Origin of the sequence: Streptomyces sp. NPDC001714 (genome assembly GCF_042892755.1) — a bacterium.
Classification (GTDB): domain Bacteria; phylum Actinomycetota; class Actinomycetes; order Streptomycetales; family Streptomycetaceae; genus Streptomyces.
Genome location: NZ_JBIAUL010000016.1, coordinates 227299 through 282809 on the forward strand (window position 1 = coordinate 227299; position 55511 = coordinate 282809).

50 protein-coding genes, 2 tRNA genes and 6 pseudogenes (2 of these 58 only partly in view) are annotated in these 55511 nt (G+C 70.5%); 26 read left to right on the forward strand and 32 right to left on the reverse strand.

The window, feature by feature from the left end:
- Positions 1-314, forward strand: the end of a protein-coding gene (locus ACFY0P_RS36015) for a DUF6227 family protein (protein WP_388922969.1). It extends 430 nt beyond the left edge of the window; only the last 314 of its 744 coding nucleotides appear in the window; its start codon lies beyond the left edge, outside the window; the stop codon is at positions 312-314.
- A gap of 23 nt (positions 315-337) precedes the next feature.
- Here the strand turns inward: ACFY0P_RS36015 and ACFY0P_RS36020 are convergent, their stop codons facing one another.
- From ACFY0P_RS36020 to ACFY0P_RS36040, 5 genes are all read right to left on the reverse strand, one after another.
- Positions 338-589 (reverse strand): hypothetical protein, encoded by a 252-nt coding sequence (locus ACFY0P_RS36020; protein WP_388922971.1) that lies wholly within the window; start codon positions 587-589, stop codon positions 338-340.
- A 116-nt stretch (positions 590-705) separates the two neighbouring features.
- Positions 706-2766, reverse strand: a complete 2061-nt coding sequence (locus ACFY0P_RS36025) for a fructose-specific PTS transporter subunit EIIC (protein ID WP_388922974.1) — start codon at positions 2764-2766, stop codon at positions 706-708.
- A gap of 247 nt (positions 2767-3013) precedes the next feature.
- On the reverse strand, positions 3014-3961 hold the full coding sequence (pfkB, locus tag ACFY0P_RS36030) for a 1-phosphofructokinase (RefSeq protein ID WP_388923214.1): 948 nt from the start codon (positions 3959-3961) through the stop codon (positions 3014-3016).
- Between the two features lie 29 nt (positions 3962-3990).
- Positions 3991-4752 (reverse strand): DeoR/GlpR family DNA-binding transcription regulator, encoded by a 762-nt coding sequence (locus ACFY0P_RS36035; RefSeq protein ID WP_361287296.1) that lies wholly within the window; start codon positions 4750-4752, stop codon positions 3991-3993.
- A gap of 268 nt (positions 4753-5020) precedes the next feature.
- Complete coding sequence (locus tag ACFY0P_RS36040; protein WP_388923217.1) at positions 5021-6457, reverse strand: MFS transporter; 1437 nt, start codon at positions 6455-6457, stop codon at positions 5021-5023.
- 248 nt (positions 6458-6705) lie between these two features.
- Between ACFY0P_RS36040 and ACFY0P_RS36045 the strand changes: the two genes are divergently transcribed.
- Complete coding sequence (locus ACFY0P_RS36045; RefSeq protein ID WP_388922977.1) at positions 6706-7680, forward strand: helix-turn-helix transcriptional regulator; 975 nt, start codon at positions 6706-6708, stop codon at positions 7678-7680.
- 190 nt (positions 7681-7870) lie between these two features.
- Here the strand turns inward: ACFY0P_RS36045 and ACFY0P_RS36050 are convergent, their stop codons facing one another.
- Positions 7871-8470 (reverse strand): TetR/AcrR family transcriptional regulator, encoded by a 600-nt coding sequence (locus ACFY0P_RS36050; protein ID WP_388923220.1) that lies wholly within the window; start codon positions 8468-8470, stop codon positions 7871-7873.
- 625 nt (positions 8471-9095) lie between these two features.
- The gene (locus ACFY0P_RS36055; protein WP_388922980.1) at positions 9096-10112 is read right to left on the reverse strand and encodes an RNA polymerase sigma factor RpoD/SigA; all 1017 of its coding nucleotides are present in this window, start codon (positions 10110-10112) and stop codon (positions 9096-9098) included.
- Positions 10113-10351: 239 nt separating this feature from the next.
- Between ACFY0P_RS36055 and ACFY0P_RS36060 the strand changes: the two genes are divergently transcribed.
- Positions 10352-10870, forward strand: coding sequence for a GNAT family N-acetyltransferase (locus ACFY0P_RS36060; RefSeq protein WP_388922983.1), 519 nt, complete (start codon positions 10352-10354; stop codon positions 10868-10870).
- 23 nt (positions 10871-10893) lie between these two features.
- On the opposite strand, the gene ACFY0P_RS36065 is transcribed toward ACFY0P_RS36060, so the two are convergent.
- Complete coding sequence (locus tag ACFY0P_RS36065) at positions 10894-11685, reverse strand: dioxygenase (RefSeq protein WP_388922986.1); 792 nt, start codon at positions 11683-11685, stop codon at positions 10894-10896.
- A gap of 149 nt (positions 11686-11834) precedes the next feature.
- Here ACFY0P_RS36065 and ACFY0P_RS36070 point away from each other — a divergent pair, with 149 nt between their 5' ends.
- The gene (locus ACFY0P_RS36070; RefSeq protein WP_388922989.1) at positions 11835-12347 is read left to right on the forward strand and encodes a MarR family winged helix-turn-helix transcriptional regulator; all 513 of its coding nucleotides are present in this window, start codon (positions 11835-11837) and stop codon (positions 12345-12347) included.
- Positions 12348-12418: 71 nt separating this feature from the next.
- On the opposite strand, the gene ACFY0P_RS36075 is transcribed toward ACFY0P_RS36070, so the two are convergent.
- Together ACFY0P_RS36075 and ACFY0P_RS36080 are read right to left on the reverse strand one after the other, a co-directional pair.
- Positions 12419-13957 (reverse strand): MFS transporter, encoded by a 1539-nt coding sequence (locus ACFY0P_RS36075; RefSeq protein WP_388922992.1) that lies wholly within the window; start codon positions 13955-13957, stop codon positions 12419-12421.
- 222 nt (positions 13958-14179) lie between these two features.
- A complete protein-coding gene (locus tag ACFY0P_RS36080; protein WP_388922995.1) occupies positions 14180-14830 on the reverse strand; it encodes a TetR/AcrR family transcriptional regulator in 651 nt (216 codons plus the stop codon).
- Positions 14831-15327: 497 nt separating this feature from the next.
- On the opposite strand from ACFY0P_RS36080, the gene ACFY0P_RS36085 reads away from it, so the two are divergent.
- The 5 genes from ACFY0P_RS36085 (at position 15328) to ACFY0P_RS36105 (ending at position 20469) form a co-directional block, all read left to right on the forward strand.
- Positions 15328-16605 carry a M6 family metalloprotease domain-containing protein gene (locus ACFY0P_RS36085; RefSeq protein WP_388923223.1) on the forward strand — a complete coding sequence of 426 codons (1278 nt, stop codon included), beginning with the start codon at positions 15328-15330 and terminating at the stop codon, positions 16603-16605.
- A gap of 230 nt (positions 16606-16835) precedes the next feature.
- Positions 16836-18419 carry an IclR family transcriptional regulator C-terminal domain-containing protein gene (locus ACFY0P_RS36090; protein ID WP_388922998.1) on the forward strand — a complete coding sequence of 528 codons (1584 nt, stop codon included), beginning with the start codon at positions 16836-16838 and terminating at the stop codon, positions 18417-18419.
- 58 nt (positions 18420-18477) lie between these two features.
- Positions 18478-19122 carry an RNA polymerase sigma factor gene (locus ACFY0P_RS36095; protein WP_388923226.1) on the forward strand — a complete coding sequence of 215 codons (645 nt, stop codon included), beginning with the start codon at positions 18478-18480 and terminating at the stop codon, positions 19120-19122.
- Positions 19119-20210 carry a CU044_5270 family protein gene (locus ACFY0P_RS36100; protein ID WP_388923001.1) on the forward strand — a complete coding sequence of 364 codons (1092 nt, stop codon included), beginning with the start codon at positions 19119-19121 and terminating at the stop codon, positions 20208-20210. The genes ACFY0P_RS36095 and ACFY0P_RS36100 overlap by 4 nt, the downstream gene beginning before the upstream one ends.
- 186 nt (positions 20211-20396) lie before the next feature.
- Positions 20397-20469, forward strand: a tRNA-Arg gene (locus ACFY0P_RS36105).
- A 93-nt stretch (positions 20470-20562) separates the two neighbouring features.
- Here the strand turns inward: ACFY0P_RS36105 and ACFY0P_RS36110 are convergent.
- A complete protein-coding gene (locus ACFY0P_RS36110; protein WP_388923229.1) occupies positions 20563-20916 on the reverse strand; it encodes a tyrosine-type recombinase/integrase in 354 nt (117 codons plus the stop codon).
- Between ACFY0P_RS36110 and ACFY0P_RS36115 the strand changes: the two are divergent.
- Positions 20800-21358: pseudogene (locus ACFY0P_RS36115) on the forward strand (GntR family transcriptional regulator); the annotation flags it as partial. The gene ACFY0P_RS36110 and the pseudogene ACFY0P_RS36115 overlap by 117 nt on opposite strands.
- On the opposite strand, the gene ACFY0P_RS36120 reads toward ACFY0P_RS36115, so the two are convergent.
- Complete coding sequence (locus ACFY0P_RS36120) at positions 21359-21535, reverse strand: hypothetical protein (RefSeq protein ID WP_388923004.1); 177 nt, start codon at positions 21533-21535, stop codon at positions 21359-21361. It lies immediately after the preceding pseudogene.
- A gap of 551 nt (positions 21536-22086) precedes the next feature.
- Between ACFY0P_RS36120 and ACFY0P_RS36125 the strand changes: the two genes are divergently transcribed.
- A complete protein-coding gene (locus ACFY0P_RS36125; RefSeq protein WP_388923007.1) occupies positions 22087-22332 on the forward strand; it encodes a hypothetical protein in 246 nt (81 codons plus the stop codon).
- A gap of 186 nt (positions 22333-22518) precedes the next feature.
- Complete coding sequence (locus ACFY0P_RS36130; RefSeq protein WP_388923010.1) at positions 22519-22968, forward strand: hypothetical protein; 450 nt, start codon at positions 22519-22521, stop codon at positions 22966-22968.
- Positions 22969-24150: 1182 nt separating this feature from the next.
- Here the strand turns inward: ACFY0P_RS36130 and ACFY0P_RS36135 are convergent.
- Complete coding sequence (locus ACFY0P_RS36135) at positions 24151-25455, reverse strand: UDP-glucose dehydrogenase family protein (protein ID WP_388923013.1); 1305 nt, start codon at positions 25453-25455, stop codon at positions 24151-24153.
- Between the two features lie 402 nt (positions 25456-25857).
- Between ACFY0P_RS36135 and ACFY0P_RS36140 the strand changes: the two genes are divergently transcribed.
- Together ACFY0P_RS36140 and ACFY0P_RS36145 are read left to right on the forward strand one after the other, a co-directional pair.
- Positions 25858-27177, forward strand: coding sequence for a glycosyltransferase family 2 protein (locus ACFY0P_RS36140; protein WP_388923016.1), 1320 nt, complete (start codon positions 25858-25860; stop codon positions 27175-27177).
- A complete protein-coding gene (locus ACFY0P_RS36145; protein WP_388923019.1) occupies positions 27170-28363 on the forward strand; it encodes a glycoside hydrolase family 26 protein in 1194 nt (397 codons plus the stop codon). The genes ACFY0P_RS36140 and ACFY0P_RS36145 overlap by 8 nt, the downstream gene beginning before the upstream one ends.
- Here the strand turns inward: ACFY0P_RS36145 and ACFY0P_RS36150 are convergent.
- A complete protein-coding gene (locus ACFY0P_RS36150; RefSeq protein WP_388923022.1) occupies positions 28350-28667 on the reverse strand; it encodes a hypothetical protein in 318 nt (105 codons plus the stop codon). The two genes, ACFY0P_RS36145 and ACFY0P_RS36150, sit on opposite strands and share 14 nt — an antisense overlap.
- A 117-nt stretch (positions 28668-28784) precedes the next feature.
- Between ACFY0P_RS36150 and ACFY0P_RS36155 the strand changes: the two are divergent.
- Positions 28785-29114, forward strand: a pseudogene (locus ACFY0P_RS36155) (serine/threonine protein kinase); the annotation flags it as partial.
- Positions 29109-29490 (forward strand): annotated as a pseudogene (locus tag ACFY0P_RS36160) (protein kinase); the annotation flags it as partial. The pseudogenes ACFY0P_RS36155 and ACFY0P_RS36160, both read left to right, overlap by 6 nt.
- On the opposite strand, the gene ACFY0P_RS36165 reads toward ACFY0P_RS36160, so the two are convergent.
- Entirely contained in the window at positions 29450-30460 is a 1011-nt protein-coding gene (locus ACFY0P_RS36165; RefSeq protein ID WP_388923232.1) for a DNRLRE domain-containing protein, read from the reverse strand. The pseudogene ACFY0P_RS36160 and the gene ACFY0P_RS36165 overlap by 41 nt on opposite strands.
- 589 nt (positions 30461-31049) lie before the next feature.
- Positions 31050-31223 (reverse strand): annotated as a pseudogene (locus ACFY0P_RS36170) (site-specific integrase); the annotation flags it as partial.
- 146 nt (positions 31224-31369) lie between these two features.
- Between ACFY0P_RS36170 and lepB the strand changes: the two are divergent.
- Positions 31370-32077, forward strand: a pseudogene (gene lepB, locus ACFY0P_RS36175) (signal peptidase I); the annotation flags it as partial.
- 209 nt (positions 32078-32286) lie between these two features.
- Here the strand turns inward: lepB and ACFY0P_RS36180 are convergent.
- From ACFY0P_RS36180 to ACFY0P_RS36195, 4 genes and pseudogenes are all read right to left on the reverse strand, one after another.
- Positions 32287-32661, reverse strand: a complete 375-nt coding sequence (locus ACFY0P_RS36180) for a winged helix-turn-helix domain-containing protein (RefSeq protein WP_388923025.1) — start codon at positions 32659-32661, stop codon at positions 32287-32289.
- Positions 32658-33209, reverse strand: a complete 552-nt coding sequence (locus tag ACFY0P_RS36185) for a hypothetical protein (RefSeq protein WP_388923028.1) — start codon at positions 33207-33209, stop codon at positions 32658-32660. The genes ACFY0P_RS36180 and ACFY0P_RS36185 overlap by 4 nt, the downstream gene beginning before the upstream one ends.
- 638 nt (positions 33210-33847) lie before the next feature.
- Positions 33848-34033, reverse strand: a pseudogene (locus ACFY0P_RS36190) (site-specific integrase); the annotation flags it as partial.
- A 30-nt stretch (positions 34034-34063) separates the two neighbouring features.
- Positions 34064-35539: a helix-turn-helix domain-containing protein gene (locus ACFY0P_RS36195; RefSeq protein ID WP_388923031.1), complete on the reverse strand. Its 1476-nt coding sequence runs from the start codon at positions 35537-35539 to the stop codon at positions 34064-34066.
- A 596-nt stretch (positions 35540-36135) separates the two neighbouring features.
- Here ACFY0P_RS36195 and ACFY0P_RS36200 point away from each other — a divergent pair.
- The 3 genes from ACFY0P_RS36200 to ACFY0P_RS36210 all read left to right on the forward strand — a co-directional run bounded on the left by ACFY0P_RS36200 (position 36136) and on the right by ACFY0P_RS36210 (position 37405).
- Positions 36136-36285, forward strand: coding sequence for a hypothetical protein (locus tag ACFY0P_RS36200; protein WP_388923033.1), 150 nt, complete (start codon positions 36136-36138; stop codon positions 36283-36285).
- Between the two features lie 305 nt (positions 36286-36590).
- Entirely contained in the window at positions 36591-37115 is a 525-nt protein-coding gene (locus tag ACFY0P_RS36205) for a hypothetical protein (RefSeq protein WP_388923036.1), read from the forward strand.
- 205 nt (positions 37116-37320) lie between these two features.
- Positions 37321-37405: transfer RNA gene (locus tag ACFY0P_RS36210), tRNA-OTHER, on the forward strand.
- Positions 37406-37595: 190 nt separating this feature from the next.
- Here ACFY0P_RS36210 and ACFY0P_RS36215 read toward each other — a convergent pair.
- Positions 37596-38501 (reverse strand): helix-turn-helix domain-containing protein, encoded by a 906-nt coding sequence (locus ACFY0P_RS36215; protein ID WP_388923039.1) that lies wholly within the window; start codon positions 38499-38501, stop codon positions 37596-37598.
- Between the two features lie 158 nt (positions 38502-38659).
- Between ACFY0P_RS36215 and ACFY0P_RS36220 the strand changes: the two genes are divergently transcribed.
- From ACFY0P_RS36220 to ACFY0P_RS36235, 4 genes are read left to right on the forward strand one after another with little or no spacing between them, the layout of a single operon-like run.
- A complete protein-coding gene (locus ACFY0P_RS36220) occupies positions 38660-39442 on the forward strand; it encodes an SDR family oxidoreductase (RefSeq protein WP_388923042.1) in 783 nt (260 codons plus the stop codon).
- Between the two features lie 14 nt (positions 39443-39456).
- Positions 39457-39753, forward strand: a complete 297-nt coding sequence (locus ACFY0P_RS36225; protein ID WP_388923045.1) for an SDR family NAD(P)-dependent oxidoreductase — start codon at positions 39457-39459, stop codon at positions 39751-39753.
- 58 nt (positions 39754-39811) lie between these two features.
- A complete protein-coding gene (locus ACFY0P_RS36230) occupies positions 39812-40186 on the forward strand; it encodes a hypothetical protein (protein ID WP_388923048.1) in 375 nt (124 codons plus the stop codon).
- Positions 40187-40215: 29 nt separating this feature from the next.
- Complete coding sequence (locus ACFY0P_RS36235) at positions 40216-40446, forward strand: tautomerase family protein (protein ID WP_388923051.1); 231 nt, start codon at positions 40216-40218, stop codon at positions 40444-40446.
- A gap of 458 nt (positions 40447-40904) precedes the next feature.
- On the opposite strand, the gene ACFY0P_RS36240 is transcribed toward ACFY0P_RS36235, so the two are convergent.
- On the reverse strand, positions 40905-41756 hold the full coding sequence (locus ACFY0P_RS36240; RefSeq protein ID WP_388923054.1) for a helix-turn-helix transcriptional regulator: 852 nt from the start codon (positions 41754-41756) through the stop codon (positions 40905-40907).
- A gap of 85 nt (positions 41757-41841) precedes the next feature.
- Between ACFY0P_RS36240 and ACFY0P_RS36245 the strand changes: the two genes are divergently transcribed.
- Positions 41842-42636, forward strand: coding sequence for an SDR family NAD(P)-dependent oxidoreductase (locus ACFY0P_RS36245; protein ID WP_388923057.1), 795 nt, complete (start codon positions 41842-41844; stop codon positions 42634-42636).
- Between the two features lie 725 nt (positions 42637-43361).
- Here ACFY0P_RS36245 and ACFY0P_RS36250 read toward each other — a convergent pair.
- From ACFY0P_RS36250 to ACFY0P_RS36280, 7 genes are all read right to left on the reverse strand, one after another.
- Positions 43362-43574 carry a hypothetical protein gene (locus tag ACFY0P_RS36250; protein WP_388923060.1) on the reverse strand — a complete coding sequence of 71 codons (213 nt, stop codon included), beginning with the start codon at positions 43572-43574 and terminating at the stop codon, positions 43362-43364.
- 586 nt (positions 43575-44160) lie between these two features.
- The gene (locus ACFY0P_RS36255) at positions 44161-45228 is read right to left on the reverse strand and encodes an AI-2E family transporter (RefSeq protein WP_388923062.1); all 1068 of its coding nucleotides are present in this window, start codon (positions 45226-45228) and stop codon (positions 44161-44163) included.
- Positions 45229-45645: 417 nt separating this feature from the next.
- Positions 45646-46725, reverse strand: coding sequence for a hypothetical protein (locus ACFY0P_RS36260; protein ID WP_388923065.1), 1080 nt, complete (start codon positions 46723-46725; stop codon positions 45646-45648).
- 32 nt (positions 46726-46757) lie between these two features.
- Complete coding sequence (locus ACFY0P_RS36265; protein ID WP_388923068.1) at positions 46758-48491, reverse strand: thiamine pyrophosphate-dependent enzyme; 1734 nt, start codon at positions 48489-48491, stop codon at positions 46758-46760.
- Between the two features lie 95 nt (positions 48492-48586).
- Entirely contained in the window at positions 48587-49432 is an 846-nt protein-coding gene (locus tag ACFY0P_RS36270; RefSeq protein ID WP_388923070.1) for an alpha/beta hydrolase, read from the reverse strand.
- Between the two features lie 265 nt (positions 49433-49697).
- Positions 49698-50891: a PucR family transcriptional regulator gene (locus ACFY0P_RS36275; protein WP_388923072.1), complete on the reverse strand. Its 1194-nt coding sequence runs from the start codon at positions 50889-50891 to the stop codon at positions 49698-49700.
- 272 nt (positions 50892-51163) lie between these two features.
- Positions 51164-51664: a hypothetical protein gene (locus ACFY0P_RS36280; RefSeq protein WP_388923075.1), complete on the reverse strand. Its 501-nt coding sequence runs from the start codon at positions 51662-51664 to the stop codon at positions 51164-51166.
- Positions 51665-51929: 265 nt separating this feature from the next.
- Between ACFY0P_RS36280 and ACFY0P_RS36285 the strand changes: the two genes are divergently transcribed.
- Positions 51930-52481, forward strand: coding sequence for an HdeD family acid-resistance protein (locus ACFY0P_RS36285; protein WP_383712549.1), 552 nt, complete (start codon positions 51930-51932; stop codon positions 52479-52481).
- 30 nt (positions 52482-52511) lie between these two features.
- Here the strand turns inward: ACFY0P_RS36285 and ACFY0P_RS36290 are convergent, their stop codons facing one another.
- From ACFY0P_RS36290 to ACFY0P_RS36300, 3 genes are all read right to left on the reverse strand, one after another.
- Positions 52512-53720 (reverse strand): PucR family transcriptional regulator, encoded by a 1209-nt coding sequence (locus ACFY0P_RS36290; RefSeq protein WP_388923078.1) that lies wholly within the window; start codon positions 53718-53720, stop codon positions 52512-52514.
- A 586-nt stretch (positions 53721-54306) separates the two neighbouring features.
- Positions 54307-54729: a hypothetical protein gene (locus ACFY0P_RS36295; protein WP_388923235.1), complete on the reverse strand. Its 423-nt coding sequence runs from the start codon at positions 54727-54729 to the stop codon at positions 54307-54309.
- A gap of 227 nt (positions 54730-54956) precedes the next feature.
- Positions 54957-55511: the final stretch of an NAD-dependent formate dehydrogenase gene (locus ACFY0P_RS36300; protein WP_388923081.1), read on the reverse strand. Its footprint extends 609 nt past the window's final position; only the last 555 of its 1164 coding nucleotides appear in the window; the start codon falls outside the window, past its right edge; its stop codon occupies positions 54957-54959.

Consider the following 55511-nt stretch of genomic DNA (forward strand, 5'->3'; position numbering starts at 1 on the left):
ACTCGGCGGACCACGCGCGCCGGCTGCTGCGCCGCGCCGAGAACCCCGACCGGCCGGGCACGGAGACGGCACGGGCGTTGGCGAAGGCGTTCGCGCACCAGATCACCCAGGCGTTCGGACGGCCGGGCCGGACGGGCAGGCCGGGGCTGACCTTCTCGCTCTACGAGCACGCGTTCCTGCTGGGGGACGGCCAGGAGCTGTCCCTGTGGGAGGTCGAGCACACGGCGACGCCGGACGGCCGGCACATGTGCGAGGTGTACCCGTCGGAGGACGCGGCCAGGGACGCGATGGAGCGGCGGGCGCGCCGGAGGTAGCCGGCCCTCCCGTGCCGGGAAGCTCAGCGGCCGCCGAGTCTGCGGGCCAGGACCGCGAAGGCGTCCTGCTCGGCGGGGGTCAGTTCGACGCTCTCCCGTGACGGGGCCGGTTCGAGCCGGTGCGGGAAGGCGGGAAGGGTGCGCGCGGCTTGCCAGGCGAGGGCATCGCGGCGGTTGCGGCGCAGCAGGCGCGTCACGACGACCGCCCAGCCGACGGTCGCCAGGGTCAGCGCGGCCATGCCGATCAGCTGGAGAGAGGAGACGTGCGCGGGCATACGCCCCAGTACACACCACGGTCCGGGACTTTGGCCCCGGACCGTGACGTATCTCGCAGGTGCCGTGAACAACTCACAGCGAATCAAAGGGACAAGACGACCGGGCGGTGCGGGGATCAGGCCGCGACCGGCTGCTTGGCCTCCTTCGCGGTGGCGGCCGTCCCGGCGGAGCCGCCCGCCGAGCCCTGCTGGGCCGGCTTGCGCAGGCCCTTGAGGAGGACGACCAGGGCCGTGGTGACACAGACACCGGCGGCGATGGCGATCAGGTAGAGGAACGGGTTTCCGATCAGCGGGACCACGAAGATTCCGCCGTGGGGGGCGCGCAGGGTGGCGCCGAAGGCCATCGACAGGGCGCCGGTGATGGCGCCGCCCACCATCGAGGACGGGATGACGCGCAGCGGGTCGGCCGCCGCGAACGGGATCGCGCCCTCGGAGATGAAGGAGGCGCCGAGCACCCAGGCGGCCTTGCCGTTCTCGCGCTCGGTCTCGGTGAAGAGCTTGCCGCGCACGGTGGTGGCCAGGGCCATCGCCAGCGGCGGGACCATGCCGGCCGCCATGACCGCCGCCATGATCTTCATCGCGGAGTCACTGGGGTTGGAGACCGCGATCCCGGCGGTGGCGAAGGTGTACGCGACCTTGTTGACGGGCCCGCCGAGGTCGAAGCACATCATCAGGCCGAGCAGGGCGCCGAGCAGGATGGCGTTGGAGCCGGAGAGGCCGTTCAGCCAGTCGGTCATGCCCTTCTGGGCGGAGGCGATGGGCTTGCCGACCACGACGAACATCAGGAACCCGACGATCGCCGTGGAGATCAGCGGGATCACCACCACCGGCATGATGCCGCGCAGCACCTTCGGGATGTCGATCTTCTGGATGGCCATCACCACGCCACCGGCCAGCAGACCGGCGACCAGGCCGCCGAGGAAGCCGGCGTTGATCGTGGAGGCGATCATGCCGCCCACGAAACCGGGGACCAGGCCGGGCCGGTCGGCCATGCCGTAGGCGATGTAGCCGGCCAGGACCGGCACCAGGAAGCCGAAGGCGACGGCGCCGACCTGGAACATCAGGGCGGCCCAGCTGTCGGTCTGCGTCCACACGAAGTGGTTGAGCACCGACGGCGCCGACTTGATCTCGTAGCCGCCGATCGCGAAGCCGAGGGCGATCAGCAGACCGCCGGCCGCGACGAACGGGACCATGTAGCTCACGCCGGACATCAGCCACTTGCGCAGCTTGGTGCCGTAGCCCTCGCCGGCCTCGCCCGCGCGCTCCACCGGGGTGGCGGGTGCGGAGCCGGAGGTCGCCTCGCCGCGGGCCGCCTTCGCGCGGACCTCGCCGATCAGGTCGGCGGGGCGGTTGATGCCCGCCTTCACGCCGACGTCGACGGTCGGCTTGCCGGCGAAGCGGTCCTTGTCGCGGACGGGCACGTCGTGCGCGAAGATCACGCCGTCGGCCGCCGCGATGACCTCGGGGTCGAGCCGGGTGAAGCCGGCCGAGCCCTGGGTCTCGACGACGAGCTCGACGCCGGCCTCGCGGCCCGCGTTCTCCAGCGACTCGGCCGCCATGTAGGTGTGGGCGATGCCGGTGGGGCAGGAGGTGACGGCGACGATACGGAACGGGCGCTCGCCGGCCTCCGCGCCGGCGTCCTTGGTGGCCGCCGCGGTGCCGGTGGAGGCCGCCACCGGCGCCGCAGCGGTGTTCTGGGAGGCGCTCGCCGCCGCGCCCGTCGCGGACGCGGGCGGCTCGTCGCCGCGGATCAGTGCGGCCGCCGTCGCCGCGTCGCCCGCCGACCGCAGCGCGTCCGTGAACTCGCTGTTCATCAGCTGGCGGGCCAGCGAGGAGAGGATCGTGAGGTGGGCGTCGTCGGCGCCGGCGGGGGCCGCGATCAGGAAGATCAGGTCGGCCGGGCCGTCGGGGGCGCCGAAGTCGATCCCGGCGGCGCTGCGCCCGAAGGCGAGGGTCGGCTCGGTGACGTGGGCGCTGCGGCAGTGCGGGATGCCGATGCCGCCGTCGAGGCCGGTCGGCATCTGGGCCTCGCGGGCGGCCACGTCGGCGAGGAAGCCCTCCAGGTCGGTTACCCGGCCCAGGGCCACCATGCGCTCGGCGAGGGTGCGCGCCGCCGCTTCTTTGGTATCGGCGGACAGGTCGAGATCGACCAGGTCCGCGGTGATCATGTCGCTCATCGCGGGCTCCTATGCACGCGTATCGCCCGGAGTGTGGGGTGGGCGGGGGTGGGGACGGGGGTGCCGTGGGGTGCGGGGTGGGAGGCGGGGCCGGGGAAGCCCCGCCTCCCGGGCACGGCGGGGCGGCTCAGGGTGCCCCGACGGCCCGTCGGCGCGGCGAGTAACGAGACTCCTCGCCGCTCCTGGGCCGGTTGTCGGCGGGCGGCGCCGGGGAGGAGCGCGGCCCGGTGAGTGGACGTAAGAGCGTTCATGACACCGGCTCCGTCAGTTCGCGGTCGACGGGGACGACGTCGGTGACGGTGACCGCCGCCGGGTCCAGGTCGGCCGGCGTGGGCATCACGCTGCCGGGCAGCTGGACGGCGGCGGCGCCGTGCGCGACGGCGCTGGCGAGGGCCGCGGGGCCGCTGCCGCCGGCGACGAGGAAACCGGCGAGGGAGGAGTCGCCGGCACCGACGTTGCTGCGGACGGTGCCCACGCGGGCGCTCGCGAACCAGGCGCCCTTGTCCGCCACGAGCAGCTGGCCGTCGGCGCCCAGGCTGGCGAGGACGGCGCGTGCGCCCATGCCGCGCAGTTCCTCGGCCGCCTTCAGCGCGTCGCCCACCGTGGCCAGGGGCCGCCCGACGGCCTCCGCGAGCTCCTCGGCGTTCGGCTTCACCACGTCGGGCTGCGCGCGCAGCGCTTCGAGCAGCGCGCGCCCCGAGGTGTCCAGCGCGATGCGCGCGCCCCCGGCGTGCGCCCGGGCGACGACATCGGCGTACCAGGAGGGCGCGAGCCCGCGCGGCAGGCTGCCGCAGCAGGCGATCCAGTCGGCGTCCCGGGACTGCTCGCGCACGGTCTCCAGGAGCAGTTCCTGCTCCTGGGCCGAGAGCTCCGGGCCCGGCGCGTTGATCTTGGTGAGCACCCCGTCGGACTCCGCGAGGGCGATGTTGGAGCGGGTGGCTCCGGCGACCGGGACCGGCGCGACCTCGATGCCCTGGGCGTCGAGCAGATCGGCGATGAGCGCGCCCGGAGCTCCGCCCAGGGGCAGGACGGCGACCGTGCGGCGGCCGGCGGCGGCGACCGCGCGGGAGACGTTGACGCCCTTGCCGCCCGGGTCCATGCGCTCGCCGGTGGCGCGGATGACCTCGCCGCGCTCCAGGGCGGGGACCTCGTAGGTCCGGTCGAGGGAGGGGTTGGGGGTGACGGTGAGGATCATGCCCGTACCGATCGTGACGCTCGTGGTGCTCATGCTCGTACTACTTCCGTGCCGCCGCGCTCGATGGCGGCGGCGTCCTCGGGGCTCAGCCCGCTGTCGGTGATCAGCAGGTCCACGTCGCCCATGTCGCCGAAGCGGGCGAAGTGCTCCTGGCCGTGCTTGGCGGAGTCGGCGAGCAGGACCACCCGGCGGGCCGCGGCGACGGCCGCCCGCTTGACCGCGGCCTCGGCGAGGTCGGGGGTGGTCAGGCCCTGGTCGGCGGAGAAGCCGTTGGCGGCGACGAAGAGGACGTCCGCCCGGATCTCGCTGTACGCGCGAAGCGCCCAGGCGTCCACCGCGGCGCGCGTACGGTGCCGTACGCGCCCCCCGACCAGGTGGAGCTGGATGCCCGGGTGGTCGGCGAGGCGGGCCGCGATCGGGAGGCTGTGGGTGACGACGGTGAGGGAGGCCTCCAGCGGGATGGCCGCGGCGAGGCGGGCGACCGTCGAACCGGCGTCGAGGATCAGTGTGCCCTCGGTCGGCAGCTCCGGGACGGCGGCCTTGGCGATGCGGTCCTTCTCGTCGGCCGAGGTGGACTCGCGTTCGGCGAGGTCCGGCTCGAAGTCGAGGCGTCCGGCCGGGATGGCACCGCCGTGCACCCGGCGGACGAGTCCTGCGCGGTCGAGGGCCTTCAGGTCGCGGCGGATCGTCTCCTGCGTGACCTGGAACTCCTCGGCGAGCGACACGACGTCCACCCGGCCGCCGTCACGGGCGAGCCGGAGGATCTCCTGCTGCCGCTCCGGTGCGTACATGCCCCTGCGCCTCCGCTCCAAGATATGTCCCGCCGACGTCCGGTCCGTGTCCGACTCGCGCCTGACTCATGTCCGACTGCGTCCGACTCATGCCCGAACTTGTGGTTTCGCGAGGAGGCTACGCCGGGATTTCCGGAAAGTAAACAGGTTCGGGCCACAAACGGACATGATCGGGCTTTCGGCCCGTTCAGGGCGGCTCAGAGGCGCCCGTACGTCCATGCGGAAGGGCCCGGCACCTTCCGGCGCCGGGCCCTGTGCCTGACGGTGCTCAGTGGACGAGCTCGCGCTCCGCCGCCGGGAGTGCCTCCTCCTCGCCGCCGGCCTCCAGGTGCTGCGCCGGGCGCTTCGGCAGGGCGGACATCAGGAGGAAGATCACGCCCATGACCGCGGCCACCCAGAGCAGGGCGTACCGGAAGGCGTCCGCGAAGGCCGGGCCGACCCGGGACGAGGTCAGGCGGTCGTCGATGACGCCGTAGAAGACCACCGAGACCAGGCCGAGGCCGAGCGCGTTGCCCATCTGCTGCACGGTGTTGATCAGGCCGGAGGCGGAACCGGCGTGCTCGCGCGGCACCTCCGACAGCACCGCGTCCGTCAGCGGGGCGACGATCAGGCCCATGCCCGCGCCCATCACGACCAGCGGCAGGGCCATCTGCCAGGAGGCGATGGCGAGGCCGTAGCGGTCCGACTCCCACACGTAGAGCAGGACACCGAGGCCCATCAGCAGGGCGCCTGCCTGCAGCACCTTGCGGCCGAAGCGGGGGACCAGTTTCTGGACGGACATGCCGGCCGCGACCGAGACGGAGATCGAGAACGGCACCCCGGTCACGCCGGCGTGCAGCGGGGTCCAGCCGAGGCCGACCTGCATGTACAGCGTCCAGACCAGGAAGAAGATGCCGAGTGCGACGCCGAAGACGGTCTGCACGGCGATACCGGCGGCGAAGCTCTTCACCGTGAAGAGGGAGGGTTCGATGAGGGGTGAGCCGTCGCGGGCCGCCTTGCGGCGTTCGTGTGCGACGAGTACGGCGAAGACGGCCAGCGCGCCGGCCATCGACCCGTATCCCCACAGCGGCCAGCCCAGCTCGCGGCCGCGGGTCAGCGGGTAGAGCAGCATCAGCAGGCCGAGGGTGACCAGGGCGACGCCGACGAGGTCCAGCCGCAGCGCGCGCGGGGCCTTGGATTCGCTGATGTAACGACGGCCGAGGAGGAGGGCGGCGATGCCGACCGGCAGGTTGATCAGGAAGATCGGGCGCCATTCGAGGCCGAACAGGTTCCACTCGGTGAGGAGTGCGCCGAGCAGCGGGCCGGAGACCGCGCCCAGGCCGACGATCGCGCCGAACAGGCCGAAGACCTTGCCGCGTTCGTGGGCCGGGAAGGTGGCGTGCACGATCGAGAGGACCTGCGGGACCATCATCGCGGCCATGCCGCCCTGCAGGATCCGGGAGGCGACCAGCATCTCCGGGTTCGCGGCGAAGCCGCAGAGGGCCGAGGCGAGGGTGAATCCCGCGACGCCGATCAGGAACAGCCGTTTGCGGCCGTGGATGTCGCCGAGACGGCCGCCGGTGATCAGGCCCGCGGCGAAGGCGAGCGCGTAGCCGGCGGTTATCCACTGGATCTGGCTGAAGGAGGCGCCGGCGTCCCGCTGGATGGAGGGGATGGCGATGTTGACGATCGTGACGTCGACGAGGTCCATGAAAGCGGCGGTCATGACGATGGCCAGGGCCAGCCAGCGGTGCGGTGCACCGGGGGAGGCCGACGTTTCGAGCGCCGTCGGGGTGGGCGTGGTGTTGTCCGTGCCGGTTCGTTGTGGCTGGTCGCGCCTCGCGGCGGAGCCGCTGATCGATGCAGCCCCGCGCACCTTCAGGGTGCCGTCGTCGACGTCGGTGGAAGTCATGACGTCAATCTAGAGAGGCATTAGGCCAGATCTTGTCCTAGTCGTGCGGCATCCTCGTCTGCATGACAACAGACACTCCGGCCCGGCTCCTCCAGTTGCTGTCTCTGCTCCAGACGCCCCGTGAGTGGCCCGGTGGTGAGCTCGCGGACCGGCTCGGGGTGTCCCGGCGTACCGTGCGGCGGGACATCGACCGGCTGCGGGAGCTGGGGTATCCCGTCGAGGCCAGCAAGGGGGCCGACGGGGGGTACCGGCTGGTCGCGGGGAAGGCGATGCCGCCGCTGCTGCTCGACGACGAGGAGACCGTCGCCATCGCGGTCGGGCTGCGGGCCGGGGCGGGGCATGCCGTGGCGGGGGTGGACGAGGCGTCGGTGCGGGCGCTGGCCAAGCTGGAGCAGGTGCTGCCGGCCAGGCTGCGGCACCGGGTGACCACGTTGCAGGCCGCGACCACGCCGCTGACCAGTGGGGACGGGGCGAGTATCGCGCCCGAGACGCTGACCGTGATGGCGTCGGCGGTCGCGGGGCGGGAGCGGTTGCGGTTCGCGTACCGGGCGGCGGACGGGAGTGAGACCCGGCGGCAGGCGGAGCCGTACCGGCTGGTGTCGACGGGACGGCGCTGGTACCTCGTGGCGTACGACCTCGATCGCGACGACTGGCGGACGTTCCGGGTCGACCGGGTGAGCGAGCCGTTCGCCACCGGCGCGCGGTTCGCTCCGCGGGAGATGCCGACGGGGAGCGCGGCGGAATACCTGCGGCGGTCCATCCAACGGCAGCAGGAGACGTACGGGTTCACTGTCGCGTTCGCCGGGTCGGTGGCGGAGGTGGGGGCTCGGCTGCCGGCGTGGCTGGGGACGCCGGTGGCAGAGGAAGGGGACGGCGGATCGTGTGTGGTGCGGGGGGACACCGGGGATCCGGTGGAGTGGCTGGCCGTGCGGCTGGTGATGGTGGGGTGTGAGTTCGTGGTGCGGGAGCCTGCGGAACTGGTGGCGTGCGTGCGGGAGTTGGGGGGCCGGTTGAGTCGGGCTGGGGGTGCGGGCTGAGGACGGCGGGGGACGCTTACCGGCGCTGGCCGGGTGCCCGCAGCTATGTGGCCGACGCGGCTGCAGCGCCCCTTACGGGGCGCTGGGGGTACCCCCAGCCGAAGGCTGGGGGTACCCCCAGCCGAAGGCTGGGGGAGGCACTGCGCGATCAGCCCCCACCGGCCCGCAGCCGACGACCGGCCCTCGTCGGCTAGCCGGGCGCGCCCAACCCCTCCCACGCGAACCCCCGCAGCGCCGCCAGGTTCTGGAGGGCCAGGGCTGCCGGGCCGTCCGGCCCCGTGGGGTCGGCGGTACCCGCTGCCCAGGATTCGACCGCCACTCTCACCGCCGCGCCGGCCACCGCCGCGGCGAAGCGCAGATGAGCGGGCGGGGCAACGTTATCGAGGGAGGTGGACGTGCGTTCCGCCAGGATCGACGTCAGGAGGCGGTCCGAGGACTGGCACACCTCCGCCCAGACCTTGCGCAGGGCCGGGTTCGTGTCGGCCAGGTGGATCAGGGTGCGGACCCATTCCCAGGAGCCCGCGGAGACCCCGACGCCGGGGGTCAGGGTGTGGCGGACGGCGTGTTCGAGGGCCTCGGGGACGGAGAGGGCCGCCGGGGCCGCCCGCACCGCCTCCGCCCAGCGGCGGGCGCCCGCCGCGTAGAGCGGGGCGACCGCCTCCTCCTTCGTGGCGAAGTAACGGTAGAACGTGCGGGGCGCGATGCCCGCGGCCTGCGCGATGTCCTCGGCACGCGTGGCCCGCAGGCCCCGCCGTACGAAGAGGCCCGCGGCCGCCCGGGCGATCTCCATGCGGGTCTCCGCCTTGCGCCGTTCCGTGAGGGAGAGGTGGGCGGGGTCCTGCGTGGGGGTGTCGCCGGTAGTACTGGGGGTGCTCACCTCGGCACACTATGCCCATGTGGCAGAATCTGCCATCCGGTGGTTCACCCCGTGGTTCAGGTACGGGGTGAACCACCGTTTCAGCATGCCCGCGGGCATCGGATCCGGGCAAACCCGGCCTGCTGCGGCGCGGAGGATCCCGCGGCGCAGGGCGAGTGTGGAGCCGGGCTCCGGCGCCCAGGGGGGATGGGCGCCGGAGCCCGGCTCTGGGAGAGTCCCGGCGCCGGGGGGATGGTGCGTCGGGACGTGGCTTGTGGACAAGGCCGGGGGGCGTCGGAGTTGTCGTGCGTGGTCGTGGCTCGTCGGCGGCTGCCGTTCCGTCAGGTGCCGTCGGCTCCCTGCGGGGTGGTCCGCCCCGGCCTCAACTCCCCGGCCCTGGATGGTTGTTCCCTACACGTGGAGCCCCGAAGCGGCGGTACCGCGCCATCTTTGCGCCGTCTTTCGCCACCCGGCGCACGCGCCCGGCGTGAGTGGAGTCTCGCGTGCACCAGTCACGCGAGCTCCACTTCTGCGAAACCCCGGCCCCCGCTCAACCCCCTTACGCCGCCGGCTCGAACCCGGTGGAGCGGGCCAGCTTCTTCAGCTCGAGCAGCGCGTGCTTCTCGATCTGGCGGATGCGCTCACGGGTCAGACCGTGCTCCTTGCCGACCTCGGTCAGCGTGCGCTCGCGGCCGTCCTCGATGCCGTACCGCATCTTGATGATGGAGGCCGTGCGCTGGTCCAGACGGCCGATCAGGTCGTCCAGTTCCTCGCTGCGCAGGAGGGTCAGGACGGACTGCTCCGGGCTGACCGCCGAGGTGTCCTCCAGGAGGTCGCCGAACTGGGTCTCGCCCTCGTCGTCCACCGACATGTTCAGCGAGACCGGGTCACGGGCCCAGTCGAGGACGTCGACGACACGCTCCGGGGTGGAGCCGAGCTCGGCGGCGATCTCGGCGGGCTCCGGGTCGCGGCCGTGCTCCCGGTTGAACTCGCGCTGGACGCGGCGGATCCGGCCGAGCTCCTCCACCAGGTGGACGGGGAGCCGGATGGTCCGGGACTGGTCGGCTATGGAGCGGGTGATCGCCTGGCGGATCCACCAGGTGGCGTACGTCGAGAACTTGAAGCCCTTGCGGTAGTCGAACTTCTCGACGGCGCGCACCAGGCCGGCGTTGCCCTCCTGGATCAGGTCGAGGAGGGGCAGACCGCTGCGCGGGTAGCGTCGGGCGACGGCCACGACCAGGCGGAGGTTGGAGCGGATGAAGACGTCCTTCGCCCGCTCACCGGCGGCGACGAGCGCCTCCAGTTCCTCGCGGGTGGCGTCGGACGCGGACTCCTCCTCGCCGTCGAGGACCTGTCGCGCGAACACACCCGCCTCAATGGTCTGGGACAGCTCGACTTCCTTGGCGGCGTCGAGGAGCGGTGTGCGCGCGATCTCGTCGAGGTACATGCCGACCAGATCGCGGTCGGCGATCTCGCCGCCATGGCCGCGAACGCCATGGGCGCGAACACTGCTTGCCGAGTCGGCCGTCTCGCCGGCGACGGCGGACTGACGACGGGCGACGGCACGGGTTGCCATGCGTGCTCCCTTGCGATGGTGGGCGGGCGGGGTGGTCCTGTCGGTTCTTCTCGGTCCTTCAGTGAATGCTCGGCGCTCGGACTCCAGCGCTCCGGAACTCCACTTCTGGAACTCCTCGGACTGTCGTCGAGTGCCCGGCATCTGATGGAAACAACGACTGGAATCCGGACAGAATTCCCACGCTGCCCCCCGATTTTTCTGATCATGCAGTACCCTGTCCGACCACGTGAGGAGGAGCGGTGCCGTCGGAACGTACAGAGGTGCAGGTCAGACCGGGAGCCGAGGGTGACCTCGTAGCCCTCACGGAGATCTACAATCACTACGTTCGTGAGACGTCCATCACATTCGACACGGTGGCCTTCACGCCGGAAGAGCGTCGTCCGTGGCTGCTCTCCCACCCGGAAGACGGCCCGTACCGCCTGATGGTTGCCACGTCAGCGGACTCACAGGAGATTCTCGGGTACGCCACATCCAGCCCCTACCGAGCGAAACCGGCCTACGCGACCTCCGTGGAGACCACGGTGTACGTCGCCCCGGAGGCCGGCCGGCGCGGGATCGGCACGCTCCTCTACAAGGCTCTCTTCGAGGCGCTCGCGGGCGAGGACCTGCATCGCGCCTACGCGGGCATCGCGCAGCCGAACGAGGCGTCCACCCGGCTGCACGAGCGCTTCGGCTTCCGGTACGTCGGCACGTACCGCGAGGTGGGCCGCAAGTTCGGCCGCTACTGGGACGTCGCCTGGTACGAGCGCCCGCTGTAGGCGCCCCCGCCGGCCCCGCCCCGTCACCCGAACTGCACGGACCGCTTCGCCATTCCCATCCAGAACCCGTCGATCACCGACTTCTGCGCGTCCAGCTCGCCGCCCGCCTCGGCCGCGCCCATGGTGACGAAGAGCGGGGCGAAGTGCTCGGTGCGCGGGTGGGCGTAGCGGCCGGCCGGGGCCTTGTCGAGGAAGTCGAGGAGGGCGTCCCAGTCGCGGTTCTCCAGGGCCCGGTGCCCCCAGTCGTCGAACTCGGAGGACCAGGTGGGCACCCCGCGGCCGGCGTACCGCAGCGCGGCCAGGTTGTGGGTGAAGAAGCCCGAGCCGACGATCAGCACGCCCTCGTCGCGCAGCGGGGCGAGCCGACGGCCGATCTCCATCAGGCGGACCGGGTCGAGGGTGGGCATGGAGATCTGCAGGACAGGGATGTCCGCGGCCGGGAACATCTCCACCAGGGGCACGTAGGCGCCGTGGTCGAGGCCGCGGTCCGGGATGTCCTGGACGGGGGTGCCGGGGGCGCGCAGCAGCTTGCGCACGGACTCGGCCAGCTCGGGCGCGCCGGGGGCCGCATACTGCACCTTGTAGTAGTGCTCCGGGAAGCCCCAGAAGTCGTAGACGAGGGGGACGGTCTGGACGGCACCGAGGGCGAGGGGGGCCTCCTCCCAGTGGGCGGAGACCATCAGGATCGCCTTGGGACGCGGGAGGCCGGCGCTCCAGTCGGCGAGCTCGCCGGGCCAGACCGGGTCGTCGGCGAGCGGCGGCGCACCGTGGCTCAGGTAGAGGGCGGGCATGCGCTCCGGTGCGGCGGCGGACATGGCGGCGGCTCCCTCCGGGTGCCGGGCTGCCTTCCCGGCCCCCACGTTTCGACTCTTCACACGACTGTTTTAAATCTCAAGCTTTCTGTCGCACCACCTTACGCCCCACTAGTTTAAGTTTCAAGGAGAGGCCTCGTACAGTGGGATACATGAATACGGCATCCGGATCCGCCACCACGCAGAGCCGCTGGCTCACCGACCACGAACAGCGCGTCTGGCGCTCGTACCTGCACGCCACGACCCTGCTGGAGGACCATCTGGACCGTCAGCTCCAGCGTGACGCGGGGATGCCGCACATCTACTACGGCCTGCTCGTCGGGCTCGCCGAGGCGCCCGGGCGGCGGCTGCGGATGACCGAGCTGGCGATGAATGCCAAGATCACCCGGTCCCGGCTCTCGCACGCCATCGCCCGCCTGGAGAGGAACGGCTGGGTACGGCGGGAGGACTGCCCCTCCGACAAGCGGGGCCAGTTCGCCGTCCTGACCGACGCGGGCACCGAGGTGCTGCGGCGCACCGCGCCGGGCCATGTGGCCGCCGTACGGCAGGCGCTGTTCGAGCGGCTGACGCCGGAACAGCAGCAGGCCCTCGGCGAGATCATGCAGATCGTCGCCGAGGGCCTGCAGCCCAACGAAGCGGGCGCGGACCTGCCCTGGCTCCGCTGAGGAGCTCAGGACAGGCCCGCGTGCGGGTACCCGGTCGGTCCGCCGTGGCGGTCCCGTGGTCGCTCAGAGGCTCAGTGGGCGATCACCGGGACCGCCACCTCGTCCTCCGCGCCGTCCCCGGTGGCCACCGGGGTGGCTTCCGGCTTGCCGGCGTTGACGAGGGCCAGCACGATCACCGCGGCCAGCACCAGCATGCCGACGGCGACCCAGATCGCGTTGGCGTAGCCGTGCACCGCGCCCTGCATCTGCACCAGCTGCTGCTGCGACTTGGAGGTCGCGGTCGCGATGTGGTCCTTGATGTACGACGTCGTCGCGGACGCGGCGATCGTGTTCAGCAGGGCCGTACCGATGGCGCCGCCGACCTGCTGCGAGGTGTTGACCATCGCGGAGGCGACACCGGCGTCCCGGGGCTCGACACCGAGCGTGGCCAGGGACATGGCCGGCATGAACGCCGTACCCATGCCGAGACCGAGCAGCACCATCGCGGGCAGGATCGTCGAGGCGTACGACGAGCCGATCTCGATCTGGGTCATGACCAGCATGCCGGCCGCGGCGACCAGGAAGCCGGGGCCCATCAGCGCCCGGGCCGGGACCCGGGTCATCAGGCGGGTGCCGATCTGGGTGGAGCCGACCATCATGCCCGCGATCATCGGCAGGAAGGCGAAGCCGGTCTTGATCGGCGAGAAGCCCTTGATGACCTGGAGGTAGTAGGTCAGGAAGAGGAAGGTGCCGAACATCGCGATGATCGCGACGCCGAGGGAGAGGTAGATACCGCCGCGGTTGCGGTCGAGGACGACGCGCAGCGGCAGGAGCGGGGCCTTGACCCGCATCTCGGTGACGACGAACGCGATCAGCAGCACCGCGGACGCGACGAACAGGCCGACGGTGGTGGCGTCGCCCCAGCCGTCGGACTCGGCGCGGGTGAAGCCGTACACCAGCGAGACCAGGCCCAGGGTGGACAGGAGCACGCCGGGGATGTCGAGCGGGTTGCGGTTGCGGCCGCCCTCCGGCTCACGGATGACGAAGTACGCGCCGAGCGCGGCGACCACCGCGAACGGGATGTTGACGAAGAACGTCCAGCGCCAGTCCAGGTACTCGGTGAGCACGCCGCCGAGGATGAAGCCGACGGCGCCGCCGCCACCGGCGATCGCGCCGTAGATGCCGAACGCCTTGGCACGCTCCTTGGCGTCCGTGAACATCACGGCGAGCAGGGAGAGCGCGGCCGGGGCGAGCATGGCGCCGAAGACACCCTGGAGGGCACGGGCGCCGAACATCATCGCGCCGCTGGTCGCGGCGCCGCCGAGCGCGGAGGCGGCGGCGAAGCCGGTCAGGCCTATGACGAAGGCCCGCTTGCGGCCCCACAGGTCGGCGATTCGGCCGCCGAAGAGGAGCAGACCGCCGAAGGCGAGGGCGTAGGCCGTGACGACCCACTGCCGGTTGCCGTCGGAGATGCCCAGGTCGGCCTGGGCGGAGGGCAGCGCGATGTTCACGATGGTCGCGTCGAGGACGACCATCAGCTGGGCGAGCGCGATGAAGACGAGCGCTTTCCAGCGGTTGGCATCACCGGACTGCGCCGGTGCGCCGGGAGCCTTTGCGGCTGTTTCAGACATGGGGGTACCCACTTCGTGACTTCGTGACGGAAAGTCGATGGTTCGTGACGGAAAAACGGATCGGTGAAGCGCAGGCGGTGTGGTCGGCGCGGGACTAGGACCGCGTGTCGGTGCGGAACTAGGACCGCGTATCGGTGCGGAACAAGGGCCGTCCGAGATGAGACCGGTGCTCGGTCGGGAACTGATCGGCCCTTACGGGACTGTGCTGTCGCTCTCGGTCGTTCAGGCCTGGCGCAGGTCCTCCATGGTCACGGCCGTGCCCGGCAGGGCGGAGCGGGCTGGGGCCCGCAGTCCGTCCAGGAACAGCTGCAGATGACGGTGGACGAAGCGGTCGCTGACCAGGCATTCGGTGCCGAAGGGGGGCCGGCTGAGCTGGGCCACGACGATCATCACATCGCCGACGTCCACGTCCGGACGGAGCTGTCCGGCTGCCTTGGCACGGTCCATCAGCTGCCCGATGAGCTCCTCGCACCGTTTGCGCGCCGCTTCCAGGTCGGGGTGGTTCTGATCGAAGGTGCTGGCGACCATCGGGCACAGCGCGCTGACCCGCTCGTCGGCGGACGTGTGCACGAAGCGCTCCAGCGCCTCGAAGGCGTCCCCGCTCTCCGCGAGCGCCAGCTCGGCCGCCTCGGACGTCCGGTCCATCACGGAGCAGACGACCTCACGGACGAGCGCGTCGCGGTCGGGGAAGTTGCGGTACACCGTGGCGTTGCCGACGCCGGCCCGGCGGGCGATGTCGTCGAGCGGCACGTCGGGGCCGTACTCGGTGAACATCTCGCGGGCGGCGGCGACGATCCGCTCCCGGTTGCGCAGGGCGTCGGCGCGGGGCCGGGGTGCCTTGCGCACGGCGGGAAGGGCGGTCGCGGTCTGCACGGCGTACTCCTGGTCTGTTGGTTTCCGCGATCCGGGGAAGTGCTCCCCGTTTCGCGCGGACACAGGTCTAAACGGGGAGACGGTCCCCGGTTATTTCCACAGCTTCTCCGAATTTCAAGTGACCTGAGTCACACTCTCTCGCTCCGGCGCATCCCACGATCGGCCTCTCCAGCGCGCGCCCGCCGCCCCGCCGACACAGGGTGATCCAAAGGGTGCAGCCGGAGACCGGCGGCTGCCGTGGCGCGAAAGGTCCGTGCATGCAGCCGCAGCCCCGCCGCCGTGTACCGGCCCGCCTTCGTATACCCGGCCGACTTCGTAAACCCGCCAGTCTTCGTAAACCCGCGAGCATCACGGACCTCAGAGACCTCAGAGACCTCAGAGACCTCAGGGACGACCTCAACGACCTCACGAGCCTCACAGACCTCACGAACCGTCGTGCCTCGGCGCGCCGTCGTACGCCGTCGTCCCGCCGCTCGGCGCCGGCCCGCGGTCGCGCGATACGGCCGGGTCGCCGCATACGCAGCCGCCGTGCGGTCTGCCTCGCCGCCGTGGCCGCGCTGATCCTCGCGGTCGGCACCTCGGCGGGCACCGGGCACCTCACGGCGGCCCCCTCACCGGCCGGCGCCGGCCCGATCGCGCTGGCCCGCTCCTCCGTCTACGGCCCCTGCATGATCAGCGGTGGCCACGACGTCCAGATGACCGAGGGCATCCCCACCCCCGGCGGCTACTCCCGCTCCACCGGCACCGTGCACGCCCTCACCCTGATGGTCGACTTCCCAGACGCACCCGGCCAGGGCAGCGCGCTCGACCGCTACCACGAGTTCTTCCCGCAGACCCAGGACTGGTTCCGCACCGCCTCCTACGGCAAGCTCGACTACCAGCCCGCCGCCCCGATCGACCACTGGCTGCGGATGCCGAAGCCGTTCAGCGCGTACGGCATAGAGCGCGGCGCCCCCTTCGACCCCGGCTACCGGCAGCTGGTCCAGGACATCGTGGCCGCCGCCGACCCCGACGTGGACTTCCGGTCGTACGACCTCCTCAACGTCCTGGTCACCCCGAACGCCGGCCCCTCCGCCCTGGACACCGTGCTGTCGGTGACCTTCGCCGGCAACGGCGACGCCCCGGTCGCCGACGGCACGCCGGTCGCCAACGCCTCCTTCGTCTACTCCCGCCAGGACGACGGCTCCGGCTCCTACGCCCGCACCGGCTACCGGGTCCTCCCCCACGAGAACGGCCACGTCTTCGGCCTGCCCGACCTCTACACCCAGGAGGGCGGGGGGGCGGTCGGGCACTGGGACATCATGAGCGAGGACTGGGGTGCCGACAACGACCTCCTCGCCTGGCACAAGTGGAAACTGGGCTGGCTGGACGCCGACCAGGTCAGCTGCGCGGCGGCCCGCGGCGGCACCGAGTACACCCTGACCCCCCTCTCCCGCCCCGGCGGCCGGAAACTGGTCTTCGTCCCCGTCGACGCCCGCACCGGCTACGCCCTGGAGGTCCGCACCCCGGGCGGCAACGACGAGGAGGTCTGCCGCCCCGGCGTCCTCGTCTACAAGGTCGACGCGAACGTCGACACCGGCCGCGGACCGATCAAGGTGTACGACGCCCACCGCGGCACCGGCGGCTGCACCCGCAGCCCCAACGTCCAGGCGGAACTCTCCGACGCCCCGTTCGGGCCGGGCGAGAGCTTCAAGGATCCCGCGCACGGGATCGAGGTGCAGGTGTCGGGGGTGGACGGGGAGGGGAACTACCGGGTGCGGGTGACTCGCCGCTAAGGGCGGGTAGGGGGTGGCGGAGCGGCGGCGCGAGTGGGGTGGCGAGGTGGGGCGGCGGCTCGGGGCAGCGGCTCGGGGCGGGGTCGCCGGACCCGGCGCCGGCCAGGTGGGCCACGGTTTACGGTAGGCGTGCGCTGCTCAGATCGTAGAGATCGCAGAAGTGGCAGAGATCGCAGAGCTCGCAGAGATCAAAAGATCGCGGAAGCCGTCGTACCGGAGCCGGAGAGTCGATGACCGCCCCCTTGTCCTCCTCCCCCGTGGCGCACCAGCCGCCTGCCGAGGCGGTGACGCCGTTGATCCGGGGCGTGGCGGTGCTGGAGGCGCTGACCGAGGCGGGCGGGACGCTGAGCGCGAGCGCGCTGGAACGGCGTACCGGCCTCGCCCGTTCCACGGTGGACCGGATCACCGCGACCCTCGCCCGCATGGGATACGTCCGCCCGGACGGCCGGGACTCGGTCCTCACCCCCCGGGTGATGGAGCTGGGCAACGCCTACCTGGCCGCCCTGCGCCTGCCCGCGTTGCTGGACGGGCACGCCGACGCCCTCGCCGACGAACTGGACGAGTCGGTGTCCCTCGCCGTCGCCGACCGGAGCGGCATCCGGTTCATCCACCAGGCCACCCGCCGCCGCGCGATGTCCGTCAGCTTCCGCATCGGCGACCTGCTGCCGGCCGAACGCACCGCCCCCGGCCCGCTCTTCGCGGCCGAGTGGACGGAGCGGGAGTGGGCGGCCTGGCGGGCGAGGCGCGCGGCGGACCCGACGGACGCGGGCTTCCCGGCCGTACCGCCCCGGAATCCGGCCGCCGCCGACGACTTCGAGGCGCGGACCGAGGAAACCCGGCGCAGCGGCTGGGCCCTGGACGACCAGCTGATCGAACCGGGCCTGGTAGCGGTGTCCGTCCCGGTGCGCGACCCGGGCACCGGACGGGTGGCGTGCGTGGCGAGCGTCGTCAGCCACACCAGCCGCCACACGGCGGCGGACCTGCGCGAGACCCTGCTCCCCCGGCTGCGTAAGGCGGTGACGGCGATGGAGGCGGAGCTGCGCGAGGCCGACGCCCGGCCCGCCGAGCCGGGGCCGCCCCCCTCCGGCCTCGCCGTGTGGACCACCGCCTCGAAGCACGAACTCGGCCGCGACTTCGTGGAGTCGCTGGCCCGGGGCCTCACCGTCCTGACGGCCTTCGGCGAGGGCCGCTCGGCGCTGACCCTGACGGACGTCGCGAGGGCGACGGGCCTGGCCCGGGCCACGGCCCGGCGGGCCCTGATCACGTACGAGCACCTGGGCCTGGTGACCGCGGACGGCCGCGACTTCGCCCTCACCCCCCGGGTGCTGTCCCTGGGCTACCCCCCGCTGTCCCGCACCACCCTCGCCCGCCTCGCGGCCCCCCGGCTGCGCGCCCTCGCGGACCGGCTCGACGAGCCGACCGCGCTGGCGGTTCTGGTCCCGGGGACCGGTCCGGCGGAGATCCAGTACGTCGCGGTGGCGGCCGCGAGCCGGGTCCTGACGGTGGACATCACCGTGGGCACCCGCCTGCCGGCGAGCCGTACGGCGCTCGGCCGGGCCCTGCTGGGCCGCGACGAGCCGGGCGGGTACGCCCTGGCCGACGAGGAGCTGGAGTCGGGCCTGCGCTCGGTCGCGGTACCGGTACGGGACCGGGCGGGCCATCCGGTCGCCGCCGTGAACGTGGCCACCCATGCGGCCCGCCGCACCCTGGCGGAATGCGTGAGCGAGGTGCTGCCCGCCCTGCACGCGACGGTGGCCCAGGTCCAGGACGACCTCCACATCGCGTCCCGCTTCACGCACGTCCCGCCCATGTGACCCGGATCACGGGAAGTCGGTGCGGAGTGCCGGACAGCTCAGTGACGTGAGCACACATATGCGTACCCGGGTACGGGCCGGGGAGCCGGGCGCGTTCGCGGAACTGTTCGACAGCTACTCGCGCGCCGTCTACAACCATGCCTTCCGGCTGACCGCCGACTGGTCGGTGGCCGAGGACGTGATGGCCGCGACCTTCCTGGAGGCGTGGCGGCTGCGCGACCGGGTGGACCCCGAGGGCGGTTCGCTGCGGCCGTGGCTGCTGGGCATCGCCACCAACACCGCCCGCAACCAGTACCGCAGCAACCGCCGCTACCGGGCCGCCGCGAACGCCGCGGCGGCGGCCCGGCTCTCGGTGCCCGACCACGCGGACGAGGTGGCCGACCGCGTCGACGACGGGCGCCGCCTCGCCGCCGCCCTCACCGCCCTGAGCAGGCTCCGCAGACCCGAGCGCGAGGTCGTCACGCTCTGCCTGGGCGAGGGCCTGGACTACGAGGCGGCGGCGGAGGCGCTCGGCATCCCCGTCGGCACCGTGGCCTCCCGGCTCTCCCGCGCCCGCCGAAAGCTGCGCGACCTCACCGGCGCCCCGCCGGCCGGACCACCGCCGGAAAAAACTTGCGGAATCCGGGAAGGCGGCGGCCGCTCTCGACAGACAAGAGGTGATCACACCAACGTGATCCGGCCCGCACAGGAAGGACGACGATGACCGTGCACACCTCCCGGAACCACCCGGCCGAGGACGACGGCGGCGCCGAGCTGCTGTCCGCCACCGCGCGGGACCTGCCGCCGGGCCGCCACCAGTTCCACAAGGAGCGACTGATGGCCCAGATCCACGACATGCGGCAGACCGAGCGGACCACGCCCCCCGCACCGGAGCGGCGCCGCCGGTTTCCCCGTCCGGCGATCGCCCTGCCGCTGACGGCGGCCGGGCTCGCGGCGGCGGTCGTCGCCGGAGTGACCCTCACCGGCCACGACGGCAACGGCGTGCAGGACGCCGGTCCGGCCCTCACCACCACCGTCGGCGCGGCCACCACCAAGGGCGTCACCCGGCTGCTCGACCAGATCTCCCTGGCCGCCGCCGAGACCTCGGCCTCCCGCCCCGCCGTCAGGCCCGGCCAGTACATCTACATCAAGTCCGAGTCGGCCGACAGCTACATCCGCGACGTCGACGGCACGTCCTCCCTGGCCAGCCACCCGCTGCACACGCGGCAGGTCTGGAAGTCCCCGGACGGCACCAAGGGCTGGCTGATCGACCCGGCCGTCAACAAGAGCCCCGAGGGCGAGACCCTGTCCCTCCCGGACGAGCAGGGCAACACCCCGAAGCCGACCCTGAACGGCCCGTCGTACGACTACCTCACCAAGCTCACCACCGACCCCGACAAGCTGCTGGCCAAGATCTACACGGAGACGAAGGGCCAGGGGAACTCCCCCGACCAGGAGGCCTTCACCACCATCGGCGACCTGCTCGGCGAGAGCTACCCGCCGGCGGCGCTGTACCCGGCGCTGTTCAAGGCCGCCGCGAAGATCCCGGGGGTCGTCGTGGTCGACGACGCGACGGACGCGGTGGGCCGGCACGGGGTGGCGGTGGCCCGGCTCGACGAGACCAGCGGCGAACGCGAGGAGTGGATCTTCGACAGGAAGAGCCATGTCTTCCTGGGTGAACGCTCGGTGCAGGTACGCAGGAACGGCGGCACCGACAGCCTGATCACCCCCGGCACCGTCCTCTTCACCAGCGCGATCCTGGAGCGCACGGTCGTGGACGGCATCAAGCAGACGCCCACGGCGAAGTCCTGACCACCGGCCCTTCCCGGCCCCGACCGGAGCCGGCGCCCACCAAGCCCCCCCTGAGGTCTCAGCCGCGCCCCACCCCGCCACACTGATCCGCTACTCTGTGAGGGGCCGCCCACACCGGCGGTCCCGCTCTTGCCACAACGCCGGTGAGCCCTCACCCAGAGCGCCACCGACGTTTCCGCAAGACCCGCCTTCGTAGCTCAGGGGATAGAGCACCGCTCTCCTAAAGCGGGTGTCGCAGGTTCGAATCCTGCCGGGGGCACACAATGAAGGGCCAGTTCAGAGGCTTGATCCTCTCGAACTGGCCCTTCGTCATGATCACGGCCGTGCCACACACGTGCCAGATGGTCCGCTACTAGTCCCCGTCGCCCCGCTCCTTGCGGATCATCGAGCCGAGCCGATCGGCGATCTCGCGGTCGCGGCCGTTGACCATGTGCTGATAGATCAACGCCGCGCGCGGAGTGCTGTGCCCCATCCTGGTCATCAGCTCACGCAGGCTCGCGCCGGACGCGGCGAGGGTGTTCCCGGTGTGCCGAAGGTCGTGGAAGTGGGCATCCACCGTGACCCCGGCGTCCTTCCGGGCGTCAATCCAAAGGGCGCCGGCGTGTTCGTCCGCTCCTTCCGGCCGTTGAGGCGCCGAGGCATTCAGCGGCTTGCGCAAGAGCAGTGGGGCAGCGGCCGGTCCGTCTGGTCTGCCGACATCGAGGATCGCACGCTTGTTGTAGATCAAGTGGCGGTGTCGGAGGAGTCCGCAGCGGAGCGGATCGGGCAGGTACTGGACCCTGGGGGATGAGGAGACCGTTTGCGTTCGCCGCCGGCGGTTCGTCTTGGACGGGAAGCCCGTTCTTCTCGCGACGAGCCATCTCCCCATGTCGGTGGTCGCCGGGTCAGCGATCACTCAGGAGGACACGGGCCCCGGCGGAACGTACGCCCGCCTTGCCGAACTCGGGTACAAGCCGGTGCACTTCCGCGAAGAGATCCGCTCACGCATGCCTACGAAGGATGAGGCGGCACAGTTGAGGGTCTCCTCGGGCACGCCGGTCATCCTCATTTGCCGGACTGCGTTCGCGGACGAAGGGCGCCCGGTCGAGATCAATGAGATGACCTTGGACGCGGCCTCTTACATCCTTGAGTACGACTTCGACGCGTGATCAGCCGGACCAGGTTCGCGGGTCCCGCGCCACCTCGTAGATGCGGGTCACCTGGTCGGGCAGGAGCCTCGGTGAGAGGCCGGACAGGGTGCGCCCGAGGTGTCCCACATCCAGGACGAGTACCGGGGAGTTCGCGTTCTTGACTGTCAGCTTCGCCGCGTGCACCACGGAGATCACGGGACGTACCGGAACGTCGACGCCGCAACGACGAGACAGGACCCGAGACACGTGGCCGGCTTCGGACTGACTAATCGCGATGTGGCGGGTCACGGCTCCGTTGACCGTGATGGCAGTGTCGCCGTACCAGACGGTTTTGCCTCGGTGCCGCTTCGAGTTGATGGCGAAGACGCCGGCGGGGCTCCTGCCTTCGGCCCGCTCCGGCGGGCTGCGCCAACGCGCGCCCACGAGGGGAAGGCCGGGGCATGAGGGAGTTCCCCGCCAGGGCAACGTCGGGGGCCGGTTGGCTCCGAGACTTTAGGCAGCCACCATGGGGCGAGCCTCGAAGATCATGGCCCTAACGTCGTGCTTTACCGGGCAGGTCCACAGACTGCCCGACGCGTTGGAAGCTTACAGGGCCATGATCACTCGCCCCATGGCAGCTCCAGCCCAAAGGCTCGGAGCCAACCTCTCGGCATCGTCAGCTATCCGCTGACTGTGCCCCAGAGGGGACCGGGACTCACGGCGTAACCTGTGCTGTGCTGTGGGGTGCAGACATGAGGGGGATTGCTGTGGTGGAGCAACGTGGACTGCGCAAGCGACACTGGTTCCAACTAGCACTGACGATCCTCTTCGTGGCCATGATGGCGTGGAAGGCAATCGCCGACGGCGACAAGGTGGGACTGGTTGCGGTGGTCATTGTGCTGCTGTTCGGTGCCTACGCCTTTGGGTACGTGACTGGCTTTCGCTACGCCAAGCGACCGCAGTCGGAACCCAGCGAAGGTCCGCACAGCGACACTGAAGATCCAGTTAGCTGAATCAGCGTCTGTACAGCAGCGAAGTACAGCAACCACTGTGACCACAGCCGACCGCTACCGGCTCTACGCGCCCGGCTGACCGGCCCAGGAGACCTCAGCGACCTCCCCGCCCGTAGTTCGCATCGAGGGGACCGTGAAAGCACTACCGTCGTGCCGGTGTCAGTCCTGCCGTGCACAATGCCGCCCATGAGTGAGCGCTACGAGGTCGTCCTTTCCTGCTACTTGCGCGACGACACCCCCGAATGGGTCATGGCCGCCCTGCGGTGGCACTTGGGCATGGACGCCGAGTTCCCCGAAGGTCTCGATGACCAAGATGAGTATCTGTTCCCACTGCTCGTCCCGGACAACTACAACAACCGCCGGATGCCCGGTGGCGACATCGTGTCTCTGCGTCGCGAGGTGCAAGAGTTCACCAGTTCCGGGGAGAGGTACGAGTGGGAACTTTTCGCACGCAACCACTGGATCGATGACTCCATGCTTTACCTCCGGGGCCTGTTGGACCTGCTCGCCCCACACATCGCGCAGCCCGGCTATGGGGGCCACTTCCGACACATATCCGACACCGAAGTGACTGTCTTCGACTTCCGCGATGGAGCGTACGAGCCCATCAAGATATGGGGTGTCGACCCGCGGTGACCGGACGGCAAGGGGTTCGCGCCCCGCGCGCCCCATCGGAGGCAGTCAGCGGAGAATCACGGCGGCCGTTCCAGGACGAAGATCGTGCCACATCCGTGCCAGAACGGTCGGGGAGTCACGGGGAATCGGGATACACCGAGGCGCGTGCCGCCGGACTCTGCTCTGGGCGGGGAACCCGCAGGTCACAGCATGCGTCGCCCCACCTCGCTCCTAAAGCGGGTGTCGCAGGTTCGAATCCTGCCGGGGGCACGCTTGACCTGCTGTTTTGCCGCGGAGTAGTTCGGCTGGCTCGTTTCCCCTGGGAAATGGGAACGCCGTGGGAACGAAATCTGACTGCCTGTCAGGAATGGCTGCAGGTGATGGTGGCAGGGCTGTCCCATGCGCAGCGGGCACATTGGACTGTCCGCAGGATTAGGTCTGCCTACTTGGTAGCCGTCTGCTGCAGAGACGGTTGCCAGTACCAGAGATCAGCGCGGGGAGCAGCGCAGCCGAAATGGCCTGACGGGGCTTGGTCGGGACCCTCCCCGCTGGTACTGGGAGCGGTTGACCTTCGACTGGTCACCCTGTGCAGCTGGGCCGCCACCGCAGAAGTCTTCCTGGCCGGCGGCCTCGGTCTGGGCCACGGGCAGACCGAGGCCGCCCACACCATCGGCCTGAGCGGCTGAGAGACGACCAGGCCCATCGTGCTGCCCAAGATGATCCACAACCGGCTGCCCGTCCTCGTGACCACGCCGCTTCGGCCGCCGAGTGCCCGTGATCGTCGCACATGCTAGAAAGCGCCTCCCCGCTGATACGACCGGCCAGGGAAGCAGATCCCGGTACGAGCCGCTGACCCACGGCGGTCGCGCCCGGCCGGACCGGCCGCAGGCGCCGCGCGGTGTCAGGCTTCCAGTCGCGCGGTGGGGATCAGCGGTGGCGGCGTACGGGCCGGGTTGATCGCCCCAAGGTGGACCCTGCCGAGGACGGCCCGGCGGAGCCGTCCAGACGAGCGCCGGACGCGGCGGCGACGGCCGACAGGCCGACCGCGATGCCGAGCTCGGTCCAGCGCGCCCCCGTACGGGCGGTGTGCTTCCTGAACTTCTCGGCAGTGTTCGGGAACAACAGCGCCCCGGGGCGCGGGAGGGGGGATGAGCACCCCGGGGCCGTTCAGGGCGGCGCACACATGCGGCGCGTCGGCTGCGTTCAGGGCCGGCCGAGCGCGCGGTACGTCCATCCCGCCGCGCGCCACCGTCCGTCGTCGAGGGCGTTGCGGCCGTCGATGACGTACGGCCGCGCCACCATGTCCCGCACTACGGCGGGGTCCAGGTCCCGGAACTCCTGCCACTCGGTGAGGTGGAGGACGACGTCGGCCTGACACAGGGCGTCCTCGGCGGAGGTCGCGTAGGCCAGGGTCGGGAACGCCTTGCGAGCGTTGTCCATGGCCTTGGGGTCGTAGACGCTGACATTGCCGCCCTGGAGCTGTATCTGCGCGGCCACGTTGAGGGCCGGGGAGTCCCGTATGTCGTCGGAGTCGGGCTTGAAGGCAGCGCCCAGGACGGCGATCCGGCGGCCGAGGAAGCTGCCCCCGGCCGCTTCGCGTGCCAGGTCCACGACCCGGCTGCGGCGGCGCATGTTGATGTGGTCGACCTCGCGGAGGAAGGTCAGTGCCTGGTCCACGCCCAGCTCTCCCGCTCGAGCCATGAAGGCGCGGATGTCCTTGGGCAGGCAGCCTCCGCCGAATCCGACTCCGGCGCGCAGGAAGCGGCCGCCGATGCGGGTGTCGTGGGACAGGGCCTCGGCGAGGAGGCTGACGTCGGCGCCGGCGGCCTCGCAGACCTCGGCCATGGCGTTGATGAAGGAGATCTTGGTGGCCAGGAATGCGTTGGCCGAGGTCTTCACCAGCTCCGCCGTCGGGAAGTCGGTGACGACGACCGGAGTTCCGTTCGAGATGACGGGGGCGTAGACCGCGCGCAGGCGCGCCTCCGCCGCCGTCGATCGCACGCCGAAGACCAGCCGGTCCGGCCGCAGGGTGTCCTCGACGGCGAAGCCCTCCCGGAGGAACTCGGGGTTCCAGGCGAGTTCGGCGTCCTCGGGCAGCATCGCCGCGAGTCGCTCGGCGGTGCCGACCGGAACGGTGGACTTGCCGACGACGAGCGCGTTCCGGCCGCCCAGAAGCGGGGCCAGGTGCTCGATGACGGCGTCGACGTAGCGCAGGTCCGCCGCGTTGCCACCGGGCGACTGCGGGGTGCCGACGCAGGAAAAGTGGACTTCGCCGAATTCGGCGACTTCCTCGTAAGAGGTGGTGAAGCGCAGCCGCCCGCTGGCCACGTGTCTGGCCAGAAGCTCTTCCAGGCCGGGTTCATAGAAAGGGACCCGGCCGGATCGCAATGCGGCGATCTTGTCCGGATCGACGTCGAGCCCGAGAACCTCGTGGCCTATTTCCGCCATACAGGCAGCATGCGTGGCACCGAGATATCCGGTGCCGATGACTGTCACACGGGCAGACACTGAATCGCCTTCCGCACATGGTGCTCAGTGACCCCTTTGGAGGTCTATGGAGAGCGGAACCATAACCCGGGGAAGAGAGCGGGTCGACCGCGTCGACCCATGTCACGCAAACGTCACACGAGTGTGATCTTTCGCGCTTTGAACGTGTAACCCTCACACATCTTTCACATCTCCGTTGAATAACGAACGATCTTGATGTGCTGTTTTGAGGTTTTTTTCATGATTTAGCACACTGTAACTCCTGCTAGTTTCCGGCCAGTTGGCGAGATCAGTGTCGATGTCGCCAACACCAGGGGTAGGAGGGCGCCGGGGGCCGCACAGGCCCGGCGGAGCAGTCGGCACGGCCTGCCGGCACACGACCTTCCGTGCCTGAATCTCCGATTCCACGGCTCAGGGAAGGTCATGCTTGCGTATCTGCTGGAATTGAGAGAATGGCGGAACAACGGAGTCGTCTACCCGTTCGCCGTTTTCATGACCATGGTCTGGTCGCTCTGGATCATCCGCATTCTGCTGGCCCGCCGCTACAAACCGTGGAAGCGACCCTGGCCGACGACGACCTCGGTCATCATTCCCGTCGTCGACGAGCCGGAAGACCTTTTCCGTTCCGTACTCCAGCGAATAACCGAGCAGCAGCCGACCGAGGTCATCGTCGTCATCAACGGCCGACGCAACCCGGTTCTGGAGGACATCTGCACCGACATGGGTGTCGACTGGCGCTGGACCGAGACACCCGGCAAGCGCAACGCGCTGCGCGTCGGCCTGGAGGATGCGACCGGCGAGATCGCCGTACTCGTCGACTCGGACACCATCTGGACCACGGACACCCTGGCCGAACTGGTGAAGCCCTTCCGCGATCCTGAGGTCGGCGGCGTCACCACCCGACAGCGGATCCTCGCCCCCGGGCGGTCGGTACTCACCCGCTGGGCCGACTGGCTGGAGAGCGTCCGCTGCCACTACTCGATGCCCGCGATGAGCGTGGTCGGCACGGTGGGCTGCCTGCCCGGCCGGACCATCGCCTTCCGCCGGAGCATCCTGGAGGACTGCATGGAGGACTTCCTCAACGAGAAGTTCCTCGGCGTCTTCCTGGAGGTCAGCGACGACCGGACACTGACCAACTACACCCTCAAGGCCGGGTACAAGAGCGTCTACCAGTCCACCTCGCTGGTCTACACCGACGCCCCGCTGGAGCTGCGGAAGCTCGCCAAGCAGCAGTACCGCTGGGCGCGCGGCTCGCAGTACAACACCCTGCGGATGTTCTGGTGGATGCTGCGCCACGCGAAGATGCTCTGGCTGTTCTACATCGCCGACATCCTGGTGCCCTTCGTCCTGCTCGGCACCTTCGCGTCCTGGGCCGTCGCCGCCTGGCGGCGCGACAAGCCCGGTATCTACAACCAGCTGCCGCTGCCGCACACCCCGTGGCACGCGCTGGTGTTCGTCCTCGGCCTGGCCGCCCTCATGTCCCTGATCTCCATGGCCATCCGCTTCGGCCGCCACTTCGCCTACCGGCCCAAGGACATGGTCTTCCTGCCGGTCTTCATGATCATCAACACGCTGCTCCTGCTCCCGGTACGCCTTCTCGGCTTCTTCCGCATGGCCCACAACGCGAGCTGGGGAACCCGCGCCGACAGCTTCGCCGGCGAACGCACCCGCAGCCCCCTCGTCGTGGTCCCCTACCTGCTGGGCGCCGCCCTGCTCTTCGGATCGGTGATGATGAGTGTCTGAGGCAGGCAAGTCCTCCGGCCGGTCCCGCGCCAAGCGCCTGCACTGGTGGAACCGCGGCAGCGGTGTCCGGCTGCGGCTGTGGATGGCCGTCAACGTCGTCGTGCTGTCGCTGCTCAGCTACGGCGTCTACCTCCTCGCCAACTCCAGCTCCGAGCCGGTCTACCAGGGCCTCGGTGTCCCCGCCGCCGAGCCCGGCATCAAGGACCGGATCACGTCCGGGGCGTCCGCCGACCGCACCGCCGTCCCGGAGAAAGCTTCCTTCACCGCTCCCGAAGGCAAGTACTTCGGGCTCAGCAGCACCCAGATCCCCTGGTCGTCCAAGAGGACCGACACCCTGGCTAAGGCGGCCGGGCAGCGGCCGACCATGTCCGAGTACTTCGTCAACTGGAACGAGGACTTCGACCCCACCGCCGTCGACGCGTCCTACCGGCAGGGCATGCTCCCGGTGATCTCCTGGCAGCCCTGGGCCGACCGGAAGCACGGCACCGACCAGCCGAAGTACGCACTCTCAAAGATCGCCGACGGCACGTACGACGCGTACGTCACGCGCTTCGCAAAAGCCGTCGCCGGCCACAGGTGGCCCGTGGTGATCCGCTTCGCGCACGAGATGAACGGCGCCTGGTACCCCTGGTCGGAGCGGCGCAGCGGCAACCACAAGGGCGACTACGTCAAGGCCTGGCGGCACGTCCACGACCTCTTCGAGCAGGCCGACGCCGACAACGTCATCTGGTTGTGGAGCCCCAACATCCTGCGCCCGGTGCCCAAGGTGAGTCTGGCCGAGCTGTATCCCGGCGACGACTACACCGACTGGGTCGGCGTGGTCGGCTACGCCGTGCACGAGAAGACCGCGGCCGCCGTCTTCGACCCGACGCTGAAGAAGCTGCGCAAGCTCACCGACCGCCCCATCGTCATCACCGAGGCCGGCGCGCAGCCCGGCACGTCGAAGGCGGCGTGGATCAGCGACTTCTTCAAGTGGCTCGGGAAGAGCGAGCAGGACGACGTCATCGGCTTCATCTGGTTCGAACGCGACCGGGAACAGGGCGGCGGCGCGGACTGGCGCTTCACCGAGAACGCGGCGACGCTCAGGGCGTTCCGGCGCGGGCTCGCGGACATCGACCTGACCGGGTCGGCGGACCTGTCGACGTCGGCGACACCGACGGCCTCCACCACCACTACGACCGGCTGATCCTCGCCAGCCGTACGGTGTCCAGCCCTCCGACGAAGGCACGGGGGGTCCCCGGGGTCTGGGTGAAGCGCCAGTCCTGGTGACCGCCGTCGGCACGGCTGCGCTCGAACCACACGAAGCCGATCACCTCCCGGTGCGCGACGAACCACCGGAAGAAGGTGGCTATCCAGGCCGCCTTCTTCCGGCCCGGCCGGGCCCCGGTCTCCGCGATCACCACCGGGCGACCGGTCAGCCCGCGCAGCCGCGCGAGTGTCGCGTCGAACACCGCACCCGCCGTGGACTCGTCGTCCTGATAACCCGTCATCCCCATCAGGTCGACATACGCGTCCCGGGGTACAGCTCCTGCAGCGACACCGCGGGCGCGTCCCGCATCACGTTCGGATTCCACAGCCAGACGACGTTGCCCGCTCCGACGCGTGCGAAAGGTCGCGACTACGGGGCCGCCCTGCCCGAGTTCGACGCCCTCGCCGACGCGTACGCCCGCATCGCCGGACCCACCGGCGAGCAGGCCCGCGCCTGCCGCGCCCAGGAAGCCCGGTGCCGCGCCGAACTCGGCCAGGTCACCGACGCGCTCGCCGAGCTCCAGGACGTGCTGAACGTCGTAAGGACCGTCGACAGCGACATGAGCGAGGAGGCCGTGGAACTGCAGCACGACATCGGGATGCTGCTGCTCGCCCAGGGCCGAGCCGTCGAAGCCCGGCAGGTCCTCGAACCGCTCCCCCAGGACATGTGTATGGTGTTCGGCCCCGACGCCGACGCTCCCTGGCTGGCAACCCCCTACGTCCCGGGCCCGACCCTGGCCCAGCACCTGGCCGCCCATGGCCCGCTCGCGGGCGCCACGTTGTATGCCTTCGCCACCGGCACCGCCCAGGCCCTCGCGGCGATACGCGGCCGGGGTGGTGCACCGTGACGTGAAGCCGCAGAACGTGCTGCTGGCCCCGGCCGGCCCGCGCGTCCTGGACTTCGGCATCGCGCACGCCACCGACGGCACCAGCGTGACCCGGACCGGCATGCTGACCGGCACACCGGGCTGGCTCAGCCCCGAGCAGTACCGCAGCGGCGTGGCGGGACCGGAGAGCGACCTGTTCACGTGGGGCGCGCTCGTGGCGTACGCGGCAACCGGCCGGGGGCGAGGGCTTTGACCGTGTAGGAGATGCCGTCGCCGGTGGCGTCGACGTAACCGCTGTCGGTCGGCGGTGACCAGGTGAGGACGGCTCCGCCGTCGCCAGGCGTCGCGGTGGCGTTAGTCGGGGCGCTGGGAGCGGTCGGAGGCGTGTACACGACGCTGATCGTCGGCTGTTCGGCGCTGGGGACCGTGCTGGCTGAGGAGTAGTAGACGGTGCCGGTGGTGGCCGTGGACTGGTCGTCGGCCTGAAGGAGGAGTCCGTCGTTGGGCAAGCCACCGCTCAGCCAGCTCGCCACCAGGGGGGTGACGTCATAAGAGGCGCTGGCCTCCGTTCCCGAGGCGATGGGACCGGATGTGTCCTCCTGGGCCAGTAGTCCGGCCCCCGTCGTCTGCGCGGTCACGTCCCCGTCCGCCTGCTCGACATCAAGGGTGTCGCTGGTGCATCCGCCGAGGCAGCCCTGTTGCGTGAGGAACAGGGTGGCGCTGTAGACGGTGGAACCCGCCGGAATGGCGGAGAGATCAGCCTTGATCGCCGACGCCCAGTGGTTGGTCCCGTCGCCGCCGACCTTCAAGGTGGTCGTAGCGGTGTTCACAGCGCAGGCGGCCCCAGCGCAGCCGGTCGCGTCGGTGATGGCGTCCTCGGTGGTGATGCCCGAGGCAGGGAGCGTGGCGGTGACGGCGTTGGCCGGCACGGAGCCTGAGCCCGAGTCGGAGGAGGGCCCGGTGAAGGTGAGGTTCTGGGTGGAACTGGGCGCGGAGCAGAGAGAGGCGTAGCAGGCGAGCATGTACCAGCTGTAGGTCTGGCCGGCTGTCAGTGTTCCCTCGGGGATCATGAAGGTGACCCGCTCACCGGACGGCACGGTCCCGATCGCGGTCGGCGTTTCGCCGACCGGGTTGCCGGACGCGTCCTGGACGAAGATCTCGCCGGTTACCGAGTCGCCGGTCGGACCGTAGACCACTCCCGACACCATCGGGGTCGTGGTATCCGTTCCGGTCGTCGCCAGGTCCGTCGGGATGGACGGTTCGATCGCCGAGAACCAGCCCTCCAGATCGACGATCAGATCGACCGTGCCCGAACTGCTGTTGTACACATTGATCTTGCCCGAGGTTCCAGGCTGGAGGATGGCGAGATCGGCTCGCGACGAGCCCGGCTGGAAATTGCCCACCGACGTGTCTGGAGCGGGCTGTCCGGTGGGCCAGGCACGTAGATAGCCGGTCGCCTGCTGGTCAGTGGTTGTCAGATTGAGGACGACACCACCGATGCCATGGACGGGCAGGCCGTTGGTGCCGCCCACCGCCACAGCCACCGTGCCGTGAACGGAAGGCCGAGTAAAGGTAGGGAAGGACCGGAAGAAGCCGGAAGACTCCGCCGCGCTGACCAGCAGGAACGATGAAGCCAAGGAAAGGTCAGGACAGACAGGGTGATCAATAGACTCTCTCCTAAAGCGGGTGTCGCAGGTTCGAATCCTGCCGGGGGCACCAGGCAAAAGGCCCCGGACCGATCATGGTCCGGGGCCTTTGTCATCCACTTTTGACATCAACGGGGGCGGTCGCCGCTGATCACTGGCGACCGGGGCGCCTCCGCAGCAGGCGGTCCATGTGGCTCATGGCCTCGCGCTGGGTGTCCTGCACGACGTGCACGTACACATCCATGGTGATGCTGATCTGGGAGTGGCCCAGGATCTCCATCACCACGCGGGGCGCGACTCCGGCGGCCGTGAGGAGGGTTGAGGTGCGGGAGGGCCATGCCCAGCGCAGAGCCAGGTTGAGAGCTCCGGCCGTCGGGAACTCCCGCTCGTTGTGACTGTGGTGGGCCCGGTGCTCTGCACACAAGGAACTACTTCGGACACGGTGCGCTCGGGCCGGGCGCAGGGGGAGGCGTGGTTGTGAAAGATCTTGTCGCTGGCGAACGGTCGAGATCCGGGGGCGACGAAACCGACGACGGAACGACGGGTGAGCGGCGGCGGAAAACGCGCTCGTTCTGGAAGGAGTTGCCGATTCTCATCGGCATCGCGTTGGTGCTTGCGCTGCTCATCAAGACGTTCCTCGTGCAGGCATTCTCGATCCCGTCCGACTCGATGCAGAACACGTTGCAGCCTGGCGACCGCGTGCTGGTCGACAAGCTGACGCCGTGGTTCGGATCCAAGCCGCAGCGCGGAGAGGTCGTGGTCTTCCACGACCCGGGGGGCTGGCTCCCTGAGAAGGCCGAGGAGCCGAACGCGGTGCAGAAGGTGCTCAGCTTCGTCGGCCTGACGCCGTCGGCGGATGAGAAGGACCTGATCAAGCGGGTGATCGCAGTAGGTGGCGACACCGTGGAATGCTCGGGAAGCGGTCCGGTGAAGGTCAACGGGAAGGCGATGGACGAACCGTCCATCTACCCAGGCAACACCCCTTGCGGGGACAACCCGTTCGGACCGATCAAGGTGCCGAAAGGGAGGATCTGGGTGATGGGTGACCACCGCCAGGACTCTCAAGACTCCCGGTACCACCAGGACCAGCCTGGCGGTGGCACGATCGACGAGGACCAAGTCATCGGCCGGGCTTTCGTCGTCGCATGGCCGGTCAACCGGTGGGCCCCGCTGCCGGTGTCGCGGTAACGAGCCACGTCGTCCATCGAGACGTCAGCCTCGCCCCTGTGTGCCTCACTGGGCCGCGGGGGCGTGCCACTTCCGTGCCAGAACGGAGGGGGACTCACGGGGAATCGAAGTTCGCCAGGGCGCGTACCGCCCCAGACTTCCCGAGGCAGGGATTCCCACTTCACGCCTGCGATCCCCCAGCCTCGCTCCTAAAGCGGTGATCATGCGTCGGGTGCGCCGTGCCCGGGGCGGGGAGCCTCTAGGCGTAGCACGAGTGCGCGTAGAGCCCGGAGTTCGGCGTCAAGGGCCTGCGCACCTTCACGGGTGAGGGTTACCCATGTTCGGGGGCGTCGACCGGCGTAGCCCTTCTCCACGGTGATCATTCCGGACTCCTCCAGCACCTTCAGGTGCCGGGAGAGATTTCCGTCGGTGACGGCCAGTTGCTTCTTCAGGAAGCTGAACTCGACCCGGTCGGCTTCGCGGGCAACGGTGAGGACGCCGAGCCGCACACGCTGGTGGACGGTGTCGTCCAGCGCCTGGGTGGGATGCAGTTCCTCTTGGTCATCCTGCGTAGCGGTCGAGTCTTCGACGCTCATGAGACGACCGTACCCGCAACTGCGACACCGGGCGCGCCCCGGCGGCGGGCCGCTGTCCACTCGCCCAGGCCGGCGAGGAGCAGGACGGCAGCGAGCAGAAGGGCCTTGACCTGCGGTCCGTCGGCCCAGCCGGGGTGGGCGGGGTGCTGCCAGGGAAGCCATCCACTGCCCCAGGAGGCTCCCAGGTACCCCGTGAGCAGCAGGGCGTGAGCGGCGCCGGCCGCCGCGGCGATCCAACTGCGTTCAGTGATGCCGAGGGCGATAAGTCCGATGCCGACCAGGTACCACGGAGAGGCGTAGCTGTTCTCCAGCAGTACGGCCTCCCACGGCTGGTCCTTGCCGAACAGCAACAACACCAGAGCTGTCGTGATCACGGTGGTGGTTGCAACGATCACGCGGACCCACATGCCGCGCCGGGGAACGACGCCCCGGGCCTCGCCGCGCAGGCGGTACCAGCGGGCGAAGGCGAACCATGCGAGGGGGAGGAGCGCGAACCACACGCCCCATGCCGCGAAGCGCAGGAAGGCTCCGTCGAACTCGCCCTTCAAGCAGGGGGTTCCCGGTTCGTGGACGACACACAGGCCGGTCAGCTCCGCGTAGGCAAAGGCCGGATAGGACCCGATGTAGCGCCCGTGGGCTCCGAAGTTGAAGGCGTACCGGGCGACCGGAACGGCCGCCAGTGCAAGGAGCCCGAAGCCAAGAAGGAGAGTCCATGCTCCGTTGGTCTGCCTGCGGGTCCTCGCCCGGAGGCCTTCCGTCGCAGCCAACAAGGCGGCCGCGGCCCCCCTCGGTTCCGATCCCGCGCTGCTCGGTACGGATGTCCCCATTGGTCCCCCTAGTGGCCTGCGCTTTGGCAGCGCTCGTGAGCGGACCGCCAGATGGGCGCCCACTCAGGATCTAACTTTGCAATACAAAGTACATGGCAATCAAGAGTAAGCCGCGCAGAGGCCACGCCAATGGATCGGAAGACTTCTGACCTCCACGGCTGACATCAACGACGCCGGACAGGGACGTACGCCAGCGTCTCTGTCCGACTGTCCCACCAGTCGACGGCCCCAGCCGGACCGCACTCGGATCGAACTCCTAAAGCGGGCGTCGCAGGTTCGAATCCTGCCGGGGGCACACGGCCGCGCCACACACGTGTCGTCTCGTCGCGGAAGTTGCTGCGCCGCAGCCGGCCACCCTGGACGGGGCGTTCCGGCACGTCGTAGCGGTCGGCGCCCTTGATGCGGCACGGGTTGCGCAGGATCAGCTCATCATCAACGGCCGTGTTCAGGATCGCCCGCAGAATCTGATACGCCTTGACCACCGTCGGCTCACCGGTCCGGGCCAGGCACTCCGTGCGCCAGGCCCGGACCCGAGCCGTAGTGATCGAGGACAACGGAGCAGCTCCCACGCTCCCTCAAGAGTCAGTGGGTACCCACTGACGCACGCCGTGGTCGTTCGTGCCGTACCAGTAGTGGGACAGGCCCTTGATGCTGCTGGTGCGGAACGGGCGGCCGTGGTCGTCGATACGGACCGAGCCGGTGCGACCCTGGGAAGACCAGTCGAGTTCCAGGTACCACTTGCAGTCGTAGGCCTCGGTCGTCGCGGTGACCTGCAGCACCTCCGGGTCCTCGGCGGAGACGCGGTAGGGGAACTGCACCGCGGGGACGGGCTTTCCGGTGTCGTCGCCGGGGCGCGCGTGGGCGATCGGGCGGCCGACGTCCAGGTTCACGGAGAAGTTGCGGGGCGGCAGATCACTGCCGCAGCCCTGGCCCATGGCGTACGCGTTGCCGGTGACCGGGGTGCCGCGGCTGACGATACGGACCCGGAGGGCCGTGAGGACCACGGCCGTGGACGACTTTCCCTGTACCGAGATCTGCACCATCGTCTGCCGCCCCGGCACCGCCCCCTGCGTCGCCGCCCACACCTCGGCGTCCTGCTCCACCGGCGGCGGGGGCACCTGGGTCGGCTCCTTGCCGATGACGTAGTCGTACCCGCAACCGCCGTCCCAGATCCGCGAGTCGGTGGTCCAGGCGAGCGGCACACCGGTTGGCACGGGGGCGTCGCTCGTCGTGCCCGCCGACGGTCCGCCCTTCGACTCGGGGCTCCCTGAAGCCCGTACTCCTGCGGAGGGCGAGGCCGACGAACGGCTGCGGGAGGGGCCGGCCGCAGTGGCCGAGGGGTGGTGTGACGTACCGGTTCCTGTCCTACGGGACTGACCGGGGGCCTTGGCGGAGTTGTCGTGAGACCGGTCGGCCGACAGCGCCGACATACTGCCCAGCGTCACCAGCAGTACGGTCGCCGTGGCTGTGCCGACGACGGTGCGGCGACGGCGGTACCAGGGCCGTCCAGTTGAGCGGACCGCATCCCACTGGGCCGTCGACTCGCGACTGCCCGGTCCGGGAGCGTCGGGAGCAGCCAGTGCGGCGTCGGGTGCGCCCGCATCGAGTCGCGGTGGTGAACCGCTCGTGCCGCCCCCGTCACCACCGATGCCGTCGGCGCCGCCACCCACACTGCGCGTGCCGCCACCTGCACGCCCCACCGTCCGGCTGTCCGGACCCGAAGCCCGCTCGTCCCCTGTCGGCTTCAGTGCCCCTTCGGTCTTTGCCGGCTCCGCTGCCTCCTCACCCGCCCTCGGCCGCTGTCGTGCCGTCACCGCGAGCAGCCACAGGCGGTGCAGATCGAGGCGTTCCTCCGGTGTCGCCCCGCAGAAGGCGGCCAGGCGCTCCACCGGGGCGTAGTCCTGCGGGACCGCCTCGCCCGCGCAGTAGCGGTGCAGCGTGGAGGTGTTCATGTTGAGACGGCGGGCCAGGGAGCCGTAGCTCCGGTCCGTGCGGTCCTTCAGCCGGCGCAGCAGCGCCGCGAACTGCTCGACGTCGTCCCCGGTCGACACCGTTCCCCCCGTCCTCCGACGTGTCCCCGTATCCCAGGCGGTCCATATACCTGCACGTCAGATGGGCTGAGATGGTTCCACCGTTGCCGGACAGGCGTCCGGCGTTGCGCTGAGCCGCCGTGACGGCCGATGCTCTTGGTGTCGCACCGACCAGGACCGGACCGACCAGCCGGCGGCGGGCGACAAATGACACTCATGCACTCATCCACGGGGGACACCCATGCCCAAGCGCACCCGAGCAGGCCCGCTCCTCGCACTCGCCGTCACGGGCTCGCCCTCGGCACGACGCTCGCCACACTGGCAAACGTCGCGGCAAAGGCGTCGGCTTCCTCGCGGCGGCCCATCTCCCGTCGCACCCAAGCTCGTCCTGAACGGTCGGCAAGGACACCGCCTGCGTACCGGAGGCGGTGGAACGGGACCGCTGGGTGCGCATGGCGTCGGCGGCGACGGCGACGGCCCGGACCTGGTATGGGGAGCTCCGTACCGAATTCGACAGGAGCGACCGTCCGTCAGGCCAGCGTCCAGTTGTCCAGGACGGCTCTGGCGAAGGGGCGCTTCTCGCGGCTGAGCAACGACATCAAGCCCTGTGCGCACGCATGGAGAAGGCCGGCCCGGAGACCGAGGCCGCACTGAAGGACTACGGCACGCTGCCTGTCGAGGAGGTCGGGCACGGCGACGGCCTGCACACGGTGATCTCCTGGGGCGTCTTCGACACCCGTCTGGCGACTTCGGGCATGCGCCGGTGAAGGCCTTCAAAGACGGCCGTCACGGGCCGTGGACAAGCTCCGGTGACCGCATGACCGGGTCCGCCCTCCGCCATAGGGGGTGAGGAGGGCGGCCAATCGACCACTGACAGGGTCACTCGGCGCGATTCAGCAGGACTTGGTGTTATCGATCGCGCCCCGAGCCGCGGCAGGGGGAGGGAAATGGGTCCGCGCAGCAGCAGATGTTCATGACTCCGGGGCGGCGCCCGCCGACCCCAAAAGGCGATAGCCACACGACGGCCCCGGACCGAGAGCAACCACATATGGACCAGAAAAGGAAGATGCACATGAACAGGAAGTCCTCCGCACACCGTCGTCCGGGCCGCCGCGCGGCCATCGCCGCCGGCCTCGTCCTGACTGTCGGACTCGGTGTGTCGACACAGGTGTCGGCACAGGCATCCGTCCATGCCCCCGCAAAGTCGTCCACCGCCGCACTGCAGTCGGTCAGCGGCACGAGCGGCCAAGTGGTGACCCGGGTCGCCGACTTCTACGGCGCGTACATCGACGCGATCGGCGACTACGACGACCCCGACGCCACGCTGGAAACGGTGCTCCGCAAGCACTACCTGACGCCCGACTTCGCCAAGCGACTGGCCGCCTGGGAGAAGAAGCACGGAGCGGACGGTGTCCTGCGTGCCCAAAACGTCCCGCGGAAGTGGACGGTGACCGACAACGGCGCCGTGGGTAACGGCCATGAGGTCATCGTCACCCTGACCTTCGGCAGCGGGGAGACGACGCAGAAGATCAAGCTTTTCGTGCTGGTGGAGCGGTACAACCACATCGTCGACATCGGCACCACGAGCAACCGCTGACAGCGGAGCCGCTCCGCCCGGTCTGTCATGGTCAGCCTCACGACGGACGAGACCCATCTGGCGAGTAACCTACTGGTACGTAAGGGCCAATATCTTCACTTCAAACGCCTTCACCATCCTTGCCAGCGTGGCGGAGCTGGCTGGCATCCACGTCTGACATCAACGGCAGCAGACGTAGGCACCCCGTGGAGACCGTTCGTGGCCCGCCCCCACATGAGCCGCCGGGAACTCCCTGCCTGGTGATCGAACTCCAAATGCGGGTGCCGCAGGTTCGAATCCTGCTGGGGGCACAACGCCTTGCCGCTCTGACCTGGGGTTTTATCCCCCAGGGAGGGCTCCTGATCGGCCTCGGACTCCTCGTCCGGGGCCGTTTGCGTAAGCGGACGTGCGTCGTCGTGAGGCCCGGGCCGGAAACCACCTGTGCTGGGAGAGGGCCGCCACGTCTTGATCGGGGAGCGCCTGGCGTCCTGGGGGCGCGGGTCAGCGCTGCCTTCCTGATTCCGCCGCGGACAACCCCCCGGGTGCCGTGCCCTCGGTGACGCTCAGGTCCTGGGTTCCTATGACGGAGAGCAGTTCCAGCTGCTCGGCTCCCCGGCTTCCGGGCGGCGCGGTGAACCACAGCAGGCGTTGGCGTCCGTCCTCACTGAGCAGGTTGTAGCAGTCGAGTTCGATGATGCCGAGCGCGGGATGGACGATCTTCTTGTGGTCCTTGCGGCGCACCGCGACGTCGTGGGTGTCCCAGAGGGCTGCGAACTCCTGGCTGCGGCGGCGCAGTACGGCGACCAGCTTGGTGACCTCCGCGTCCCGGCCGCGGCGGGCGGCCGCTGCCTGGAGGTCGGCCACGAACACCCGGGAGTGGTGCGGGTGGTCCTCGGTCGGGTACCTCTCGCGCGCCTGCGGATCGCTGAACCAGCGGTACACGAAGCTTGCCGTCGGGCCGCGGTGTGCCGGGGACCTGCCGAGCAGGTTACGGGCCAGGTCGTTCTCCACCAGGGTTTCGTGCAGGTCGGTGATGACGCGCGCGGGGGTGTTGGACAGCCGGTCCAACAGTCCGAGAAGCGCGGGCTGCACATGTGCCGACGGTCCGTGTGCCGACGGGGGGATCGGCCGTTCGGCCAGGTGGAACAGGTGGTCGCGCTCGTCGCCGTTCAGGCGCAGGGCTCGGGCGAGGGCGGCCAGGGTCTGGGCCGAGGGCTGCACGCCGTTCTTCGCGCTGCCGCGTTCCAACTCGGTGTAGTAGTCGGCTGACAGCCCTGCCAGCTGGGCGACTTCCTCGCGGCGCAGCCCGGGGACCCGCCGGCGCGGGCCTTGGGGGAGACCGACCTCGGCGGGGCGGATGCGGTCGCGGCGTGTCCTGAGGAAGGCGCCGAGTTCTGGAAGGTTCACCCCTTCATGGTCGCTCGCGCGCCGAGCCGTAGCCAGGGGGTGGCATCCCCTGGGTAAACGCAGCCCTGGCTAGGGGTGGGGGACCGGCCGATCGTTGAGGACGCAGCAGGGCGACGGCGAGACCACGGCCCGACCCGCGTTCACCACAGGAGTCAGTAATGCCTATCCCCACTTCCCTCGACGGGCTCGCTGCCCCGGGCCAGCCCTCCGTCTCACCCCGTGTCGCGATCGTCACCGGCGGCTCGCGCGGCATCGGCCGCCGGACCGTCGGTCGGCTGGCCGCCGACGGGTACGCCGTCGTGGTCGGCTATGCCGGCAACCAGGACGAGGCCGAAGCAGCCGTGAAGGAGGCCGTCACCGGTGGCGTCCGGGCGATTGCGGTGCGCGCCGACGTCGCCGACGAGTACGCCGTCGAGGCTCTGTTCGACGCGGCCGAGGCGGAGTTCGGCGGTGTCGACGTCGTCGTGCACGCGGCCGGGCGGGCACACATGGCGCCGATCGCCGAGCTGGACCTGGCCGTCCTGGACGACCTGCACCGCACCAACATTCGCGGCACGTTCGTCGTCGTCCAGCAGGCGGCCCGTCGGGTGCGCCGCGGCGGTGCGATCGTGACGTTCTCCACGTCCGTGGTGGGGCTGGCCTTCCCGAACTACGGCGCGTACTCCGCCAGCAAGGGTGCGGTCGAGGCGCTGACGCTGATCCTGGCCCGGGAGTTGCGGGGCCGGGACATCACCGCCAACGCCGTCGCGCCCGGCCCCACAGCCACCGACCTGTTCCTGGACGGCAAGGACGAGGAGACCATCGCCCGCCTGGCCGCCCAGCCCCCGCTGGAGCGACTTGGTACCCCGGCCGACATCGCCGAGGTCGTCGCGTTCCTGGCCTCCCCGGCCGGCCACTGGATCAACGGACAGGTCGTCCGCGCCAACGGCGGAATCATCTGAACCACCAGGTCGCCGTGCACGCCGCCGAGCTGGACGTCACCTCCCAGGACTCCGCCGACGCCGCAGTCGACCGGATCCTCGCCGAGCGCGGCCGGCTGGAGGCGGTCGTACACAACGCCGGACACATGGTCCTGGGCGCCGCCGAGGCGTTCACCGCCGAGCAACTCGCGGACCCGTACGACGTGAACGTCCTGGGCACGCAGCGCGTCGACCGCGCCGCCTACCGCAGCTACGCGAGCAGGGCTCGGGGCTGCGGATGTGGATCGGCAGCTCCAGCTCCAGCTCCCGCGGCGGCTGCCCGCCGTTCCTGACCCCGTACTTCGCCGCCCAGGCAGCGATGTACGCCCTGGCCGTCATCACACCGCCGAGGTGCTCCCGCTCGGCATCGACACCGCGATCGTGGTGCCCGGCGCGTTCACCACCGGCACCAACCACTTCACCAACGCCCGCGCGCCGGCGGACCGTGATTGTGCCGAGCCTACGGCCGACCGTCACCGACCCCTGATGGACGATCCGGGCCAGCGTCTGGCGGCGCTCGTCCTGCCGGACGCCGACGGGGCCGAGGTCGCTGAAGCCGTCGCGCGACTGGTCGCGATGGCGCATGGCACTCAGCCGCTGCGCACCCACATGAACCCCAGCCGAGACGGCAGCGAAGTCGTCTCCGCGGTCGCCCACCGCGTCCGCGCCGACTTCTTCCGCCGCATCGGACTGGACAGCCTGCTCACCACAGGCAGCTCCCTGTAACGCCCCACTGAGAGAAGGAACAACCAGCCATGCCTTTCGCGAACTTCAAGGTCCCCGAGAAGACCCTCACCCCGAAGCAGAAGGCGGAGATCGTCACCCGCACCACCGAGCTGTACGTCGAGATCTACGGCGAGCGCGCCCGCGCCAACACCATGGTGCTGGTCGAAGAGGTCGCCGACGGCGGCTGGGGCATCTCCGGCAACGTGCTGACCCTCGCCCTGCTCGGTGAGTCGACACCGACCGACACCAGCGACGCCTGACCCACTGGCCGTCATTCGGCCAAGACAGCACCTTGAAACCGAGGGCCGCCGCCGATCGCACCCGGCGGCCCTCGGCTGGGCCGATTCCGTTCCCTTTTGCCAACTGCCCACCGCGTCGGGAGTGCTGGTCGGCCGCGGCGAGTTGGAGGGCGACGCTGGAGAAGGCCAGGGTGCGGATGCGGTCGCTCGCGGTGCCGTCGCGGGCGACGTAGGCCCGCATCAGGTCGAGCGCCCGCCATACGGCCGCGTTCCACCGGGGTCGGTGAGATCAGCGACGCCCTGCATCGTGTCCGGTACTCGATGTCCAGGCGGAAGGTGCCGTACGGGTTGACGTTGGACCAGAACAGCGCGGTCAGGCCGCAGCGGTCCGCGCCGCTCGGCTTCTTCGCCCAGGTCCGCTCGGACACTCCCGAATGTCGCGCAGTCGGCGATCGTGTTCGCGGTGGCCGGCTGTGGCGCTACGGCATGGAGTGACTGGCCTGTGTTCCCAGGACGTTCAGCAGGGCCAGGGCGTCGGCCCCGGGGGATCCCGACGGCGCGCTGAAGAGGACGAGGTACTGGTCACGGTCGGTGAGGGTGAGCGTGTCGCAGTCGACGGTGATCTCCCCGACGGCCGGGTGGCGGAAGGTCTTCGTGAGCATCGGCGTGGTCTGTACGTCGTGCCGTTCCCAGAGGCGGGCGAAGTCGGGGCTGACATCGCGGAGTTCGCCGACGAGGCCGGTCACCGCGGGGTCGGTGGGGTAGCGGGCGAGGGTGGTGTGGAGCTGCATCACGACGCTCAGCCGGAAGTCGGCGGCGTCGGAGAGTCCGTACAGCGCCGTATCGTCGGGCTGTGGTCCGGGGAAGGCCCGGCGGGCGAGGTTGCGGTCCTCGGGGGCGAGCGGGGCGAAGTCCTCCATGAGGGCGGCCGCGAGGTCGTTCCAGGCGAGGACCTCGAACGCGGCGGACATCACGAAGCCGGCGGTCTGCGGCAGTCGTTCCAGGAGCGCGAGGATGCTGGGGCGCACGTCGCGCCGGTGCAGTCCGGTGCGGTTCGGCGCGGTGCCCGCGAGGACGTGGAGGTGGTCGGACTCTGCGTCGGTGAGCCGCAGGGCGCCGGCGATCGCGGCCAGGACGTCGCCCGAGGGGCGTGGCGCCCTGCCCTGCTCGAGCCGGATGTAGTACTCCGTGGAGATGTGCGCGAGGACCGCCACCTCCTCGCGGCGAAGACCTGGTGTGCGGCGTCGCGGGCCGGAGGGGAGGCCGACGTCCTGCGGGCGGAGCCGCTCGCGGCGGCTGCGGAGGAACGCCCCGAGCTCCTTCTTGTCCATACGCCCAGTGTGCGCGCCGCCCGGCCGCGGATCCTGGTACAGCCTGTGCCTGTATCCGGCCGGCAGCCGACCGGACGCTGCTGTCATGACGAACAACACGAACACCACCGACAGCGCACCCGTCGGCCTGCTCACCGGCAAGATCCTGTTCATCACCGGCGCCAGCCGCGGCATCGGGGCCGCCGCGGCCCGGCTCTTCGCCTCCGAGGGCGCCACTGTCGTGCTCGCCGCCCGCAGCACCGACGCCCTCGAGACCATCGTGAAGGAGATCCGCGCCGACGGCGGCGTCGCCGACGCCGTCACCATGGACCTCGCCGACCCGGCGAGCATCCGCGCCGCAGTCGACCACGTCGAAAAGCTGCACGGACGGCTCGACGGCGCCTTCAACAACGGCGCGGTCCCCCAGCAGCAGTTCGGCCCGGTCGAGACCACCAGCGACGAGGACATCGACGAGCAGTTCGCCGTGAACTTCCGTTCGCACTGGATCGCCATGACCGCCGAGGCCGCGCTCATGCGGCGGGGCGGCGGCGGGGCGATCGTCAACACCTCGAGCATAGGCAGCCGCCGCGCGAACCCCGCCCTGCCCGCGTACGGCGCCATGAAGCGCGCGCTCAACAGCCTTACCGAGACCGCCGCGGTGAACTGGGCCGGTGACCGTATCCGGGTCAACGGCATCACCCCCGGCGGCACCTCCACGGAGATGATCGACACCTGGGAAGAGGCGGCTCCCGGCATCGTCGAGCAGATGACCGCGACGATCCCGCTCGGTCACATGGCCGAGCCCCGGCAGATTGCCGAGGCGGCCGCCTGGCTGCTCAGCGACCGCGCCTCGTACGTGACCGGCGCGATCCTGCCGGTCGACGGCGGCGCCGGCGCCTGACAAGAGCGGCCCGGGTCCTGATCCGCGCTCCAGGCGCTGTCGAGAACGCCGGGCCGGCGTCGGCAGCGCCCGCCTGAGCCTCGCCACAGCGCGGCTCAATACGGTGGACCACTTGCTCGCGCGTGCCAACGCGCCGGTCAGCATCAGGAATGGGCCGAGCACCATGGCAGTGCCGCCCACCCGACGTCCGGGGAAGCCGGTGGCCTCCAACCGCTTTAGGACCCGTCGGTCCGCCTGAGCAGGCACCGCTTCCAGCCCACTGCCCGTGCGACTGACGCCGTGCCCGGAAGGCGTCCCTGCGGAACACATTCGGCACACACGAGGACGGGAAGCCGCGCGAACATGCGAGAACTACGGAGGCGTGTTTCACCAGGCCAGGCAACTGAAGGCTGACGTTTCCGCAGGTCACAGCCCCGTCCAGAGAAAACTCCTCAAGCGGGTGTCGCAGGTTCGAATCCTGCCGGGGGCACAGCGACGAGGGCCGGCTCAGGAGGGTTTCCTCCTGAGCCGGCCCTGCGTCGTGTTCGGGGGCGTGCCATACGCGTGTCGCTGATACCGCGCGGATGCCATGTCTCCTGGGCGGGAGCCTCTTCCCCGCCCGTCCAGATCATGTCGCCGAGACGCGGTGGCGTGTGGCAGCTGGTTGCCGTGGTTACCGATCAACGGTCGGGCTGCCGGTCAGGCCATCAGCGATCACCCGACGAGGAGGTCCCGCGATCTGGCGATCAGAAGGAGACGGTGAATCCCACCTGGTGGTACTGACCGACGGTGTCCAGGACCTCGTCCTTGACCGCGCCGACCTGAGCCGCGAGGTCCGAGCTGCTGAGCGCCGTCGGGCCGGCGGTGATACCGACCTGCGGGCTCAGGCCACCGGAGACGGTGTCGAGCTCGGTGTCGGAGATTTCAAGGGTCTGAACCTGGGGAGCGGAGTTCATCATGAAACTGCCCTTCGTATGGATGTTCCACAAGGGGGGAACGGCCGAGCTGGGGACAGAAGGTCGGCCGCGACCGCAGCCCGCGCCATCCCTTCCGGGCGCCTTGGCGCGATCCCTGCGGCGCGAAGGATCAAATCACGGAGCATGCCCGGCATCCAGTCGGTCGTTGCTCCCAGCAGGGCAGTTGAAACGGTCGGCCAAGCATCCGTGCATACATGCACACGGATTGAGGGCAGCCTCTCTACATATAGTGCTGCACATTGAAACCGGGAGCTGCTGTCACGTCTGCTCCGACCCGGACAACTCCGCATCAACCGAACTCACCTGTGCCGCAGTTGCGCCTTCGCTGTGGAGATCCGGTTGCAGACTCAGTCATGTACGCGTCCGCGCGCCCGGTTCTCTGCCTGCCCCGCTGGTCAGGCCGGGGGCCCTGGCCGAGCGAAAACTCCGTGACAAGAGCCCGACCACCGGGCCGTCATGATGCCGAGAGTGCTCACGCAAGGCCGGGCGCTACCTACCGTCGGTGCGGTGGGCGGCGATGGCGACCGGCGGGCCTCCGCCGCACACAACAGTCGACGCTGACGCTCATTCAGGTACGGCCGACTGCTTCATGACCTTGGGCCGGGGTCTCGTGCGTCGTCGTGAGGCTGCCCTGCCGACGGGTTCGCAGCGCCGGGACGGTGATGGCCTTGACGGCAGCGGCGATGGGGATCGCCATCAGCGCACCGATGAGTCCGAGTAGCGTTCCGCCGATGAGCGCCGCGAGCAGCACGGCGAGGGCCGACATCTGCACCGCGTTGCGCAACACCCTCGGTGCGATGAGGTAGTTCTCCAGCTGCTGGTAGACGACGAAGAACAGCGCGACGACGATGGTGTTCGGCCACAGGTCGGTGGTGGCCAGGGCGGCGACGATGCAGACCACGGCGCCAAGTGTCGCGCCGATCATCGGGAGCAGGTCGGTCAGTGCGACGAAGACCGCCAGCGGAACCGCGAACGGCACTTGCAGGGCAGTCAGAGCGACGAACGTGGCGACTCCGGCGATCGCCGAGATGGCGAAGTTTCCGATCATGTATGAGCCGACCTTGTCGGCGACGACGGCAACGGCGGCGTCGGCCTTGCGGCGGTGCCGTTGCGGGAAGGCGGCGACCAGCCCCTTCCGTATCCGGGGCAGGTCGAGCATGAAATAGATGGTCAGTACGCCCACGAGCAGCGCCGAGGATACGGCGCCCATCGCTCGCTGCCCATACGTCCAGGCGTTGTGTCCGGCTCGATCGAGCATTGTCCTGGCCCATGCCGTGACGTGCTCCAGCAGGTGGAAGCGGTCGTCCAGCCGGGCGAGGGGCGGCGACTGCCTGCGCAGATGCGCCAGGTAGCCGGGGAAGTCGGAGGTGAGGCCCGTGCCCTGGCTCAGCAGCGGGGGAAGAAACGCCCACAGAAACAGAGCAGCCAGGACGAGCGTCGTGAGGAAGATGACTGCGACCGCGTGCCCGCGTCGGGCTCCGCGCCCGACCATCCAGCGCACCGGCGGATCCAGGCTGACGGCGAGGAACAGCCCGATGACTGCCTTGACCAGCACCGAACGCACGCTGTACAGCGTCATGGCGGCCACGGCAACCGCCGCGACGCCCCCTGCCGCCGCGACGGCCCAGCCGAACACGGTCAGCCGTGACACCGGCGCCCGGCCGGTCCTCTGATCGCTTCGATCGCCGTCGGCGGGTGCCTCGGATATTCGTCGCCCGTCTGTCTGCATGCGAACCCCTCTCAGTCCACGTCGAAACCCCCACGACCCGAACGGCGTGGTATCGGGCACCCTGCCCGGTTCGTCCCCGTGGGCGGACTCGCTCCTCATCGCCGGGGCGGCGAGGCGCCGCCGCGGTTCAGATCCGCGGCGATGCCGGTACATGACGTCGTCGCGCTCCTTGCGGCGGCGGCCCGGTCCTCTCCTCCCTCTCCTCGTGCCGGTGGCCGAGTCGCGGCTGCCTGTCCGGCCGGGCCGGCCCCACGGGTGATCCGGGCCGCCCCATGCCGTCGACCAGCGTGTGGAGTAGGGCGGGTTGGGCGGTCGGCGCACCCGCTACCGGGCGTGCCACTCCCTGGCGCTGGCCGTGTAGACCGTGCGGCGGGCGCGGTTGAGGTTGCCGAGGGGGCGGAACTCCGCCGGGGCGTGCCAGGGATTGAAGGCGAGGGTGTCGATGCGGTCGCGGGTGGCCCGGCCCTTCGCGTCGAGGGTGTTCTGGGCGGGAATCGTCAGGGTGGCCACGGCGAGCCAGGGCGAGTCGCTTTCCTTCCATTCGACCGCCCCGTCCTCGATCGGTGTCAGCCTCTCGCTGACGTACTTCTGGATGTGCAGGGCGAACCGGACCGACGCGTCGCTCAGCCGGGCGGCGAAGTCGGCCTGGAGGGCGTCGGGCGAGTCCGGCGGCAGGGCGGGCGGCGGGGCGGGGTTGTCGAGTGGGCCGAGTGGGCTGAGGCGGAACCTGACGGGTCCGGTGGCGCCCCACAGGACGGCCCCGCGGCTCCAGTAGGACTCCAGGGCCAGCCCGGGCGAGGGACGGTTGGCCTGCCTGAGATTGCGGAGGACGCGTGCGGTCTCCGCAGGGCCGAGCCGCGCCAGCATGCGGGGCAGGACCAGGGGCTTGGGACCGGCGCCGATCCTGGCGATCTCCACGAACTGGGTGGCGTCGCGGGCGTGGGAGACCGGGTAGCTGGTCATGAGGAGGTCGTGTTCGCCGCCACCGGGGAGGGTCAGCTTCAGTGCCGCGCCGCGGAGGTCGGGGCTGCCGTCGGGCCGGACGGTGCCGCTGGCGTTGGACAGCCGGACGACGGCCGGCAGCCGGGCTCCGGCGGTGAAGTCTCCGGCCCACAGGTCGGAGGGCAGATCGGTCCGGAAGGCGAGTTCGGCGTTGTCCACTCCGACGACGATCTTGGCGTGGAACGTGCGGCGGGAGACCTGCGAGCCGGATTTCCGCTTGTTCGTCCGCTGGACGGCGACGACGACGTCCGCCAGGTCACGGAAGTGGGCCTCTTCGGCCTCCGGTGAGCCGCCGTGGTAGATCTCGCGCCAGCCGCCGGGCGTCGCGTCCGGAGCGGCCGCTGGGGCCGGTGCGGCTGATGCGGCCGGTGTGTCCGGCGGGGAGTCGTGGCTGTCTGTCATGGTGCGTCTTCCTCCGTCGACCGGGCGGCCGTTCAAACGATCCGGGCGTTGTGCGTGGCGGTCTCGATGACGTCGTCGAGGCGGCCGGCGAGGATCTGCCGTGCCGCGCTGAGCGTGAATCCGGCGGCTGTGCCGGCGGGGACGTGGGCGGGGACGGCGAGGGCGTAGGGGTCGACGAGGACGTCGACGACGACCGGGCCGCCGGTGTGGGCCAGCGCGGCCGCGAGGCCGTCCGCCACGTCACCGGGGTCTTCGATGCGGATGCCCCTGGCGCCCATGGCCTCGGCGACGGCGGCGAAGTCCGGGTTGGCGAAGTCGGTCCCGAACGGGACGAAACCGGCTTCCTGTTGCTCGATCTTGACGAAGTCCAGGCCGCTGTTGTTCAGCACGATGTGGACGACGGGCAGTCGGCGCTGTACCTCCGTGAGCAGGTCGCCGAGCGCGAGCATGGTGAACCCGCCGTCGCCGCACAGCGCGATCGTCTGCCGTCCGGGGAAGGCCAGTTGTGCCCCGAACGCGCCGGGCGAGGCGGTGGCCATCGACGCCCACGAGAACGATCCGAGCAGCCGCCGCTTCGGCCCGTACCTGATGTGCCGGGCCGCCCAGATGACGGGGGTGCCGGTGTCGGCGAAGAACAGCGCGTCGTCGGCGGCGAGGTCGCTGAGGACCGTGGCGAGGTACTCCGGCCTGATCGGCCTGATCCGCGGCCCCTTCTCCGCGTAGTGCCGCATCCTGCGGTGGAACCGCTCGGTCTCCTCCACACAGCGGGCGAGGAACCCGCCGTCGGACTTCGGCTCGACCAGTGGCAGCAGCGCGGCCGCGGTGGCCCGTACGTCGCCGGTGACGGCCAGGTCCACCGGTACGCGCCGGCCGAGCCGTTCCGGGTCGTGGTCGACCTGGATGATCCTGGTCCCGCCGTGCGGCAGGAAGCTGCTGAACGGAAAGTCGGTGCCGAGCATCAGCAGCACGTCCGCGTGCTGGAGCGCGTGATGGCAGCCGCCGTAGCCGAGGAGGCCGGTCATCCCGACCGCGTTCGCGTTGTCGTGTTCGAGGAACTGCTTGCCCTTGAGGGAGTAGCCGACCGGTGCACCCAGCCTTCCGGCCAGCGCCGTCACCTCCGCGTGCGCCCCGGCGCAGCCCTGGCCGCCGAAGACCGCCACCGTGCCCGCCTCGTTGATCAGCCCGGCCATGGCGGCGAGGTCCGCCGCTCCGGCCGGCGCACGTACCGGTCGGGGCAGCCGGATCTCGTAGCGGTCCTTCGGCGCGTGCGCCGCCGCGACGTCACCGGGCAGTGCGACGACCGCGGGGCCGCCCCGGGTCACCGCGGCCGTCACCGCGGAGGTCACGACGGTGCGGAGCTGGCCGGGATTGACCAGCCGGCCCACGTACACCGCCGCGGAGGCGAAGAACCGGTACGGATTCAGCTCCTCGACGGTCTCGCTGTCCATCAGGCCGGTTTCGGTGTCGCCGGCCAGGACGATGACGGGCACCTTCTCCTTCAGGGCGTCCAGCATGCCGTTGATCAGGTGTGCCACTCCTGGGCCTGCCGTCCCGCACACGGCTACCGGATGCCCCGTCAGTTTCGCCTCGGCGACCGCGGCGAAGACGCCGAACTCCTCGTTGCGCACGTGCACGAAGTCGACCTGACCGTTGCGGCGCATCGCGTCGACCACCGGGTTCAGTGCGTCGCCGACGATGCCGTAGCAGCGCCGTACGCCCGCGCTGACCAGCATCTCCCACAGGCCGTCGGCCACCGTTTTCGACATGGGGGTGTCTCCGTTCTCAGCCGGTCTCAGCCGGTGTCAGCCGTTCTCGTCGGGCTCGGGCTCGGGTTCGGACCCCGATCCGGATCCGGATCCGGTCAGCGGGTTTCGCCGGGCGCGGCGTCGAGGACGCCGGCGCGCGGGCTCAGTGCCCAGTCGAGGGCGAAGTCGGCGACGGCCTCCCAGCCGGGCTCACCGCAGGTGAAGTGGTCGCGGCCGTCGAAGACGACGTGGGCGGTGACCGCCGTCGAGTGCTTCGCGTTCTTCTCGTAGTTCTGCCGCTGGACGACCGGGGGCAGGATGTGGTCGCTGCCGCCGGAGACGAACAGCAGCGGCGCCCGGTCACCGTCGGCGAAGTCGAAGGTCGTGGCCGCGTGCGGGGTGACGGCCGCGAGGCCGCCCTGGAAGAGGATGCGGGCCGGCGTCGGCACGGCGTAACGGTCGTAGGCCCGCCGGGAGGCGTCCTCGTCCAGGGTGTTGGTGAAGGCGTAGTGGAACTGCTCGGCCGTCAGGGGAACGGCCCGGTGTGCGTTCGCCGGGTTCTTCAGGACCGGCAGGACCGAGCGGAGCTCCGAGAACGGCATCGCGTTCACGCCCTTGACCGCGGCGCCGTCGATCGACACTCCGGCCGCCCCGAGCCCGGCGCCCACCAGGAGCTGGGCGAACGTCCCGCCGAACGAGTGCCCCATGATGATCGGCGGGGAGTCGAGTTTCCCGATGACGGCGGTGAGATGATCCAGCACCTCGCGCACCCCGACACCGGCTATCGCCGAGGCGTCCTCGCGCAGCGCCGCCACCCCGGCCTCCCCCGGCTCGATCCCGGGGTATCCGGGCGTGAGCACGGTGAAGCCCCGCTCCTCGTACCGGGCCGCCCAGTGCTCCCAGGCGAGCGGCGTCATCCACAGGCCGTGGATCAGGACGATCGTGTTCGGTGCGGAAGTCATGCCCGCATCCCTCCCTCGCTACGGCAGCCGCCGGGGCGGACGCCCGGCCGGTTCTGTCCTGCCGCCGTCAGCGTGGCACCGCTCGCACTGTGCACAGGGCCAAGGATTCGACCGGCTGTTGTGCACGGCACCAACCCCTGACGGCAGCGAAGTCGAAGACGCCGACCGCGAGCGGTGCCGGGGCGCGTCCTCGTCCGGCACCGGCCGCCCGGAGCCTGTTCCGAGGCCGGGCCCCGTCGGTGCACCCGGCGGCCCCCGCCGACTCTCACTCGGGCCGGGCCAGGGTGTCGCCGCCTGTCGTGTCCCTCCAGACGACGGCCAGCCGGGCCAGTTCCCGGTGTGCGTGCCGGTCGAGGTCGAGGCCGGTCAGCTTCTCGATCCGGTTGATGCGGTAGAGCAGGGTGTTGCGGTGGGCCGGGAGCGCCGCCGCTGCCGCGGTCCGGTTGAAGCCGTGCGCGGCCAGGCACCGCAGCGTCTGCGACAACGTCCCGGAGGGGTCCTCGGCGTCCAGTCGGCCGAGGACCCGCCGCACGATGTCCTCGGCCAGCCGGGGGGAGTTCGCGAGCATGAGCTCCGTCAGGAAGTCGTCAGGGCGGATCCGTCCCCGGCGTCCGGCCCGGCCCGCCAGGGTGACCAGGTCGTGCAGGTTGCCCACCGCTTCCGCGAGCCCGGCGGCGGCGGTGGCCGACTCGGCGGCGAGGATCAGCGCGCTGTCGGCGAGGAAGCCCGCCCAGTCGAAGCCCGGACCGGTCAGCCCGGCGACGCGGTGCCCCTGGGTGCAGGCGAGTGCACCCGCGGACCGCAGACGCGCCGCCAGACCGGCGTGCGCGGCGGCCGAGCCGCCGTCGATCGCGGCGACGAACGGGCAGTGGGGCCCGGCGAGTTCGAAGCCCAGCCGCTCCGCCCGGTCGAGGTCCTCGATGGTCGTCGCCGACCGGGCGCAGACCCGGGCGAACAGCGTCGCCGCCCGGGAGTCGCCGTCGGCGGACGGCAGGTCCCGCTGGTCGGCGAACGCCCGCGTGACGGTCGTCAGGGCGATGTCGAGGAACGCCCACGGCACCTCCAGGTCAGGCGGCGGCCAGGCACCGCCCTCGGGCGGGCCGGCCTCCGTCACGGTGCTCCGCACCGCCCGCGCCGCACCGCAGCAGGCGCGGATCGCGTCCTCCACGGTGAGGCCGTGCCGCGCCGCCTCGCGCGCCGCCTCGTACAGGTCCGACAGCGCCTCCCCGCCGGGCTCCTGTCCGCTCAGCAGCCAGTTCCTGACCAGTTCCAGGCTGCGGCGGATCAGGTACTCCATGGCTCCCGCCTGGGAGCCATGGCCAGGTATCCGTCCGACCGGGGTGCCGCTCAGCTCGCGGGCCAACTGCCGTGCCAGCGCCGCGCTGTCCAGGTCCTGGAGTACGCCGCGCAGCCGCCCGGCCACCGCGGGCCCGACGCCGGCCCGGGGCGTGGCGTACATGGCTGTTACCTTCCAGATGCTCGGTGCGGACCGGTTCTCGCCGGTACACGGGGGAGGCAGCCCACGCATGGCAGCCGGTGGCGGCCGGTGCACGGGCAGCCGGTGGCGGCCGGCGCACCGGGATGTGGCGCACAGGGATGTCCGGTGCGGCCTGTGCGTCGGGGGGCCGAGGACGGCCGGCGGACGGGTGGGGTGGCCGCTGCCATGGTCACCGTCGGCCCCGGTGCTGCCGGCACGCGTCGGGCACGGGCCGTGCCGTCGGCGCGAGACCGCTACAGCATGTCCGGCGGCGGGAGCAGGAAGTTCCATGCGCTCAGCACCCCGCTGACGAACGCCACGAGCGAGGCGGGCAGCAGCAGGTAGAGCCCGGCGGGCCTGCCGGACGCCAGGACGGCTCCGCCGGCCACGAACAGCAGCATGACGACGATGCTGGTGTCACGGCGGTCGAAGAGGCCGGTCAGTCGCTTGTCGGCGGTGACCGGAGCGCGCCTGCGCCGCCCGATGGTCAGCAGGCTCAGGCCCCCGGCCAGCCCGGCGGTCATGAGCTCGGCGCCCAGCGCCCGGTCGGCCTGGCGGGGCACCAGCAGAATCGTCGCCATGACCAGCGGCGCGAGGAACAGCACGAGGGTCTGCGCCGCGATCGCGCGCAGCACCGGGTGTCTGGCGATCCGGTTGGCGTTGAGGGACACCGCGACGAACAACAGGCCGGTGAGCGCACCGCTGGCGCCTCCGGTCATCACGGCGAAGCTTTCCCAGTCAACGGGACCGGCCATGTCCTCGCACTCCCCGCGTAGGCAACTGGAACAGGTCTTTCCGGACAGCTTCCGCGACACTCGGGCACTGCCCCGGCGGCCATTTCCCGCGGGGGCCGCGCGGGACCGCGGCCGGTGTCCGGCGCGTGCCGGACACCGGTACAGGATCCCCTCCGAATGCGCGTGCTGTCCGCTCCATTCAACGCCCTTCCGTCCTGTGCGCGGGCACGAAGGCCCGGCGTCTTTTTGGGAGTTCGCCCAACGGGAGCGCCGATAGCTTCGCGGCATGAACAAAAGCCCCGTCGCCCGCCTGGGCGGTTCCTGGACCTGGCATCTGCTCTACGGGCTGGTCTCGATCGTCATCGGTGTCATATCCCTGGCGTGGCCCGGTCCGACCCTCGTCGTACTCGCGGTGGTCCTCGGTGCTCAGCTGATCGCCACCGGGGTCTTCCGGCTGGTGGGATCGGCGAGTCTGGGGGAGACCGGTACCGCCCGCACCCTCACCGCGGTCCTCGGCGTGGTGAGCCTGCTGCTCGGGCTGTACGCGATCCGGCACGTTCTGATCACGGTGCTCGCGCTGGGGCTGTTGCTCGGCGTCTACTGGATCGTGGACGGTTTCACGGCCGTGTTCGCGGCGGTCGACCATCCCGGCCTGCCCGGACGAGCATGGAACGTCTTCATCGGGCTGCTCGGTGTCCTGGCCGGCCTGACGCTGCTGGTCTGGCCGGGGCTGTCGCTGCTGACGCTGTCCTTCCTGGCCGGGCTGTGGCTGATCATGCTCGGCGCCATGCAGCTCGGCCTGGCACGCCGGATCCGGGGCATCGCGCGACCGGCCTGACCGGCCGGGTCCCCCGTGGAGAGGCGGGAGCTAGTCGAAGGCGTCCGGCCGCCCGGAGGCCGGCTGCAGGGCCGGGGCGACGGTTTCCCAGGTGACGGCGAGCAGCACCAGGGTGCGGTCCCGCTGGTCCTTGAGCGACAGACCGGTCAGCTTCTCGATCCGGCCCATCCGGTACAGCAGCGTGTTGCGGTGCACCGGCAGCGCGGCCGCCGCCGCGGTGCTGTCGAAGCCGTGGACGGCGAGGCACCGCAGGGTGTCCGCCAGATCCACGGCCTCGGCCCGCTCCAGCGGACCGAAGACCCGCCGGACGATCCGGTCGGAGGCTTCCGGGGAGTCGGCCAGCAGCAGTTCGGGCAGGTAGTCGTCGGCGCGTACCCGGCCCCGGCGTCCGGAGCGGGCCGCGATCGCGAGCAACGCGCGCAGGCCGTCGACCGCCGCGCCGAGCCGGTCGCGGGCGAGTGGCGGGTCCTGGGCCAGGATCAGTCGCGGGTCGTCGAGAAACGCCTGCCAGCCGAACCCGGGCGGTGTCAGCCCGGTCACCCGGATCCCCTCGGTGAACGCGAGCGCCCCTGCCGTGCGCAACCGCGACGCGAGATCGGCGTGCGAGGCGACCGTGGCCCCGGTCAGCAGGGCGGTGAAGGGGCGGTACGGTTCCGCCAGGTCGAACCCGAGCCGGGCGGCCCGGTCCCGGTCCTCGATCGTGACCGGCAGCCGCGCGCACAACCGGTCGAACAGGGCTCGGGCGCGCCGGTCTCCGGCCGTGGACGGCGCGTCCTGCTGGTCGGCGTAGGCCCGCGCGAACACGTCCACCACCAGGTCGAGGTAGTCCTCCAGACACCCCCAGACCGTGTCCCACTCCGCGAGGAGCACCGCCCGGTCCTCCTCACCCGCCAGGTCGAGCAGTGTCTCCCAGAACATCCGCGCACCACGGCGGTAGACCAGGATGCTGTCCTCGATCGGCTGGCCGGCGACAGCTCGGGCGCGCAGGAACTCGTGCAGTTCGGAACGGAGGTAACTGTCCGGCGGGATCCCGTTGACCATCCAGCGCAGTACGAGGTCGACGTTCCAGCGCACCACGGCCGTCCGGTCCACCGGCCACTCGAACCTGGTGTATGCCGGCAATTGGCCGAACCCGGCCTCCATCCGGCGCACCACGACGCCGACGTCGAAGCGCTCCAGAACACGCCGCAGTTCACCCCCGCCTGCCGAACCCGCACCGGACGGGGGACGCGCATTCACGGACCCGATCCTTCCACATCCGTGCGCCCGTCCGGGCCGTCGATACCTGCGCACTTGCTGCTCGCGGCAGGCGGGGCAGAGCCGAGCGCAGACGTAGTCATCCGGCACGGCCGCCGGGCCGGGATGCGCCGGGCTGCGCCGCGTCGTCGGGCCGGGTTCCGGTCCGGGAAGGTTGGGGAAAGGGTCTCTCGGAGGTGGCGCGGCGCGCGGTGGGGAGCCGGGCTGCGGACTCGGCGGTCCCGGGACGAACGGGTCCTCCAGTTGCGGGGCGCGCGTGGTGTCGCCGACCGGCTGCCGGATCCGATTCGGGGGCTGCGGCTTCCTGAACCGGGGAACACGGCGGCACCGTCAGCCTCTGGATCGCGCCGCGACCTGCGCAGCCGTGGGGTCGGGGTGAGCGGATTCGAGCGCGTCGTCACGGCCCTGCCGACCGTGGTCCGCGACCGGGACGGCATCGACCAGCGGAAGGCGTCGGATGACGGCGTTGTGGTTGCGGTCGGTCCGGATCACCGCGAGTGGGATGCCATGACCGTACGTGGTGGGATCGTGTCCCGATCCGGTTCGGCCGGGGAAGCGCCGGGGCTCGTCAGAGCTTCCCGCCGATCTCGCAGGCCCGGCACGGCGGTCGCCCGCAGGTGCACTGCATGAGGGCGTCGAGGACCTGGCGGTCGTGGTAAAGGCACTCGTCCTTGCAGGTGTGGCGCGGGATGAATCCTGCCGGGATCTCGCCGGGCCACGGCTCGTGGCCGTCCCGGCAGCGGACGAACCGTTCGGGGTCGGTGGAGTGCAGCTCGTGCATGCTCGACCGTGCCTCGTCCTCCAGCTCACGCACTCGCTCCACCAGAGCCTTGAGCTCGGCGGCGAGGTGGGAGTACCGGTCGGCGCCGGTTCTTACGTGCGCGGCCCGCAGTGCCATCGCTGCGTTGCCCAGAAACCTGCCGGCGTCCTGAAGGTCGGTCACGTGGTGCATCTGGATACCGGTCACGCCCCGGACCCACACTGCGTCCATGCTCACTGATCCACCTTCCCGGCGTTCGCCTGGTTTTCTTATGAGAGATTAGGCGCGGCGCCGCTGTCTCCGCATAATGAAAAGCAATGTATTTATGGACGCTAAGGGTTTGCCCCGGGCCCGTCCAGTAAATCGTGGGTGAACCGGCTCACAGCCGGGTGGTGGATCTTCTATTGAATCTGCAGCTTTTTTCTTTGTCCGCCGGACATCGCTCGCGCCCGTCTCGGTCATCCGGCGACCGTGTAGGAACTCGCTCCCGTGCCGGCGAGCGCACCCCCTTCGACGATCAGGTACTCCGGGCGGATGGGACGACCGTCGAGCCAGCACTCCAGGATCTCCCGCGTACCGGCCGCGTAGCGTGCCTGCGCCGAGAGGGTCGACCCGGACACGTGCGGCGTCATCGCCTCGTGGGGCATGGTCCGCCAGGGATGGTCGGGCGGTGGCGGCTGCGGGTACCAGACGTCACCGGCGTAACCGGCCAGTTGGCCGCTCTCGAGAGCCTGCACCACGGCGTCCCGGTCGACGATGAGCGCCCGTGCGGTGTTGACGATGTACGAACCGCGCCTCATGGCCCCGATCAGCTCGGCGTCGAAGAGGTTCTGCGTCTGCGGATGCAGCGGAGTGTGGATCGAGAGCACGTCGACCGAGGAGGCCAGCGAAAGGACGTCGGGGTGCCAGGTCAGCTCCAGTTCCTCCTCGACCTCCTTGGCCATCCGGCGCACGTCGAAGTAGTGCAGCCTGACGTCGAACGGCTTGAGGCGGCGCAGCACCGCCTGGCCGAT

Excerpts from the sequence above, each read along its gene's own strand:
- ACFY0P_RS36240 (WP_388923054.1), bottom strand. The coding sequence starts at position 41,756 with ATGGACAAGAAGGAGCTCGGGGCGTTCCTCCGCAGCCGCCGCGAGCGG.
- ACFY0P_RS36180 (WP_388923025.1), bottom strand. The coding sequence starts at position 32,661 with ATGAGCGTCGAAGACTCGACCGCTACGCAGGATGACCAAGAGGAACTG.
- ACFY0P_RS36075 (WP_388922992.1), bottom strand. The coding sequence starts at position 13,957 with ATGTCTGAAACAGCCGCAAAGGCTCCCGGCGCACCGGCGCAGTCCGGT.
- ACFY0P_RS36140 (WP_388923016.1), top strand. The coding sequence starts at position 25,858 with ATGCTTGCGTATCTGCTGGAATTGAGAGAATGGCGGAACAACGGAGTC.
- ACFY0P_RS36045 (WP_388922977.1), top strand. The coding sequence starts at position 6,706 with ATGACAACAGACACTCCGGCCCGGCTCCTCCAGTTGCTGTCTCTGCTC.
- ACFY0P_RS36020 (WP_388922971.1), bottom strand. The coding sequence starts at position 589 with ATGCCCGCGCACGTCTCCTCTCTCCAGCTGATCGGCATGGCCGCGCTG.
- ACFY0P_RS36280 (WP_388923075.1), bottom strand. The coding sequence starts at position 51,664 with ATGGCCGGTCCCGTTGACTGGGAAAGCTTCGCCGTGATGACCGGAGGC.
- ACFY0P_RS36100 (WP_388923001.1), top strand. The coding sequence starts at position 19,119 with ATGACCGTGCACACCTCCCGGAACCACCCGGCCGAGGACGACGGCGGC.
- ACFY0P_RS36200 (WP_388923033.1), top strand. The coding sequence starts at position 36,136 with ATGGAGAAGGCCGGCCCGGAGACCGAGGCCGCACTGAAGGACTACGGC.
- ACFY0P_RS36250 (WP_388923060.1), bottom strand. The coding sequence starts at position 43,574 with ATGATGAACTCCGCTCCCCAGGTTCAGACCCTTGAAATCTCCGACACC.
- ACFY0P_RS36270 (WP_388923070.1), bottom strand. The coding sequence starts at position 49,432 with ATGACTTCCGCACCGAACACGATCGTCCTGATCCACGGCCTGTGGATG.
- ACFY0P_RS36025 (WP_388922974.1), bottom strand. The coding sequence starts at position 2,766 with ATGAGCGACATGATCACCGCGGACCTGGTCGATCTCGACCTGTCCGCC.
- ACFY0P_RS36285 (WP_383712549.1), top strand. The coding sequence starts at position 51,930 with ATGAACAAAAGCCCCGTCGCCCGCCTGGGCGGTTCCTGGACCTGGCAT.
- ACFY0P_RS36295 (WP_388923235.1), bottom strand. The coding sequence starts at position 54,729 with ATGGACGCAGTGTGGGTCCGGGGCGTGACCGGTATCCAGATGCACCAC.
- ACFY0P_RS36260 (WP_388923065.1), bottom strand. The coding sequence starts at position 46,725 with ATGACAGACAGCCACGACTCCCCGCCGGACACACCGGCCGCATCAGCC.
- ACFY0P_RS36035 (WP_361287296.1), bottom strand. The coding sequence starts at position 4,752 with ATGTACGCACCGGAGCGGCAGCAGGAGATCCTCCGGCTCGCCCGTGAC.
- ACFY0P_RS36090 (WP_388922998.1), top strand. The coding sequence starts at position 16,836 with ATGACCGCCCCCTTGTCCTCCTCCCCCGTGGCGCACCAGCCGCCTGCC.
- ACFY0P_RS36220 (WP_388923042.1), top strand. The coding sequence starts at position 38,660 with ATGCCTATCCCCACTTCCCTCGACGGGCTCGCTGCCCCGGGCCAGCCC.
- ACFY0P_RS36275 (WP_388923072.1), bottom strand. The coding sequence starts at position 50,891 with ATGTACGCCACGCCCCGGGCCGGCGTCGGGCCCGCGGTGGCCGGGCGG.
- ACFY0P_RS36055 (WP_388922980.1), bottom strand. The coding sequence starts at position 10,112 with ATGGCAACCCGTGCCGTCGCCCGTCGTCAGTCCGCCGTCGCCGGCGAG.
- ACFY0P_RS36245 (WP_388923057.1), top strand. The coding sequence starts at position 41,842 with ATGACGAACAACACGAACACCACCGACAGCGCACCCGTCGGCCTGCTC.
- ACFY0P_RS36205 (WP_388923036.1), top strand. The coding sequence starts at position 36,591 with ATGAACAGGAAGTCCTCCGCACACCGTCGTCCGGGCCGCCGCGCGGCC.
- ACFY0P_RS36130 (WP_388923010.1), top strand. The coding sequence starts at position 22,519 with ATGAGTGAGCGCTACGAGGTCGTCCTTTCCTGCTACTTGCGCGACGAC.
- ACFY0P_RS36070 (WP_388922989.1), top strand. The coding sequence starts at position 11,835 with ATGAATACGGCATCCGGATCCGCCACCACGCAGAGCCGCTGGCTCACC.
- pfkB (WP_388923214.1), bottom strand. The coding sequence starts at position 3,961 with ATGATCCTCACCGTCACCCCCAACCCCTCCCTCGACCGGACCTACGAG.
- ACFY0P_RS36150 (WP_388923022.1), bottom strand. The coding sequence starts at position 28,667 with ATGACGGGTTATCAGGACGACGAGTCCACGGCGGGTGCGGTGTTCGAC.
- ACFY0P_RS36165 (WP_388923232.1), bottom strand. The coding sequence starts at position 30,460 with ATGGTGTCGGGAGTGGTCTACGGTCCGACCGGCGACTCGGTAACCGGC.
- ACFY0P_RS36065 (WP_388922986.1), bottom strand. The coding sequence starts at position 11,685 with ATGTCCGCCGCCGCACCGGAGCGCATGCCCGCCCTCTACCTGAGCCAC.
- ACFY0P_RS36050 (WP_388923220.1), bottom strand. The coding sequence starts at position 8,470 with ATGGAGATCGCCCGGGCGGCCGCGGGCCTCTTCGTACGGCGGGGCCTG.
- ACFY0P_RS36095 (WP_388923226.1), top strand. The coding sequence starts at position 18,478 with ATGCGTACCCGGGTACGGGCCGGGGAGCCGGGCGCGTTCGCGGAACTG.
- ACFY0P_RS36235 (WP_388923051.1), top strand. The coding sequence starts at position 40,216 with ATGCCTTTCGCGAACTTCAAGGTCCCCGAGAAGACCCTCACCCCGAAG.
- ACFY0P_RS36040 (WP_388923217.1), bottom strand. The coding sequence starts at position 6,457 with ATGACCGCCGCTTTCATGGACCTCGTCGACGTCACGATCGTCAACATC.
- ACFY0P_RS36265 (WP_388923068.1), bottom strand. The coding sequence starts at position 48,491 with ATGTCGAAAACGGTGGCCGACGGCCTGTGGGAGATGCTGGTCAGCGCG.